This window comes from Streptomyces sp. NPDC057638, from assembly GCF_042800315.1.
GTDB lineage: Bacteria > Actinomycetota > Actinomycetes > Streptomycetales > Streptomycetaceae > Streptomyces.
In genome coordinates this window covers 1-56,336 of sequence record NZ_JBHVHF010000018.1, presented here as the reverse complement: position 1 = coordinate 56,336, position 56,336 = coordinate 1, and the positions used below count along the sequence as shown (strand labels likewise).

The following is a 56,336-nucleotide window of genomic DNA, read 5'->3' as shown; positions in this document are numbered from 1 at the left end:
CCCCTGAAGGCCCGCCCTCGCGCCGTGCGGTGCGCCTGAGCCGGGCAGGCGCCCAGGCTCATTCCTTGCGGTAGGAGTACGCCTCTGTCGCGGCCGCCTCCACCGCGTCCAGACTGGCCCCGGCCGACGCCGTGACCACCGCGGCGACCGCGCCCTCCACGAAGGGCGCGTCGATCAGCCGGGTTCCTTCCGGAACCTCGTCCCCCTCCGCCACCAGCGATTTCACCGTGAGTACCGCACTGCCCAGATCCACCAGCACGGCGATCCCCACGCCCTGGTCGACCGCCTCGGCCGCTCGCGCTATCAGCGCGGAGCTGGTCCCGAGCCCGCCGTCCGGGGTGCCCCCGGCGGCGGCGACGGGGGCCGTCGGGCCACCGCCCGCGAGTCCCCTGGCCAACGCGGCGACGGACTCCGCTACCGCCGCGCTGTGGGAGACCAGCACTATGCCGACCTTCTTGTCCTCACTCATCGCGCCACCTCCCGGGAATGGGGAGCCCGTTCGCTCCGCCGATGCCGCTGGGGCTCCCCGCGGGGGAGCCACTCGTCACCCTCATCGCGCCGCGTCCGCGAGCGCGGCGATCAGGAGAGCGGAGGACGCCGCCCCGGGATCCTGGTGGCCGATGCTGCGTTCGCCCAGATAGCTGGCCCTGCCCTTGTGGGCCTGGAGCACGATCGTGGCCTGCGCGCCCTTCTCGGCCGCGTCCCGGGCCGCCTCGAACGAGTCCAGGGTGTCCTCCAGCGCGGCCACCGCGGGCTCCAGGGCGTCCAGCATCGTCTTGTCCCCCGGCCGGGCGCCCCCGAGCTGCGCCACGGCGGCCACCCCCGCCCGCAGGGCGTCCCCCAACTGGGCCGGTGTCACCTCGGGCGCGTCCCCGAGTGCCTTGCCCGCGCGCCGCAGGAGTGTCCCGTACAGCGGTCCGGACGCGCCACCCACCGAGGAGACGAGGGTCCGACCGGCCAGGACCAGCACGGCTCCGGGCGTCCCGGGTGCCTCCTCCTCCAGCGCCGCCGAGACCGCCGCGAAGCCCCGCTGGAGATTGCTGCCGTGGTCGGCGTCGCCGATGGCCGAGTCCAGCTCGGTGAGTCTGTCGGCCTCCCGGTCCACCAGCGCGGTGGACGCCGTCAGCCAGCGGCGGAAGAAACGGGCGTCGAGCACATGAACCTCCTGTGGTGAGTCGGTCCTGGTGGTTCAGCGACCCCAGCGGAGCGCGGCGGTCCGCACCGGCGCGTCCCAGAGTCCCAACAGCTCCTCATCGACTTCGCAGAGTGTTACCGAACAGCCTGCCATGTCCAGAGACGTCACATAGTTTCCGACGAGGGTACGGGCGACGGACACCCGTCGCTCGGCGAGTGCCCGCTGGACCTCGGCGTTGTATCCGTACAGCTCCAGCAGGGGAGTCGCGCCCATCCCGTTCACCAGGACGAGTACCGGCCCCCGGGGTTCGCGGTCCTCGATCACCGCGTCCACGCTGATGTCCGCGATCTCCCGGGCGGTCATCATCGGGCGGCGCTCCCGGCCGGGCTCGCCATGGATACCGATGCCCAGCTCCAGCTCACCGCCGGGCAGGTCGAAGGTGGGGGAGCCCTTCGCCGGGGTGGTGACGGCGCTGAGGGCGACCCCGAAGCTGCGCGAGAGATCGTTGACCTGGCGCCCGATCGCCTCCACCCGCTCCAGCGGGGCCCCGGCCTCGGCGGCGGCACCGGCGATCTTCTCCACGAAGAGCGTCGCCCCGGTGCCTCGCCGTCCGGCCGTGTCCCCGCCGTCGGACACGGCCACGTCATCGTGGACGAGCACCCGGCCCAGCCGGATCCCCTCGTCCTCCGCCAGCTCGGCGGCCATGTCGAAGTTGAGGACGTCACCCGTGTAGTTCTTGATGACGAAGACCACCCCCTGGCCGCTGTCCACGGCCGCCGCGGCCCGCACCATCTGGTCGGGTACGGGGCTGGTGAACACCTCGCCGGGACAGGCGGCGGCCAGCATCCCCGGCCCGACGAAGCCACCGTGCAACGGCTCGTGCCCCGACCCGCCCCCGGACACCAGCGCCACCTGCCCGGCGACGGGCGCGTCCCGCCGCACGATCACCCGGTGCTCCACATCCACCAGGAGCTCGGGATGGGCGGCGGCCATCCCCCGCAGGGCGTCGGCGACCACGGTCTCGGGAACATTGATGAGCATCCTCAACGGTCTCTCCTCGGCAGCTGAACAGATGGACCCCTGAGCTGTGTTTTCGCAGCTCAGGGCATATAAGGGCAGTTGGTGATCTTGGCGTTCCACGGCGGTCGGGGGCGGGTTTCGGCGGAACTCTCGCTGACCTGATGCCGACTCTTCTGACGATGTATCAAATTTCGGCGGTGGAGCTCGGGTTTTCACACGCGGACACTCGGACCAGTATCAGGCGAGAGTCCCTCTTTGTGAGGGTGGTGTCGTGATCTGTGTTCGCTTGTCGGCCTTGCCGTTCCCCCGACGGTCCGCCGCCCGCGCGACGGGGTTGCCGGGCGGGGGGACATGCTGTGGGGGATGGCCCCTTTCCTCTGTGCGGCGGAGTGGTGGTGTCGCCCGGAAGGATGACGCCTCTCTCTGCTGGTGATCATGTGACTGCCCTGCTCTTCGGACGAGTCCGAACCACGCGGCCGCCTGTCCGGCCGGGTCGTACCGTCGTCCGCGTGTCACAGTGCTGGAGGGCTTGGTCAGTCGCGCTACCGGTCAGTCTGTGGCGCCAGACTCGCGTTGCTGCTGTGCCCGCGCAGGTGGGCGAGTGTTCGGCGGGAAGGACCAGACGGGTGCCCGGGGCTCGGGGGCGAGGACCACCGCAGGAGCCTCTCGGCTTCCACGACAACGTGGTGGAGGAACGGGAGAGCCGACTGCCTGAGGCCTGGATGCCGCTGGCCATGAGGTTGGTGTCACTGCTCGTGTTGACCTTCGAGTTGGTTGAAGCCCGATGATGGCGCGGTGCCACATGATGAGTTGATGCCGATCGGGGCCTTCGCCCAACGCAGTGGTCTGACCTCCAGCGCGTTGCGGTTCTATGCCGACTCCGGGCTGCTGCCCCCTGTCGAGGTCGACCCGGTCTCGGGCTACCGCTACTACAGCGCCGACCAGGTGGTGCAGGCGACCGTGCTGCGTCAGCTCCGCGAGCTCGCCATGCCCCTCACCACTGTCGAGGCTGTACTTGGTTCCGGTGCTGATGAGGCATCCCGGCTACTCGATGAGCATGTCGCAAAGGTCGTCGGGAAGGCGGCGGCCGCGCAGCAGAAGGCTGCTGTCATCAAGTCCGCGCTCGGCAACGTGCCAGGTCTGCCCATTGCTGCGGTGAAGGGCCCTGTGCTGGCGGACGCGGTCGAGCAGGTCCTGACCGCGACCGCGTATGAGCACGGGATGCCGGCACTCGCCGGTCTGCGTATCGAGGCAAGCTATGAGGCGGTCACCCTGACCGCGACGGACCGATACCGGCTCTCCACTCGAACCCTGGTGCCGGCTGAAGCACCGGGGCAGACGTGGGCCGGCACGGTCCACGGCAACGAACTGCGGGGCGCGGTTGCCGAGATCCGCCGCAGTCCGCTGGTGCGGCTGGAAGCGGTGCCGCACGGAATCTGGCTCCGCGTGGCCGACCGGGAGGACCGGCACTGCCGGTTGCTGCCCGAGGAATTCCCCGACTACCAGCTGATGCTCGCTTCACTAGGCGACGTCACGACCCGTGTGACGGTGCCGAAGGAGCTGCTCCTGCGAGCCTTGGAAGACCAGCCCGGGGAGCGCATCACGCTGCACGTTTCCGACCACGGAATGCACGTCCGGTCAGCGGATGACGACAGCTCGGACATCTGGCTCCCGGCCACGGTAACGGGCCGGGCCCTCCAGATCTGGTTCGAGCTGACCACGTTCTATCCCGCCGTGAGCACCGCGATCGGCCCCGATGTCTTGCTCGACCTGCGGGGACCCGACCTTCCCGTCACGATCCGCTCCGCCGACCGCGGGGATCTCACCACCCTGGCCATGCCCATCGAGTCCGACCACTCCGCCTGAGAGAAACGACGAGGAACAGCCCATGACCACCGCACCCGCCAGCTCCGACCCGACCATGGAGGCCATCGGTCACGCCGTCGCCGAGGGCAGATCCGGTGACGGCGCCTCCGCCCGCCGGAAACTGCTGGGCCTGTGGTCCGCGATCGGTGTCACCGGTGATCCGCTGCACCGCTGCTCTCTCGCTCACCACCTGGCAGATCTCTACGAAGATCCCGCCCAGGCCCTCGCCTGGGACGTCCGGGCCCTGGACGCTGCCGATGCCGTGACCGAGCAGCGAGTCCAGGAGCATCACGCCGGCCTCCACATCGCCGGCTTCTACCCCTCCCTGCACCTCAACCTCGCCGACAACTACCGTCGGCTCGGCTCCTTCGAAGCCGCCACCGAGCACATCAACGCGGCAAAAGCACACACCCCCAGCCTTCCTCAGGGTCCCTACGGTGACCTTCTGCGTGGCACCATCCACGAGGTCGCCGAGGCCATCGCCGGGCGGGACCGGTCACGGCGAGCCTCCGCGCCCGGTTCCGCCGCGTGACGCACTAGAACGCACCCCTCACCATCGAGCGATGTCGCACAAGGCCCGAGCGCTCCGTCCCGGTTGACGGTCGCGGAGTAGGTGAGGGGGTCGGAGAACGGGGGCTGCACGCCGGGCTTCCCGCCCGACCGGCGCCAGCGACCTCGCCCGCCCCCTTGGTGGGGGCGACCAGAGGCAGGGTGCGGGCCTGGGGCGGCGCCCAAGTGTTCCGTTCAGGGTGCCGCCCCGGCACGGCCGTGCCCTCCTCGGGCAGGCGGAGGAGGGCACGGCCATGGGTCCTGTTCGGTCCGGTCAGACCCCGGTCCGGTCCTTCGGGTACGGCGCCACGGTCGCGGGCTCCGGCACGGCCGCGTTCCGGGGCGCGGGGCCGGTCTCGCTGAGGCCGTACCGATCGTGGAACCCGCGCAGGAAGCGGGGCGCGTACCAGGCCGAGCGGCCGAGCAGGCGCATCGCGGCGGGGACCAGGACACCGCGTACGGCGACGGCGTCGATGAGGATGGCCAGCCCGCTGCCCAGCCCGAACACCTGGAGGAAGCTGAGCTCGGCCGTCCCGAAGGCGAAGAAGGTGACGGCGAGCAGGCAGGCCGCGGCGCTGACGATGCGTCCCGTACGACCGAGGCCGTTGGCCACGGCGGACTCGTTGTCCTCGCCCAGATCATGGAGTTCCTTGATCCGGCTGGTGACGAACACCTCGTAGTCCATGGAGAGGCCGAAGGCGACGCAGAACATCAGCACGGTCATCGTCACCGGCATGGGCTGTGCGGTGAAGCCGAGCACCGAGGAGAGGTTCCCGTCCTGGAAGATCCAGGTCATGACGCCGAGGGTGGCCCCCAGGCTGACCAGGTTGAGGACCAGCGCGCGCAGCGGCTGGACGATGCTCCCGGTGAAGAGGAACAACAGCAGGAAGGTGGTGAGCGCGACCAGGGCCACCGCGAGCGGAAGCTGGCCGCCGATGGAGTCCTTGGAGTCGACGAGCGCGGCGTCGGCGCCGCCCACCAGCGGTCGCGTCCCGTCGGGCGGAGTGACCGCCCGTACCCGCTCGACCAGGTCCTGCGCCTCGTCCGACGCCGGTGCCAGGGCGCTGACGACGTTGACGCGCTGCGCGTCCGGGCGGCCGAGGGCGGCATTGCCGGTGCCGTCCGCCACGGACCGTCCGCCGGTGGTGGTTCCGGTGCTGGTCTCGACGCGGGCGACGCCGTCGAGTTCGGAGAGAGCGCGCGCGTACGCACGCAGGGAGGTCGTGTTCACGGGCCCGTCGATGACGACGTGGAGGGCCGCTTCGTCGCTGCCGTTGAACTTCTCCGCCAGGACCGAGGCGACCTGACGGCTCTGGGCGTCCTGGGGGAGCACGCGTTCGTCCGGCGTGCCGAAGGTGATGCCCAGCAGCGGGCTCGCGGCGAGGACCAGGACGGCGAGCACGGGCAGCGCGGTGAGGGCGGGACGCCGCATGACGGTGCGGGCCAGCCGTCCCCAGACGCGCCCTGGGCTGTCGGCGCGTGCCGGGTTCACCCACGGCAGCCGCCCGCTGTTGACCCGGTGCCCGAGGACGACGAAGAGGGCCGGCATCACGAACAGGGTGCTGACGGCGGCGATGAGGACGACGCCGATACCGGCGTATCCGAAGGAGCGCAGGAAGTACTGCGGGAAGACCAGGAGTGCGGCGAGCGCGGCCGCCACGGTCGCGGCTGAGAAGGCGACCGTACGACCCGCGGTGTGCACCGTCAGCCGGACGGCGTCCTCCACCGACTCCCCGGCGGCGAGTTGCTCGCGGAACCGGCTGACCATCAGCAGGGCGTAGTCGATGCCGAGACCGAGACCCAGCGCGGTGGTCAGGTTGATCGCGAAGACGGAGACGTCGGTGACGCTGCCCAGCAGGAACAGCTCGGCGAACGTCCCCATGACGGCGAAGACCCCGATCGCCAGCGGAAGCAGGGCCGCGACCACACTGCCGAAGACGAACAGGAGGAGTACGAGGGTGATGGGGACGGCGATGGCCTCGGCCAGGATCAGGTCCTTCCCCACCTGGGTCCCGATCTCGTCGCCCACGGCGGTGCCGCCGCCCGCCCGGACCGTCAGAGCCCCTTCGTACTCCCCGGTGTAGGTCTCGATGATGCTCTTGGCGTTCGCGTCCTGCTCGGTCTCGTCACCCTTCACATGGGCGAGTACGAGGGCTTCGCGGCCGTCCTCGGAGCGGAGGTCGGGGTTGTCCGCGTCCCAGTACGAGATCACGTTCTCCAGGCCCCGCTCCTTCCGCAGTTCGGCGACCAGGGCCCGGCCGTGCTCCCGGGCGTCCGAGGCGTCGACGCGGCCCTCGGGGGCACGGACCAGCAGGACCAGGTTCGTCTCCCCGCCGAACTTCTCGCCGATGACCTTCCCCGCCCGGGTGGACTCCGAGGCCGGGTCGTCGAAGCCGCCTCCCAGGAGCTTGTCGAAGGCGCCGGCGCCCGCGACACCCATGAGTGCCACAGCCACGACGGCGCCGACGAGTATCAGCCGGGACCGGTGGATCACCAGTTCGGCCAGGCGTTCAAACACGTGTGGTCTCCCTTGAGCGCGGTGGTACTGAGGTCCGGGCGAACGAGATCAGGCGGGCTGAGCCGGTCCGGGGAGGGCTGTGGGCGTGCTGGTCCGCGCGGACCCTTCGGCACAGCGGACGCGGCTGGACCCGCTGTCGGACTCCTCGTCGCCGCGACCGAAGCTAGCGGGGATATAGAGGGCTTGGCAGTGTTAGATTTTTCTGACGAGCTACAACCTCTTTTGGCCCTGCCAGACTCGGCGGCGCTCGCGTGGGTAGGGTCGCGGTATGCCCGCCGAAGAACACGCGAAGACGCGCCCCTCCCTGCGCGAGCGCCGCCGCGCGGCCGCCGTTCAGGAGATCGTGGACGCCGCCGAGCGCCACATCGTCGAGAACGGTCCCGCGTCCCTGTCCCTGCGCGCGGTCGCCCGGGACCTCGGCATGACCGTCCAGGCGCTCTACCACTACTTTCCGAGCTGGGCCGATCTCCTCACGGCCCTCATCGTCAAGGCGTACGACGACATGGCGGACGCCGTGCAGGCCGCCGTCGACACCGCGGCGGAGGGTTCGGATCCGCCGCGCGTCCTGGTCGCGGCCGAGGCATACCGGCACTGGGCCGTCACCCACCCCGAGCGGTTCCAGCTCATCTACGGAACGCCGCTGCGGCAGTACGAGGCACCCGCCGACGGGCCGACCACCCGGGCGATGATCCGCATGAGCCGGATCTTCCAGTGTGTGATGTTCGAAGGGTTCACCCAGGCCCAGCTGGCGGCGGCCGACCATCCGCCGCTGTCGCCCTCGCTGCGCGCGCATCTGGCCCAGTTCCCGCCGGACGGCCTGGGGGCACTGCCGCCCCCCGCGGTCGCCCTCCTTCTGAACGCGTGGGGCCACCTGCACGGCCTCGTCGTCCTGGAGGTGTCCGGGCACACCGTGTTCCTCGGTGGGCACCAGGCCGAGATCTTCCGCATGGGGATGCGGAACATGGTGGAGGACGTGCGCAGCCGGATACCCGCCGCCGCACCGGGCACATCGGCCACGGAGCCCGCCGCGGATGAGCGTGCCGATGTGCCGGAGCCGATCTGAGCCGGTATCAGCGGGAGCCGCGTGTACCCCTGTGCGCGTACTCCCGGCCCACGACCGGGCTGTCCGGCGCCGATGCCGGGGCGCCCCGGGCCGCGCGGGGCCACAGCCGTACGGCGAGCAGACCCGCCGCGAGGGCGATGGCGCCCAGGGCGAGAACTGCCGAGGAGAGTCCGGCCGCCGCGCCGAGCCAGCCGGCCAGCGGGTAGGTGAGGAGCCAGGCGGCGTGGGAGAGGGAGAACTGGGCGGCGAAGGCGGGGGCGCGCTGCTCGGGGGGTGCGGAGCGGCGGATCAGCCGCCCGGTGGGGGTGAGGACGAGGGAGGCGGCGGCGCCGAAGGCCGCCCAGGAGGCCAGGAGCGCGGGCCAGCGCCAGGCGCCGCCGTCCGCCGTGGTGATCAGGGCGAGTCCGGCGAAGACGGGGGTGAGGAGGAGGCCGCCGCGCAGCATGACCGTACGGTCCCCGGTCCGGTCGAGGAGACGGGGCAGCAGCAGGGCGGCGATCATGGATCCGGCCCCGTACGCGCCGAGCGCCAGGGCCACGTCACCGGCGCTGCGGCCGAGTTCGGCGCGGACGTAGACGACGGTGTTGACGGTGACCATGGCGCCCGCCGCCGCGACGGCGAGGTTGAGCGCCAGCAGGGACCGCAGCTGCGGTACGGCGAGGAAGAGACGGGTGCCCGCGGTGGCGCGGGCGTACGGACCGCCGGTGCGCGGGGCGGGGGCGGGTCTGGGCAGGACGGCCGAGGCGACCAGGGCGGCGGAGGCGGCGAAGCCCGCCACGGTTCCGTAGAAGAGCCCGTTGTCGGTGATCACGGTGAGGAGCGCCGCGGCGAGGGCGGGGCTGAAGAGGCTCTCCAGGTCGTAGGCGAGGCGGGAGAGCGACAGGGCCCGGGTGTAGTCGCGTTCGGCGGGCAGGACATCGGGGATGGTGGCCTGGAAGGTGGGGGTGAAGGCGGCGGACGCGGCCTGGAGCAGGAAGATCAGGGCGTAGACCTGCCAGACCTCGGTGACGAACGGCAGGGCCAGGGCGGTACCGCCGCGTATCAGGTCCGAGCCCACCATCAGGGCCCGGCGCGGCAGCCGGTCGGCCGCCGCGCCGATCGCCGGGGCGATCAGCACATAGGCGCCCATCTTGATCGTCAGGGCGGTGCCGAGCACCGCGCCGGCGTCCGCGCCCGCGATGTCGTACGCGAGCAGTCCCAGGGCCACGGTCGCCAGGCCGGTGCCGGTCAGGGCGATCACCTGGGCGGCGAACAGATGGCGGTAGGTGCGGTTGCGCAGCACGGACAGCATCCGGCGCTCCTCGACGGGCCGACGGGCGGGCTCTGCGGACCCCTCCATCGTAATCTCATGTGCGCATCTGTGCACATATAAATTCCGGCGGCCGGAATCTGCCCCTAAGCTGTGGCCATGGCCGACCGCGAACCTGTCCCAGCTGCGACCTATACGCATCTGCCGGTGCCGGAGGGGACGCATCTGCGGGCCCCCGACCCGGCCCGGCTCGCGCAGGCGGCCGAGGTCTTCGCCATGGCCGCCGACGCGACCCGGCTGCATCTGCTCTGGCTGCTCGCCCAGGACGAGTCCGATGTCGGATCGCTCGCCGCCCGGTGCGGCGCCTCCCGGACCGCCGTCAGCCAGCACCTGGCGAAACTGCGGCTGGCCGGGCTGGTGGAGACCCGCCGTGAGGGCCGCCATGTCGTCTACCGCCTTCGCGACGGACATCTGCGCCGACTCGTCCTGGAGGCGCTCAGCTACGCCGACCACCGGGTCAGCGGGCAGGCGCCCCACGACTGAGCGCGCTCACCCCGCCGTACTCGTCGATGACAGGGCGCCGTGACCGGAGCCGAGGGCCTGACGTACGGCTGCGACGGGTAGCCCGTACCGGGCGTGCGTGCGGTCCGGCCCGGGGATGTTCCGCCGGATCCAGCCCTCCTCGGTGAACACCCGCCGGACCGGACCGCCCTCGATGATCACCCCCGGGGTCTTCGGGTCGCGGGCGCGGAACTCCGCGCGGGGGGACCGGCGGCGGCAGCGGGTGTCCTTCCAGGCGTTCTCCCGAGGGCTGAGGTCGACGGCCCGGCCGTTCGCGCGGGGGGCAGTACGTCGGCCGGGGCTCCCGCCGCCTCCAGTCGTCCGTCGCGCAGGAGCAGGCAGTGCTGCCCGGCGCGCGCCGCCGTCAGGTCGTGGGTGGCCTGGACGACGGTGGTGCCCTCGGCGGCGATGTCGGCGAGCAGGTGCTCGATGCCCTGCCGTGCCTCGGGGTCGAGCCCCGTGCAGGGTTCGTCGAGAAGCAGCAGGTCGGACCGCTGGGCCAGTCCCTGGGCGATGAAGGCGCGTTGGCGCTGGCCGCCGGAGAGTTCGCCGAGCTGGCGGGCGGCGAGCGGGGCGATGCCCAGGCGCTCCAGCGCTTCGTCCACGGCGTCGTGGTCGCCGCTGGTCAGGCGCCGCCAGGGGCCGCGGGCGTACCAGCGGCCCATCTCCACGGTTCGCCGGACGGTCAGCGGGAGCGCGTCCCCGGCGGTGCTGCGCTGCGGGACGAAGGCGGGCGCGTGACCGCTGCCGTGGCGCACGGTTCCCGCTGTGGGGCGGATCACTCCGGCGAGGACGCCCAGGAGGGTCGACTTGCCGCTGCCGTTCGGGCCGGTCAGCGAGGTGACGCCCAACGCCGGTACGTCCAGGGTGACTTCGCGCAGCACCGGTCGGCGGCCGTATCCGGCGTCGACCGCCGTGAGGCGGACCCGGGGGTGGGGGAGAGGAGGCACGGCGGAAATCCCATCTGTAGTGATAATCATTTTCATTATAGTGTTGCCGCATGGAGTGGCTGAGCGGTCCCTTTGAGGTGACCTTTGTGCAAAGAGCCCTGGTGGCAGGGTTGTTGGTGTCCGCCGTCACGGCGCTCGCCGGTACCTGGGTGGTGCTCCGGGGGATGGCCTTCCTCGGTGACGCGATGTCCCACGGCCTGCTCCCGGGCGTCGCGGTCGCGGTCCTGCTCGGAGGCAGCCCCCTGGTGGGAGCCACGGCGAGCGCCGCCGTGATGGCGACCGGGGTGACCCTCATCGGGCGGACCCCGCGCCTCTCCCAGGACACCAGCATCGGACTGCTCTATGTGGGGATGCTCTCCCTGGGCGTCATCATCGTGTCCCGGTCCCAGTCCTTCGCCGTCGACCTGACCGGCTTCCTCTTCGGGGACGTCCTCGCCGTGGGCCGGGACGACCTGCTCGTCCTGGCCCTCGCCCTCGGCATGGCGGCGACCGTCACCGCGCTGGGCCACCGGGCCTTCCTCGCCCTCGCCTTCGACGAACGCAAGGCCCACACCCTGGGGCTGCGCCCGCGCTGGGCCCACGCCGTACTCCTGGGGCTGCTGACCCTGGCGATCGTCGCCTCGTTCCACATCGTGGGGACCCTGCTCGTCCTCGGCCTGCTCATCGCCCCACCCGCCGCCATGCTCCCGTGGGCGCGCGGCGTGCCCGCCGTCATGGCCGGAGCGGCGCTGCTCGGGGCGAGCGCCACCTTCCTCGGACTGCTCCTGTCCTGGCACCTCGACACCGCCGCGGGCGCCACGATCGCGGTGCTCGCCGTCGCCCAGTTCTTCCTCTCCCGCACCGCCGCGGCGCTCCGCTCCCGCTGGGCACACCGACCCGCGGCGACCGCCGGGGCGCCCCGGTCCGCCGGACCTGAGCACCCCGCGGTCCCCACCCCCCGACCCGCAGCAGATATGGGAGCCCACGACTCGTGACCATCCGCACCAGGGTCCCGGCCCGGCGCCGTGCCCCGATCGCCCTCGCCCTCACCGCCGCCCTCGCGGCCGGATGCACGGCGGGCGGCGCGTCCGGCAGCAGGCCAGGACCACCGGACCCGACACCGCACGGCTATGTCGAAGGGGCCGAGGAATCGGCCGAACAGCAGTCACGTCTCGTCGTGAGCGAGTCCGCCACCGGCCGGACCCGTGTCCTCGACCTGATCACCGGGAAGCGTCACACCGTTCCGCCGGTCAAGGGCGCCACCGCCCTGACCACCGACGGCCGGTTCGGCTACATCCACAGCCCCGGCGGCGTCTCCGTCCTCGACACCGGCGCCTGGATGGTGGACCACGGCGACCACGTCCACTACTACCGCGCGGACATCCGCGCCGTCGGCCGGATCGCCACCCGCGGAGCCGCCCGGACCGGCGGCGACGAGAGCCTGACCGCCGTGACGACCCCGGGCCGCGGGACGACACTCCACCGCCGCGGCGACCTGGAGCGGGGCAGAACGGGAGCGGCCCGGAGCCTGCCCGGACGGCATACCGCCGTGCTCCCCTTCCGGGAGAACCTCCTGGCCGTCCCCGGGCCCGGAGCGACCGCGATAGCGGTGCTCGACCGCCAGGGCCGGGCCAAGGCGTCACTGACGGCCCCCTGCCGTGACCCGCGCGGTGACGCCGTGACCCGCCGGGGCGTCGTCCTCGGCTGCGCGGACGGAGCCCTGCTCATCCGGGCCCACGGTGAGACGTTCTCGGCGGTCCGCATTCCCTACGCCGAGGACGTGCCCGCGCACGAGCGGGCCCGCGACTTCCGTTCCCGGCCCGGCGGCGACACCCTCACGGCCCTGGCCGGAGAGAACGCCGTCTGGGTCCTGGACGTGACCGAACGCAGCTGGAAGCGGGTGCGGACGGGCCCCGTGCTCGCCGCCAACACCGCGGGCGAGGGCGCCCCCCTGCTCGCCCTGGGCACCGACGGCACCCTGCGCGGCTTCGACATCGGGACCGGCGCGCGCACCGCCGAGGCCGCCCTCGGTGCCGCCCCCTCCCGTCCGGGCGTCCGCGCCGGTGCCGCCGGAGCGCCGGAGATCGCCGTCGACCACAGCCGTGCCTACGTCAGCGACCCGAAGGGCCGCCGGATCACCGAGATCGACTACAACGACTCCCTGCGGATCGCCCGCTCCTTCGATCTGGACATCCGCCCGGACCTGATGGTGGAGACCGGCCGATGACCACCGGAACCACCCGGCATCCGTACCGCCGTGCCCTGCTGCTCCTGCTCGGAGTCCTCCCCGGACTCCTGCTGCTCCCGGCCTGCTCCAGCGGCGAGGACCGGCCGCGGATCGTGGTCACCACCAACATCCTCGGCGACATCACCCGCGAGATCGCCGGAGCCGAGGCCGAGGTCACCGTCCTGATGCGGCCCAACGCCGATCCCCACTCCTTCGGGCTGTCCGCCGCCGAGGCGGCCACCCTCGAACAGGCCGACCTCGTGGTGTTCAACGGACTCGGGCTGGAGGAGAACGTGCTGCGGCACGTCGGCAATGCCCGCCGGGCCGGTGTACCCGTCTTCGAGGCCGGAGCCGCCGCCGACCCGCTCACCTACCGGTCCGCCGACAGCGGCAGCCAGGGCGAACAGGGAGCGCCCGACCCGCACTTCTGGACCGACCCCGACCGGGTGCGCAAGGCCGCCCGTCTGATCGCGGACCGGATCACCGAGCATGTGGACGGTGTCGACCGGAACGCCGTGCGGGCCAACGCGCTGCGCTACGAACGACAGCTCGCCGACCTCACCACCTGGATGACCCGGTCCTTCGAGCGCGTCCCCGAGGACCGCCGGGCCCTGGTGACCAACCATCACGTCTTCGGCTACCTCGCCGACCGCTTCGGCTTCCGTGTCATCGGGGCCGTCATCCCCAGCGGCACCACACTCGCCTCGCCCAGCTCGTCCGACCTGCACTCCCTCACCCGGGCGATGCGGGACGCGGGCGTACGGACCATCTTCGCCGACTCCTCGCGCCCCCAGCGCCTGGCCGAGGTCCTGCGCGAGGAGATGGGCGGCGATGTGCGCGTCGTCGAGCTCTACTCCGAGTCACTGACCGAGGAGGGAGGCGGAGCGGACACCTACCTGTCGATGATGCGGGCCAACACCGAGGCCCTGACCAACGGCCTCACCACAGGCTGACGGACCCGCCCGGGGACCGAACGGCCCGGGCGGGGACGCACGACCGTGCCGCGAACCCGCGGCCCCACGCCGCACCCAGCGGCGAAGAGAGGAACACCGCAGTGAGAACAACCGCACGCCGCCGCACCACCACCGGTGCCGCGTTCGCCCTCGCCGCCACCCTGGCCCTGACCGCCTGCGGCGCGGAGAAAGCGGCGGATACCCAGGCCACGGCGGCCGGCAAGAAACCGGACAGCACGCCCCTCGCGGTGACGGACCCCTTGGTCGCCACCTTCGACGGCGGCCTCTACATCCTGGACGGCCGGACCCTGAAGCCGGCCAGGACGGTCGTCCTGCCCGGCTTCAACCGGGTCAACCCCGCTGGAGACGACACCCATGTCATGGTCTCCACCGACTCCGGCTTCCGTGTCCTCGACACCTCCGCGGGGGCCCTGACCGGTGTCGAGTTCACGGGCGCCAAGCCCGGCCATGTCGTCCGGCACGCGGGCAAGACCATCCTCTTCACCGACGGCACCGGCGAGATCCATGTCTTCGACCCGGACGACCTCGCCACCGGTACCAAGCCCGGGGGACGCACCCACACCACCGACAAGCCCCACCACGGAGTGGCCGTCGAGCTGAGGAACGGCGAACTCCTCACCACCGTCGGCGACGACGAGAAGCGCACCGGCGCCCTCGTCCTCGACAAGAACGGCAAGGAGACGGCCCGCAGCGAGAACTGCCCCGGCGTCCACGGCGAAGCCGCCGCCCAGGGCGAGGCGGTCGCCGTCGGCTGCGAGGACGGCGCCCTGATCTACCAGGGCGGCGCGTTCACCAAGGTCACATCCCCCGACCCGTACGGCCGTATCGGCAACCAGGCCGGAAGCGACGCCTCCCCGATCCTCCTCGGCGACTACAAGACCGATCCCGACGCGGAACGCGAACGCCCCGAGCGCGTCTCCCTCATCGACACCCGCACCGGCACGATGCGCCTGGTGGACCTCGGCACCAGTTACTCGTTCCGCTCCCTGGCCCGCGGCCCGCACGGCGAGGCGCTCGTTCTCGGCACGGACGGCGCCCTGCACGTCATCGATCCCGAGAAGGCCAAGGTCACCAGGAGCGTTCCGGCGGTCGGAGCGTGGCGGGAACCCCTGGACTGGCAGCAGCCCCGGCCCGTCCTCTTCGTCCGCGGCCACACCGCCTACGTCAGTGAACCCGCCAAGCGCCAGCTGCACGCCTTCGACATCGCGTCGGGCCGGAAGCAGGCGACCGTCACCCTGCCGAAGGCGACCAACGAGCTGACCGGCGTCACCGCGCACCACTGACCACCCAGCCCCCGGCACACCGTTGGCCGGGCCCTCGTCCGCCCGACGGCACGGGCGCTCGGGGGTCCGGCGAACGCCTCCGCGTACACCTTCGCTCCGCCCGCGTGGTGCTCCGGCGGCGCGTCCCCCGGCGCACGGCGTACGGACGGAGCGCTCATCCGACGCGTGCCGCGGACGCGGCGACGGGGTGCAGGGCGGCGTACTCCAGCGGGGCGGACGGGTCGATCGACACGCTCAGCCGGGCCGGCGGGGCGTCGGCGCGGACGAGGAGGTCACCGACGGCGGCGATCATGGCGCCGTTGTCGGTGCACAGGGTCAGCGGCGGCACCCGCAGCTCCACCCCGGCGGCGGCGCAGCGCTCCTCGGCCAGCGCCCGCACCCGTGAGTTGGCCGCCACCCCGCCGACCACCACCAGCGTCGAGACCCCGTACGCCCGGCACGCGGCCAGCGCCTTACGGGTCAGCACGTCCGCGACGGCTTCCTGGAGCGCGGCGGCGCCGTCGGCCACCGGCAGTTCCTCGCCCGCCAGCCGGTGCTTCTCGGCCCAGCGCGCGGCGGCGGTCTTCAGCCCGGAGAAGGAGAACGCGTACGGATCGTCGCGCGGCCCGGTCAGCGGGCGCGGGAACGCCACCGCGCACGGATTCCCCTCCCGGGCGGCCCGGTCGATCGCCGGACCGCCCGGATAGGGCAGCCCGAAGACCCGGGCCACCTTGTCGAAGCACTCACCCGCCGCGTCATCGACCGTGTCACCCAGATGCAGGATCGGATCCCGGACGAGATCCCGCACCAGCAGCAGCGAGGTGTGACCGCCGGAGACGATCAGCACCACACAGGGATTGGGCAGCGGGCCGTGCTCCAGGGTGTCGGCCGCGACATGCCCGGCCAGGTGGTGCACCCCGTACAGCGGCACTCCCGCCGCGTACGCGAGCCCCTTGGCTCCCGCCAGCCCCACCTGGAGCGCTCCCGACAGACCCGGCCCGGTGGTCACGGCGACCGCGTCGAGGTCGGACAGCCGCAGCCCCGCCTGGTCCAGGGCCTCCCGCACCACCGGATTGAACGACTGGAGGTGGGCCCGGGCGGCGATCTCCGGCACCACCCCGCCGAACCGGGCGTGCTCGTCCATGCTCGACGCCACCACATGGGCGAGCAGCCGCCCCTCCGACACGATCCCGGCTCCGGTCTCATCGCACGACGACTCGATCCCGAGAACGATGCGCCCTGTGGACATAAAGACTCCCTCGCACTCATATCGCGGGGTCAGTGTAGTTGCACACGAGTTGCAACAAAGCCTCCGCCGTTCCTTCACCCCGCGCTGGTCCCGCCCCGCCATCACGGGAAATCACCGCGGACACCGGGAACCCGGCACTCCCGTCGTCCGACTACCTCGGTGGCCGGGCAGAGGCGCGGCCGGAGCCGCTCCGGCATGGAGGGAACGGGGGATATGCGATGGGTGGGCTGGACATCAGGATGCGGGAGGTGGCCTGTCGGCATGGGCGGGTGGACGTCGTCACCGAGGTGGATCTGCGGGTCGCGGCCGGTGAACGCGTCGCCCTGACCGGCACCAACGGCTCGGGCAAGACCACGCTCCTGCGGGCGGTGCTGGGACTGCACCGGCAGGTGACCGGCTCGATCCTGGTCGGCGGGCGGGACACCCGGACCCCGGCGGAGTGGGCCTGGCGGCTGCGCTCCTGTGCCTGGATCCCGCAGAAGCCGGCGGGCGGGCTGTTCCCCCTGCTCGGCTCGGAGCTGCTGGCCAGCAGTGGCGCGCCCGCCGACGCCGGGCGGGCGGCGGCCAGGCTCGGGGTCGGCGGGTGCGCCGGGCGACCGCTGCACACCCTGTCGGGCGGTCAGTTACAGCGGATGTACCTGGCCCGGTCGATCGGCTGTGTCGCCGCGGGCGCGCAGGTCCTCCTGGCCGACGAGCCCACCGCCGCACTCGATTTCGCGGGGCAGGAGGAGGCGGCGGACGTCCTCACCTCCCTGCCGGTGACGCTGGTCGTGGTGACCCACGACCGGACGCTCGCGGACCGCTGCGACCGGCTGCTGGAGATGGCCGCCGGACGGCTGCGGGAGGTCCGGTGACACTGGCCCTCGCCGACGTCGGCGCCCTGCTGGAACTCGTACCGGTGCAGCGCGCCGGGTTCGCCCTGCTGCTGGCCGCGATCGGGCTGCCCGTCATCGGCGTGATCATCGTCGGTCTGGACATCATGCCGGTCCGGTTCGCGATGATGCACGTCGCCCTGCTCGGTATCGCGGTCGGCATGCTCACCGGGCTCGACCCCATGCTGTGCGCGCTCGCCGCCTGCGCCCTGGCCGGTGCGGGGGTCGCCCCGCTCGCCGGGACCCCGGGCGGTCTGTCCGGGGCGATGGGCCTGCTGATGAGCCTGGCCATCGCGGCGGCGCTGCTGCTGCTCTCCGTGTCGGGTGTCAACGCGTCCGGGGCGTTCGCCCTGCTCTGGGGGTCGATCCTGTCGGTCGGCACACCCGATCTGATCGTGCTCGGTGTTCTCGCGGCCGTGGTCCACGGGCTGTTCTGGTGGCGCCGCCGGGACATCGGGCTGTTGTTGTACGACCGGGAGCTCGCCCACTGCTCCGGAGTCCCGGTACGGATACTGACCGCCGCGCTCCTGGTCCTGGTGGCCATCGCCGTCGCCGGGGCGATCAAGCTCACCGGTGCCCTGCTCGTCGATGCCCTGACCCTGCTGCCCGCCCTCGCCGCCCGCCGACTGGGCACCTCGCTGAAGTCGATCACCCTGTGGGCGGTCGGCATCGGCGTCGTCGTCAATCTGACGGGTTTCCTGCTGTCCCTGTGGCTGGACTGGCCGCCGGGCCCGGTGCTCGTCCTCACGGCGGGGGCCCTGGCCATCGCCGTCCACTGCGTACCCGAACGGAGAATCAGCTCATGGCGCGCACCCGCTTCCGCACCTCTTCCCTCCTCGCGCTGACCGTCCTGCCGGCCCTGACCCTCGCGACGGGGTGCGGCGGCGACGGCGGTACGTCCGCCGACGCCGGGCACGCGCACCACGGTCAGCCGGTGGTGGTCACGACCACCACCTGGGAAGGCGCCCTCGCCAAGGCGGCGGGTGCCGAGGACATCGAGGTCATCGTGGAGCAGTCGGTACGCCACGCCCCCGACTACGACCCGAAGCCGTCCGACCTGGCCGCCGTCGCCGAGGCGGACTTCGTCCTCTACGCCCCGTTCGAACCGTACGCGGAGAAGATCAAGGAGGCCGCGGGGTCGAAGGCGAAGCTGGTCGAGGTGAACCTCGACAACGACCCCGGGAAGCTCACGGCCGAGGTCACCCGACTGTCCGGGCTCTTCGGCACCGAGCCGGACGCCGAGCGGTGGAAGAAGGAGTTCGCCACCGAGTACGCCCAGCTGAGCGAGGACCTCCGGGCCGCCTGGCCCGGCGGCAGGAGTCCGCGCGTGGTCAGCCAGGTCTTCACCACCTGGGCGGCGAAGCTGGCCGGCGCCACCACCACGGGGACCTACGGTCCCGAGGCCGTGACCCCGGCGCAGCTCGCCGAACTGTCCGCGCGCAAGCCCGCCCTGGTCCTGGACAACGCGCATATGTCGACGGGAACGGTCCTGCCCGGCTCCGGCGCCCGGCACGTCGCCATCGTCAACTACCCGGGCGACGATCTCGACCTGCTGCCGGTCTACCGCGACGCGGCGGCCGAGCTGAAGAAGGCCATGGCGGATTCCTGACCCGTGAGTCCGGGCGCGGTTCCACCACGACCGGACCGGCGAGGGGTTCCCGCCGGTCCGGCGCGGCCGTCCGGGCGCGTTCTCCGTGGGCTCCTCCCTCGGACCGGGCCCCGGGCGTGCTCGCCGGACCGGGGTGCCCCGGGCGGATGGGAACGGCCTCCGTCCGGTTCCGCGCCTCGGTCGACGAGGCGCTGGACCGGCACGGAGGCCGTCGTGGACCGACTCGGCCGCACCGCTATGCCCCGGACGCGCCGCATGCTTCGAGGGAGGTGTTCACGGTGGCGCCACCCGCCCCGGGCTCACCCGCCCGGCGGCCGGTCAGCTCGCCTTGCGGCGAGCGCGGCCGAAGAACAGGGCGCCCGCGGCGAACAGCGCGCCGCCCGCCGCCCAGGTCAGCGCGCCGGTCGGCGAGGAGCCCGTGGACCCCGTCTCGGCGGAGGCCAGCGCGGGCGCGTGCTCGTCCCCGCCGTGACCGGCGTGGCTGACGGTCGAGTGCGTCGAGGCGGCCTCGATGCCCGCCTCGGTCGGGGCCTTGGCCGACGCGGCGGCGGCCGTGCCGAAGACGACGTCCGAGCAGCCGTAGAAGGCCTCGGGGCTGTCATGACGCTGCCAGACCTTGTAGATGATGTGACGGCCCGTACGGGCGGGGAGGTTACCGGTGAACTTGTAGTAGCCGTTGTCGCTGGCGCGCGGCGTGGAGTACGTGGCCACCGGGGTCGCGTCCAGGTCCGACCACTTCAGCGGCTGCGTCGGGTCGAAGCCCTGCTTGGTGATGTACAGCGTCATGGCGCCCTGGTGGGCCGCGGTGATCCGCACATTGAAGTTGTAGGAGCCCGGGGTCACCGTCGTGGCGGGCCAGTCGGTGCGCGCCCAGTCCAGGGCGCGGTACTTCACGCGGTTGGCGGAGCAGAGCTTGCCGTCCGGGATGATCTGCTGGTGCCTGTTGTTGGCATTCGCGATGTTGACCTCGTTCCAGTCGTACAGCGGCTGGGTACCCGAGTCGGCGGCGAGGTCCTTGCAGACCTTGGACTTCAGTGTCTCCGGGCCTTCGGCGAAGCAGGCGCTCACGCGGCTGACCGGGCCGAAGACGGAGCCGTGTGCGGTCGCGGGCGAGGGCACGAGCGACAGGAGGGTCGCGGCGGACGCGACGGCGGAGGCTGCGGCGACGCGGCGGCGGGTGGCAGACATGGTGGCTCACTCTCGTACGTGTAGGGGACGTCGGGAGGTTCTCGGCAACACCGGCCCTGACGTGGGGTGTTGGGACGGTGATCCACTCCAGCAGGATCGCATTGGTACATACCAATAGCAAGGGGGGTTCGTGCGAGCCGACCTCCGAGTGGGCCTCTCATGACCGGGACACAAGGAGGACTTGAGCCGGACTGATGTCAGCGTGATGGCCGCCGTTCCCGTCGCGCGGTGGCGGTCCGTCGCGCGGTGGCGGTCGGCGGGGGGACGGGTCGGCGCCCGGCCGGGCTCCACACCCGCTCCAGCCGGGCACCCTCGCCGGTGACCGGACCCTGCGGGGCGCTGTCTACCTCTGATCTTGGCCAGTGCTCCGTCCTTCAGGGCGGGGGTGAAGGCCATCTTCGGGTCGGAGGCGCGAAGCGCCGGAGTTCGCTGCGCCCTGTCGTGACGGTCAGACGGGCCGTTTCTGGTTCTCGATGTACTGCTTGACCACGGTCAGCGGTGCGCCGCCGCAGGACCCGGCGAAGTAGGAGCCGGACCAGAAGCGTCCGCCCCACAGGTACCGGCGCACGTGCGCGTCGTACTCCTTGCGCAGCATCCGGGCCGACACTCCCTTGAGGGAGTTGACCAGCTTCGAGAGCTGGACCTTCGGCGGGTAGTGCACCAGAAGGTGCACGTGGTCGTCCTCGCCGTTGAACTGTTTCAGCTCGGCCTCGAAGTCCGCGCAGACTTCCCTCATGATCTCTTCGCACCGCGTCAGCATGGCGTCGGTCATGGCCTTGCGCCGATACTTGGTGACGAAAACCAAGTGGACATGCAGGTGGTAGACGACGTGACGACCGGTGCGTACATCGGGATGGGGATGCCAGCGTGGTGACATAAACCCAAGGGTATGGTGACCGGCGTGCAGCTTCGGTACAGCTTCCGCCTGTACCCGGGCGCCGGTCAGCGCATGGCGTTGGAACGGGCGTTCGGGTGTGCTCGGGTGGTCTTCAACGACGCTCTCCGGGCCCGTGAGACCGCCCGCGCCGCCGGCCTGCCGTTCATCCCGTCCGGCGAGCTGTCCAAGCAGCTCACCGCCTCGAAGAAGACACCCGGGCGGGCATGGCTCGCTGAGGTTTCCTCGGTCGTGCTGCAGCAGTCTCTCCGGGACCTGGACACCGCCTACAAGAACTTCTTCGACGGCCTCAAAGGCAAGCGGCCGAAGACGGGGCCGCCCCGCTTCAAGTCCCGCAAGGACACCCGGCAGTCGGTCCGGTTCACCGCCAACGCCGGATGGAAGATCACGACCGGCGGCAGGCTCCGACTGCCGAAGGTCGGTGACGTTCCGGTCAGGTGGTCACGCTCCCTGCCGTCCACCCCCTCCACGGTGACCGTGGTCAAGGACAGCGCGGGACGGTACGTCGCCTCGTTCGTGGTCGAGACCGGGCCCGAGACGCCGCCCGCCACGGACAGCGTGGTCGGTATCGACCTGGGACTGACGCACTTCGCGGTCCTCTCGGACGGCACGAAGATCGACAGCCCCCGCTTCCTGCGCAGGGCCGGGAAGAAGCTGAAGAAGGCGCAGCAGGATCTCAGCCGCAAGGCCAAGGGGTCGAAGAACCGGGCGAAGGCCCGGGTCAGGGTTGCGCGTGCCCACGCACGGACGGTCGATGCGCGGCGCGAGTTCCACCACCAGCTCTCCACCAAGCTGATCCGCGAGAACCAAGCGGTCGCGGTGGAAGACCTGGCGGTCAAAGGGCTCGCCCGCACCCGCCTCGCCAAGTCCGTGCGCGACGCCGGATGGTCGGCGTTCACCACGATGCTGGAGTACAAGGCGGCGAAGTACGGCCGCACTCTCATCCGCATCGGACGCTTCGAGCCGACGTCTCAGATGTGCTCGCAGTGCGGCGTCAAGGACGGCCCCAAGCCCCTGCACGTCTGTACGTGGACATGCGGGGCCTGCGGTGCCCACCTGGACCGGGACATCAACGCGGCGGTCAACATCGCCAAGGCGGCCGGACTGGCCGTATCAGCCTGCGGAGCGCGGGTAAGACCGGGACTCCTCCCGGCACAGCGCGAAGAAACAGGAACCCACCCGAAGCCCCAGCCGGTGACCACCGGCAGGCAGGCGGGAATCCCCGCCCTCTAGGGCGGAGAGGATGTCAAGGTGCCTCCTGGCCCTTCCGTTCCCCGTCCCGGCCGCGGAGCGCCTGCCGCACCGACCAGACAACGGCGACCAGGGGTACGGCCACGATCGCGCCGATCACGCCCGCCGCGATGGCGCCCGCGATCACCGCGAGGGCGACCACGACGGGGTGGAGCCGGACGGCCCAGCTCATGACCAGGGGATGGAGCAGATGGCCCTCGATCTGCCCGATGATCACGATGAGTGCCACCACGATCCCCGCGATCAGCGGGCCCTTGGCCGCCAGGGCGATCACCACGGCGACGGCCAGGGCGATGGGCGAGCCGATCAGGGGGACGAACGCGGCGAAGAACTCCAGCAGGGCCAGCGGGAGCGCCAGGGGCACGCCGAGGAGGGTGAGGGCGACGCCGACGAGTACCGCGTTCACCGCGGCGACGAGCAGGACGCCATGGGTGTAGCCGGTGAAGGTCCGCCACGCCGCCCGCCCCGCCACGGCCGTACGACTACGGAACCGGGTCGGCAGCTCGGCGCGGAACCAGGCCCAGTACCGCTCGCCCGAGTGGATGAAGAAGACGGAGCAGAACACGGCGAGAGCGAGCACGGTGAGCACCTCGACCACCCGCCCCGCGCCGCTGAGGGCGGTGTCCACGACGGCGGACCGATGGGTCGTGAGCAACTGTCCGAGCTGGGACTGGAAGTCGGTCAGGGTATCGGCGGAGAGCCGGAACGGCGGCTTCTCCAGCAGGCCCAGGATCCGGTCGAACCCGCTGCGGAACTCCCGCGCCAGCGTGCTCGCCTGTCCGGCCACCACCTCCCCGACCAGCACGAACACACCGAGAACGAGGACGACACTGCCGGTCACCGTCAGCCCGACGGCGAGCGCGCGGCAAAGCCCGCGGGCCAGGAGGTCGGCGATGGGCCTGAGCACGGCCGTGGCCACCAGGGCCAGGAAGACGGCGACGGCGATCCGGTGGAAGCGGCCGAGCACGGAGAAGGCCCCGAGGACGACGAGGGCCACCGCGATGACACGCCAGGCGTACGCGGCGGCGATACGCAGCCCCTCGGGCACGGTCGGGCGCGCGGCGGTGACGGGCGGTGGCGGTGGCCGCTCGGGGGAGCTGGGCATCCCTGTGCTGTTACCGCGGCCGCACCGAGCGGGCCCGCGGGCGCCGCCGTTTTCACCCGCAGGGCGCCGCGGGATCCGCCGACCGGTCGGGTCACCGCCCCGCCGTTCCGCCGCACCGCACGGACTCCCGCCCTCCGCCGAGCGGCGAGGTCGGGGACGGGGGCGTGCGCAACGGGGCGGTGATCCGCCGTGCCGCCCGGCCCGGCGGTACGCTCCATGGGCCCGGCCCCGCGCGCCCCCGGACCGCGACGGCCGGAGTGGCAGGCGTGCACGGAGTGAAGGGGGCTCGCGCGGGCGTCCCGGTCGGCTGCCGGGGGCGTGGCTCAGTCCGAGGGGTCCTTGCCTTCGGCGAAGCTCCTCAGTGCGCTCTCCAGGTCGCTGAGGGTCTGTTCCGCCGGGGTGTCGAACTGCGTCTCCAGGGCCATGATGCTGGTGCCGCAGTAATGGGCGAGGTTCAGCAGCAGGGTCAGGAAGTCCGCCTCGTCGTGGGCGAAGGTGCGCCCCAGGATCTCCACGCCGTCCGCGGCGCCGTCACTGAACATGCCCCGGATGACCTCCACCGCCAGCGGGAACTCGTCGTCTCCTCTGGTGCGCGCCGCCTGGGCGAGCGAGTCGAGCAGCGCGTCGGTGCTCTGGCCGCTGCGCCCGGCGATCTCCGCCGTGAGGCCGACCGCGGCCATGGCGATTCCAGCGGCCATGAGGGAGACGCGCTCCATTCCCTGGTCGTCGGCGTCGGCGTGGGCGGTGGCCGCGATGATGCGGCCCGTTGGCAGGTCCGCGGGGCTGAGGGCGTCCGTGCGGTGACTGGCGGGGTCGATCGCGGCGCGGAGGAGCTCCATGACGGGCTCATGCGTGGAGGTGGTCATATCGCCATGCTGCTCCCGTGGGTGCCGTGCCGGGGGGGGTGCCCCTATGGGTTTCGTCAACCTGTGGGGGTGGGCTGGGGGTCGTAGAAGGTGCCGTCGCGGAGCATGGCGAACAGTACGTCGGCTCGGCGTCTGGCGAGGCAGAGGAGGGCCTGGGTGTGGTGCTTTCCCTGGGCGATCTTCTTGTCGTAGTAGGTCCTGGACGCCGGGTCGGCCAGGGCGGCGAACGCGGACAGGAAGAAGGCCCGTTTGAGCTGCTTGTTTCCACGGCGGGAGGGTTGTTCACCGCGGATTGACGAGCCGGAACTGCGGGTTGCCGGGGCGAGGCCGGCGTAGGCGGCGAGGTGGGCGGCGGAAGGGAAGTTGCTGCCGTCGCCGACGTCGATGAGGATGCGGGCTCCGGTCCTGACGCCGATGCCGGGCATCGAGGTCAGGACCTGGGAAAGAGGGTGTGCCTCCAGCAGTTCCTCGATCCGGGCGGCCAGGACTTTCCGCTGGTCGAGCACTGCCTGGAGCGAGGTGGCGAGGCTGGGGACGATCAGCGCGGCGGCGTCCGTGCCCGGGACGACGACGGTCTGCTCGTCGAGGGCGGTGAAGATGTCGTCGACCAGGCGCTCGGCCATCCTGGGGGCCTTCGGGCGTATGAGGGTGACCAGCCGTCGGCGTCCGGCTTTGCGGATTCGGGCCGGGGATCCGAACTGTTCCAGCAGGGTGAGGACGGCCGGGTGCTGGATTCGCGGGCCGATCACCCGTTCCAGGTGCGGGTGGATCTGGGTGAGCAGGCCGCGGAGCCGGTTGCCGACCCGGGTGACCTCACCCGCGAGGTCGTCGTCGAATCCCACGATCATCTCCAGCTCGGCGACGGTCTCGTCTTCGGGGTCGATCGCCCGCAGGGTGTGGGGCATCGCGCGGGCGGCGTCGGCGATGATGAACGCGTCGCGGGCGTCGGTTTTGGCCTCGCCCGGGTAGAGGTCGGCGATCCGCCGCATCGTCAGGCCGGGCAGGTAGGCCACCTGGCAGCCCATGTCCCGCGCGACTGCGAGGGGCAGGGCCCCGACCGACGCGGGCTGGTCGACCACGACGAGCACGGTCCCGTGCTTGGCCTGGAGCTTCGCGAAAACTTCGCGCAGTTTCGGTTCGCTGTTGGGCAGGCGCTTGTCGAACGCCTTCTTCCCGGCCGGGGTGACGGCGGTGGCGTGGTGTTCGCCCTTGCCGACGTCCAGACCGAGGTAGACGTCGATGTCGCCGGTGTTGATCACGTGCGCCCTTCAATCGTGCCCGCCCGGCCGTCCTTCGGCACCGATCGCCACATCCACATTACGAAGAGCCTCCCTGCCTCCCGGAGGAGTCGGTGGTCATGCCCCTAATCAGCGGTCTGTCAGTGCCTCCGGGACCGGTGACACCACCCCCCGGGCCATACCTTCAACAGGGGGGAGCAGTCATGCCGGGCCCGGAGGCCGGGAGCCCCATTGCGGGACCACCAAAAAGGTAATGGGGGGGGGAGAACCGGTGTATTCACCGCCAGTGGGCGGATAAGGGTTGACGGCACGTCAAGTGAGCGCACCCGGGCGCGATAGGGCGGGGTGCCGCGGTCGGGCGCCGGGTCGCGGTGCGGCCGCCGTCGGGTATGCCGGGGAGGGGTGTTCTGCTACGGGTGGTATGCCGGAGTTCTGTGCCCTGGGTCGCGCCCCGGGCGGCCGCGGGCGGGGTCGTCACTTCTGTCACGGGAATCACGCGGTTGCGGCCGATGGCGAACCTGAGTTCGAGCCCTCGGCGGGGCGTACCGGAGTCGCGACCGCACCCCGGTCCATGACCTCGGGCCATGGCTCGGTCAAGTTCCGTGCTGTCATTCCGCTTCCGGCGCCGCGGGGGATTTCCCGTCATCACAGGTCGCACGGCACGTCCTCCCCGTCACGGCACCCGCTGGAGGTGATCGGCCGGTGGATCACGTATCAAAGCTTGAACACAAGTTGCACACATCTCCTCTCCATACCGGTTCCGATGGTCTAGATTGACCGTGCTTCAGCTGTTCGGGAGTGAGGCGAACAGTGGTGATCTTTAGGTCCGGCGCCAGGGACCGCCAGTCGTCGCGTCCCGGTGCCGCACATGGGGGTGATCGGTTTTCGGTGCCCGGGAGGGGGCCCTTGGGTGCGGGCAGCACCCGGCGGCGCGGTTGATTCCCGTCCTTCCCGCTATGACAAGGGATTCCGGTACACCTCGGGAGTCGGGCGGCGCGGACGAGTCCGCCGCCACCGGGGTGGGCGGTTCACGGAGTACTGGGAGAGCCGGGACGTCATGCGCGGGGGGTCCCCCGCGCGGAGGAGCAGCGCGGCGCGGGGGGCGGGGGTCCCCCGTGGTCAGGGCAGTGTGCGGCGAACACGTCGAACCGCTGGGGACCTTGGGGGGTTCTGTGCAGCAGGGGGAGTTAGTCAACCCGTTTCCGTCGGCGCGCGGGCGTCTGGCGGACGGGGCAGTCAACCAACCCGCGATCGACTGGGAGGAGCGGTACCGCCGTACCGTGATCACCGGCGATATGGTGGCCACCGCCGTCGTGGTGGCCGCGATCGGGAGTTTCTTCGGCTCCCGGGACGCGGCCAACTGGCACGAGAAGTGGGGCATTCTCGCCTTCGGCACCGAGTTACTGGTGCTCGGGGCGCTCGCGGTGAGCCGGTCCTGGGCTCCGGCCGTGCTCGGTCAGGGCGCCGAGGAGTTCCGCAGGCTGGGACGTTCACTGTTCGCGGCGGCCGTCGTCCTGGCACTCGGCGGAATCGCCTTCACCTCGCAGAACATCAAACTCTGGATCTTCGTCGCGATCCCCGCCATCGCGCTCGTCACCATGATCGAGCGCTATCTGCTCCGCCTCTGGCTGCATAAACAGCGCAAGGAGGGGCGCTGCCTGAGACCCGTGCTCGCCGCCGGGAGCGCGGCGACCCTGAGCGATCTGATATCCCGGGCCCGTAAGTTCCCGCACCTCGGCTGGCGGGTGGACGCGGTGTGCACCACGGACGGTCTCGGGCACGACGGTGACCATCTGGACGGAGTGCCGGTCGTCGGGCGGCTGGCGGACGTCGCCGACCACGTCCGCCGGGGCGGCTACCGCGTCGTCGCGGTCACCCCGGACCCCCACTGGTCACCGGACCGGCTCCAGCGGCTGGCGTGGAACCTGGAGGGCAGCGACGCCGAGATGGTCGTGGCCCCGGTGCTGATGGAGGTGGCCGGTCCGCGGCTGCATGTGGACGCGGTGCTCGGGATCCCGCTGTTACGGGTCAGCATGCCCACCTTCACCGGGGGGCGCCGGGTGGTCAAGGCGGTCGTCGACCGGATGGGCGCGGCGGTTCTGCTGCTGGTGTTCGCGCCGCTGATGGCGCTGGTCGGACTGTGTGTGGCGATGGACAGCCGGGGCGGGGTCTTCTACCGGCAGCGCCGGGTCGGCAAGGACGGCCAGGAGTTCATGATCCTGAAGTTCCGCACCATGGTCCCCGGGGCCCATGGCGCAAAGGCCGGGCTGGCCCACCGCAACGAGGGCGCCGGGGTGATGTTCAAACTCCGCCGGGATCCCCGGGTGACCCGGGTGGGGTCCGTACTGCGCCGCTACTCCATCGACGAGCTGCCGCAGCTCTTCAATGTGCTCACCGGGTCGATGTCCCTGGTCGGCCCGCGCCCCCCGCTGCCGGAGGAGTCCGCCGAGTACGGGCCGGACATCCGGCGGCGGCTGCTGGTCAAGCCGGGACTGACGGGGCTGTGGCAGATCAGCGGGCGCAGCGACCTGCCGTGGGAGGAGGCGGTCCGGCTCGACCTGCGGTACGTGGAGGACTGGTCGCTCGCCCTGGACACGGTGATCTTGTGGAAGACCCTGCGCGCGGTGGTCTCGGGACAGGGGGCCTACTGATGCTCGGCGGTTGCGTCAACGTGTCGACAGCGGGCCGTGGGGGCCTGCCTGGGGGGAGGAACGGGTCATGAAGGTCAGTGTTTTCGGGCTCGGTTACGTGGGCTGTGTCTCGGCCGCGTGCCTGGCCAGCATGGGGCACGAGGTCATCGGGGTGGATGTGAACCCGGTGAAGGTCGACCTGGTCAACGACGGCAAGGCCCCGGTGGTCGAGGAACGGATCGGTGAGCTGATCGCCGATGTCGTGCGCAGCGGGGCGTTACGCGCCACCGGCGATGTCCGCGAGGCGATCCAGGGCAGTGAGGTGTCGCTGATCTGCGTGGGCACACCGTCGGAGCCCAACGGCAGTCTGTGCACCACCTATCTGGAGCGGGTCACCGAGGAGATCGGCGCCGCGCTCGCCGACCTGGGCGGACGGCGGGACCGCCAGACCATCGTCTTCCGCAGCACCATGCTGCCGGGGACCTGTCTGAACCTGCTCGTACCGATCCTGGAGAAGTGTGTCGGCGGGACGGCCGGGGTCGACTTCGGGGTGGCGGTCAACCCGGAGTTCCTGCGCGAGGGCACCAGCGTGCGGGACTTCTTCGACCCGCCCAAGACCGTCATCGGCGAACTCGACCCGGCCAGCGGCGACGCGGTCGCGGCGCTGTACGAGGGCCTGCCCGGCGAGGTGTTCCGGGTGCCGGTCCCGACGGCCGAGGCGATCAAGTACGCGGACAACGCCTTCCATGGACTCAAGATCGGTTTCGCCAACGAGCTGGGCGCGGTGTGCCAGGCCCTCGGGGTCGACTCGCACCAGGTGATCGACGTGTTCCTGGCCGACCGCAAGCTGAACATCAGCCCCGCCTATCTGCGCCCCGGCTTCGCCTTCGGGGGCTCCTGCCTCCCCAAGGACCTGCGCAGCCTGGTCCACGCGGCCCAGCGGGCCGATGTCGCGGTCCCCATCCTCTCCCATGTGCTGCCCTCCAACTCCGCCCATCTCCAGCGCGCGGTGGAGCTGGTGGAGCGCACCGGCAGGCGCCGGGTGGGCCTGTTCGGGCTCTCCTTCAAGCCCGGCACCGACGACCTGCGCGAGAGCCCGCTCGTCGAACTGGCGGAGCGGCTCTTCGGCAAGGGCTACGACCTGCGGATCTACGACGCCAACGTCAACCTCTCCCGGTTGCTCGGCGCGAACCGCGAGTACATCGAGACCCGGCTGCCGCACCTCGCGCAGCTCCTCGCGAAGTCCGTCGAGGAGGTGCTGGACCACGCCGAGGTATGCCTGGTCGGCACCCGGGATCCGGCCGTGCTGTCGGCACTGCCGCACGGCGGCGGCACCACGCTGATCGACCTCATTCACCTCCCCGACGCCGAGGCGCGCCGGGCCGAACCGGGATACATGGGCCTTGCTTGGTGACACGAACAGCGGCGACCGGCCGAACCGGCGCGCGCTGATTCTGGTGGAGAACCTGTCGGTGCCGTTCGACCGGCGGGTGTGGCAGGAGTGCATGACGCTGCGCGACGCGGGCTGGACGGTGGATGTCATCTGCCCCCGGGGGAGCAAGCGGGACACGGAACCGGAGGCGGTGATCGACGGGATACGGATCCACCGCTACCCGCTGCGCGCCGCCACCGGAGGACCGGCCGGATACCTCCAGGAGTACGGCGCGGCGCTGTGGCACACGGCCCGGCTGGCCCGCAAGGTCGGCCCGGTCCATGTGGTCCACGCCTGCAACCCGCCCGACCTGCTCTTTCTGCCCGCGCTCTGGCTGAAGCGGCGCGGCGCGCGGTTCATCTTCGACCAGCACGACCTCTCACCCGAGCTGTACCTGTCCCGGTTCGACCGCGGCAAGGACCTGCTCTACCGCGCCGTGTGCGCGCTGGAGCGGTTCACCTACCGGACCGCGGACATCGTGCTCGCCACGAACGAGAGCTACCGTGACGTCGCGGTCCGCCGGGGCGGCCGACGGCCGGAGGATGTCTTCGTGGTGCGCAGCGCGCCGCAGACGGACCGGTTCCAGCCCGTGCCGCCGGAGCCCGAGCTGAAGCGCGGCAAGCCCCATCTGCTCTGCTATCTCGGGGTCATGGGGCCCCAGGACGGTGTCGACTACGCCCTGCGCGCCCTGGCCAAGCTCCGGGACGAGATCGGGCGGACCGACTGGCACGCGGTGTTCGTCGGCTCCGGCGACTCCTTCGACGCGATGGTGGAGCTGTCCCGGCAGCTCGGGCTCGACGACCAGGTGCAGTTCACCGGGCGCGTCCCGGACGCCGACCTGGTGCGCTATCTGTCCACCGCGGACGTGTGTCTCTCGCCCGACCCGCGCAGCCCGCTCAACGACGTGTCGACCATGAACAAGGTCCTGGAGTACATGGCGATGGGGCGGCCGATCGTCTCCTTCGAACTGAGGGAGGCCCGGGTCTCCGCCGGGGACTCCGCGCTCTACGCGCCCGCCAACGACGAGGCCGAGTTCGCCAAGCGCGTCGCGCTGCTGCTGGACGATCCGGAGCTGCGGGCCCGGATGGGCGCGATCGGCCAGGAGCGGATCACCGGACCGCTGGCCTGGCGCAACTCGCAGCGGGCGCTGCTCGCCGCGTACGACGCCGCCTGCCGTGGCCGGACTCCGGCGTCGGCGGGCCGCCGGGAACGCAGAGGGAAGCGATCACGGCGTTGAGCGATGACACCATACGCCTGGTCACGATCGGGCGGATCCTCCGCTGCCGCTGGCGGCTGCTGACCGTCCTCGCCCTGGTGGGGGCGCTGACCGGCTACGGCACCTCCGTACTGTTCCCCCCGCGCTACACGGCGACGGCGTCGGTGCTGCTGCCGGGGGCGTGGGAGGAGCGCGAGCTGCTGACGCAGGTGGAGATCGCGACCAGTTCGGCGGTCGTCGACCGCGCGGCGGCCACGCTCCGCTGGTCGGGCGTCAGCGGTCGGGCGTTACGGGAGCGGGTGAGCGCCGCGCCCACCGACGGGAACATCATCAAGGTCTCGGGCACGGCCGAGAGCCCCCGGCGGGCCCAGCAGCTCGCCGACCGGGTGGCGCAGCAGTTCGTCGCCTTCGCCGCGCGGATCGCGGGCGACGGCACCGACGCCGCGGCGGCCACCGGCCCCGAGGCGCTGCGGCGGAAGGTGCTGGAGACCAGCCGCCGGATCAGCGATCTGGCCGGCGCGGCCGATCGGGGGCAGACCGTGGAGAGTGTGCAGGCCCGCACCTCACTCGCCCGGTTGCGCACCGCGCTGGAGGAGGCCATGAAGAAGCTGGACGAGGCCGACCTGGCGCGGAACAAGGCCGATATGGTCGTCATGGGCCCCGCGGCCCGGCCGACCGGCGAGGCGCCGCCGACGCGGATCCAGCTCATCGGTGCCGGGGCGCTGCTGTTCGTCCTGGTCGCGGTCATCGCCCATCTCGCCACCGCACGGGCCAACCGTCGGCTGCGGACCGAGACCGAGATCGCCGCGGCGCTGGGGTCGACACTGCTGGGCAGTGTCGACGTGCCGGGCGACGGGGGCACGCGGCCGGAGGGCGGTGGCCCCCGGGTCCGGGTCCGGCGGCTGCTGGGCACCGACACCCGGTGGGACCTCCCGGCCCCGCGGACCTCAGGCGACGAGGACAGCGCCCGGATCCGCTACCGGCGGGTGTGCGCCCGCCTCCGGGAGCGGCTGCCCGCCCCGCGAGAACTGCTGGTCGTCGTGCCGGACGGGGACGAGACCGCCCGCCGGGCCGCCGGGCAGCTCGTCGCCGAGGCCGCGAACACCCCGGCCCCGGGCGCGTCCCAGCTGCGGGTGGTGGCGGTCTCGGTGACCCAGCCGATGGTGCCGGACCGCGACACCGAGTCCGGTGCCCTGGTCGTGCTCAGCGCGGGCAACTGGACCGCCGGTGAGCTCGGCGCCATCGCCGAGGCCTGTGTGGACGGGGGACACGAGGTCATCGGCATCGTTCTCGCCGATACGGTCCGGGCCCGCCGGACCCGGTCGGCCGACCATCCACCGGACAGCGCCGCGCTGGCGCTCGCCGGTCGCGGGCACACGACGGGGGAATCGATGTGACGACGAGCACGACTGCGGAGTCCTCGGCAGCCGTTCCGCTGCTGGACCTGCAGGTGCTGGTGGTGGCGGTGCGCAGACGCCGACGCCTCTGGTCTGGCGTGGCGCTCCTGGGGCTGCTGCTGGGCGCGGCCCTGGCGGTCCTGACCCCACCGCCGCCGACGGCGGTGACCAAGGTGCTGGTCGCCCACCGGGAGGACCAGCCGAACGACACCGGAACGCTCATCCGTACCGACGTCGCCCTGCTGTCGACGACACGGATCGCCGGGAAGGCCCTTCAGGCCCTCAAGTCCCCGGAGAAGCCCGAGGACTTCATGGCGGACTACCAGGGCACCGGACTGACCAACAACCTGCTCCAGATCGATGTGACCGCCGACAGCGAGGCGAAGGCGGTGGCCCGCGCCAAGGCGCTGGCCGACGCGTTCATCGCCGACCATGTACGACGGATGCGGGAAGCCGCGCGGGCCGAGGCCAAGGCCCTGCTCGACCAGCGCGACCGCATGCGGGCCGAACTGGGCCGGATCAACAAGACGATCGGGGACGACTCGCTGGACCGCGACGCGGAGGCGTCGGCGAGCATCGAGTCGCTCTTCGCCCGCCGGGCCGAGCTCAACTCGCGGATCGCCGAGTTCGACCAGCGCGCCGCCGAGGCGGGCACCGGCACCCCGAGGGTCGTCGCGGGCACCCAGATCGTGGACGCCCCCCGCGTGGTGGCGCACTCGCTGACCAGGACCGCCGCCATGAACGCCGGGATCGGGTCCGCCCTCGGGCTTGTGCTCGGGCTCGCGCTGGCCCTGGTCGGTACGGTGGTGGGGGACCGCCCCGTACTGCGGCGGGAGATCGCGTCGAACCTGGGCGCCTCGGTCATCGCCGAACTGGGCCCGGAGCCCCGGCTGATCCGCTGGCCCTGGCGGCCGCGCCGGACCCGGGCGGCCCGGGAACGGCTCACCACCACCCTGGCCCGCGCGGTGCGCGGCTCGGTGGAGCCGGTGTCGCTGCTGGAACTGGGCTGTGCGCGCAGCGCGAGCGCCATCGCCCTGAACGTCGGCCGGGCCCTGGCGGCGGAGGGCCCCGTGGTCCTCGTCGACGGGCTGCCGGGCCCGGAGCTGGCCGACGGCCGCCAGGAGCCGGGCGGGCCGACCGTGGTCAGCGGCGAGGCCGCCGAATCCCTCGACTACCCGACGCGCCGCGTCGGCGTCGGCTCGGTCGGCCCCGGCACGGCCTGGACCGACCTGCGGTACCTCGGCGGCCAGACCGTGCTCGTCGTACGGGCCGGGCACAGCAGCGCCGCATGGCTGCACACCGTGGCGCGGCAGCTCGCGGAGCAGCGCATCGCGGTGATCGGCGTGGTGCTGATCGACCCGGATCCGGGCGACCGGACCGACGGCACGCTGTGGGACGGACCGCGCACCGCGCTGCGCGGCCATGAGGAGCGGACGGCCCGGCAGAACGGGACCGGCCAGCCACGGACGGAACGGCTGGCCCGGCAGAACGGAACGGGCCAGCCACGGGCGGAACGGCCGTCGAGGCCGCCCGCCCGGGTCCCGGACAGCGACCAGGAGGCGCGGTAGGACATGTGTGGCATCGCAGGCACATACCGGTGGCCGGACGGGAAGGCCGTCACCGACCGGCTCACCCAGGTCCTCGCCCACCGGGGGCCGGACGGCTCCGGCCGCTACGACCACCCGGTCGGTGCGGGCGAGGTCCACCTCGGACACCGCCGGCTGGCCATCATCGACCTGTCCGAGACCGGCGCCCAGCCGATGGTCTCGGACGGTCTGGCCCTGACCTACAACGGGGAGCTGTACAACGCGCCCGATCTGCGGGCCGAGCTGGTGTCCGCCGGGGTCCGCTTCCGCGGCACCTCCGACACCGAGGTGCTGCTGGAGGCGTGGCGCCGCTGGGGCACGGACTGTCTGCCCCGGCTGCGCGGCATGTTCGCGTTCGCGGTCTTCGACGAACGCACGGGTGAGCTGGTGCTCGCCCGGGACCAGCTCGGCATCAAGCCGCTGTTCCTGCTCCGGCGCGGCGGCGGCCTGGTGTTCGCCTCCGAGCTGAAGGCGCTCGCCGCCGTGACCGGCGGATCGCTGGAGGTGGACCACGGGGCGCTGGTGGCGTCGCTGCTGTACTACTGGGTGCCGGACTCGCGCTGCGCCTACCGCGAGGCGGAGAAGCTGCCGCCGGGGAGCTGGCTGCGGTGCCGACCCGACGGCCGCACGGAGCGCGGCCGGTTCTGGAACCTCCGGGACATCGCGGCCGAGGGCCGTGAGCGGGCCCGCGCCGGTGAGCTGCCGGACCTGGCCGCCATCGTGGAGGAGTCCAACCGGCGCCATCTGCTCTCCGACGTCCCGGTGGCGACGTTCCTCTCCGGCGGTCTCGACTCCAGCTATCTGACCGCGCTCGCGGCCCGCCACCGGCCCGGGATCACCGCGTACACGATCGGGTTCCGCGCCGAGGACGCCCGGTTCGAGGCGATGCCCGACGACCTGCGCTACGCCCGGCAGGTCGCCGAACGGTTCGGGGTCGACCTGCGGGAGATCGAGATCGCCCCGCAGGTGCTCGATCTGCTGCCCCGGATGACCTACCACCTGGACGAGCCGATCGGCGATCCCGCCGCGATCAACACCTTTCTGATCTGCTCGGCCGCCCGGGAGGCCGGGACGAAGGTGATGCTCTCGGGGATGGGCGCCGACGAGCTGTTCGCCGGATACCGCAAGCACCTGGCCAATCTGCTCGCGCTGCGCTACCAGCGCGTCCCCAGGCCGCTGCGGCGCGGTCTGTCCCGGGCCGTGGACCGGCTGCCGGTCGCCACCTCCCGCCGGGGTCTGCGGTCGGTGCGGTTCGCGAAGCGGTTCCTCTCCTTCGCCGACCTGCCGGAGGAGACCGCGTTCCGGCGCAGCTACACCATGTACGACCGGGCCGAACTGCTCGATCTGGTCGATCCGGACCTGGCCGGGACGGTCGATGACGTCCTGACCGAACACGCGGACGTCTACCACGACAACGACCTCGACGACTTCGTCAACCGGATGTGTCTGGGTGACGCCCGGATGTTCCTGCCGGGCCTCAACCTCGCCTACACCGACCGGTCGAGCATGGCCGCCTCGACCGAGGTACGGGTGCCCTATGTGGACGTCGAGGTGGTCAGGGCGGCGTTCGCGGTGCCCGGCGACCGCAAGATCGCCGGACGCCAGGGCAAGGCCGTCCTCAAGGAGGCGGCCTCCTCGATCCTGCCCCGGGAGATCGTCTACCGGCCCAAGGGCCTGTTCAGCGCCCCGCTGCGGGCCTGGATGAGCCGGGATCTGGCACCGCTGGTACGCGAGGTGATCAACGACGGCGAGCTGGTGCGGTCCGGGTTCCTGCGCCGTGACGCGCTGGCCCGGCTGGCCGCCGAGGACGCCGCCGGGCAGCGGGACTTCTCCAAGCATCTGTGGCATGTGCTGACCCTGGAGTACTGGTATCGCGGCGCGACCTCTGGCTCCGGCCAGGGCCCGTCGGCCTGACAGCGTCGAAGAACGAGTGTGGGAAACAAGAGGAGCTCGGGTGAAACAGGTCGTGCAGAACTACAAGAGCGGCGAGCTGGCGCTGCTCGACGTGCCGGAGCCGGGGTGCAAGCCGGACGGTGTGCTGGTACGCAGCGCCTTCTCGCTGATCTCCACCGGGACCGAGCTCATGAAGGTGTCCGAGGCCGGGATGTCGATGCTGGGCAAGGCCCGCTCCCGGCCGGACCAGGTCGCCAAGGTGATGCAGAGCGTGGCCACCAACGGGCTGCCCGCGACCTACCGCAAGGTGATGGGCAAGCTGGACTCCTACACCCCGCTGGGCTACTCGCTCTGCGGGGTGGTCGAGCGGGTCGGCGCCGGGATCGACGATGTGGCCGTCGGTGACCTGGTGGCCTGCGCGGGCAATGAGCACGCGCTGCACGCCGAGCTGAACTGGGTGCCGAAGAACCTCTACGCCCGGGTGCCGGACGGTCTCGCGCCACGGCACGCGGCCTTCGGCACCGTCGGGTCGATCGCGTTACAGGGCGTCCGCCAGGGCGAGCCCCAGCTCGGTGAGGTGGCGCTGGTCATCGGCCTCGGGCTGATCGGCCAGCTGGTGGTGCAGCTGCTGGCCGCCTCCGGGGTCCGGGTCGTCGGGGTGGACCCCGATCCGGACCGCTGTGAGCTGGCCGCCCGGCTGGGCGCCACGGCCTGCGGCGACCCCTCCTCCGCCGCCGTGGCCGGCGCGGTCGCCGAACTCACCGACGGCCATGGGGTGGATCAGGTCTATCTGGCCGCCGGGGGCGCCAGCAACCAGCCGGTCGAGCTGGCGGCCCGGATGAGCCGGGACCGGGGCCGGGTCGTCGACATCGGCAAGTGCCGTCTGGACCTGCCGTGGAACGCGTACTACGAGAAGGAGCTGGACGTCCGGTTCTCCCGCTCCTACGGCCCCGGGCGCTATGACCCGGCGTATGAGCTGGAGGGGCGGGACTACCCGATCGGCTATGTCCGCTGGACCGAGCGGCGCAACCTGGCCTGTTTCCTCGACCTCCTGGCCCGGGGCCGGGTCGATGTGGAGCCCCTGATCTCCCATATCGCCGACTTCGAGGACGCCGTCGAGACCTACAAGCGGCTGAAGGAGGGCGATCTGAAGGCGGTGGCGGTGCTGTTCCGCTACCCCGACGGCCCCGCCCGGAGCGAGCCCGACGGCCCCGCCCGGAGTGAGCCGGCCGAGCAGCCCGAGCGGACCACAGCGACGGCGGCCCCCGCGGTGACCGTGCCCGCCGTGCGGCGCGGCGCCCAGGCATCCGCCCCGGCGCGGTCCGCCGCGCCGCGGGTGCGGCTGGCGTTCGTCGGCGCGGGCAACTACGCGACATCGATGCTGCTGCCGCATCTGACCCGGCGCGAGGGCGTCGAGCTGTCCACGGTCGTCACCACCACGGCGCTCTCCGCCGCCAACGCGCGGCGCAAGTTCGGCTTCGCCGAGGCGACCACCGATCTCGACGCCGTGCTCGGCGACCCCGCCGTCGACGCGGTGTTCGTCGTCACCCGGCACAGCTCACACGCCGAACTGACCCGCAGGGCGCTGCTGGCGGGCAAGGCGGTCTTCGTGGAGAAGCCCCTCGCGCTCACCGAGGAGGAGCTGGCCGGGGTGCTCGCGGCGGTGGAGGAGTCCGGCAACGACCGGCTCCAGGTGGGCTTCAACCGCCGGTTCGCGCCGCTGCTGACGGAGGCCAGAAAGCGCTTCGGCGCGCCGGCCGGCCCGGCGAGCGTCCGCTATCTGGTCAACGCGGGCCGGCTGGAACACGGCAGCTGGTACCTGCGGCAGGGCAGCGAGGGCACCCGGTTCGCGGGCGAGGGCGGGCACTTCATCGACACCGCGAGCTGGCTGCTGGGGGCCGACCCGGTCTCGGTGTACGCGACCGCCACGCCCGGCCAGGAGGACCTCCAGATCGTGCTGGGGTACCCGGGCGGGTCCACCGCCACCCTCAGCTATGTCACCACCGGCCCGGCCAGCTTCCCCAAGGAGACGCTGGACCTGGTCGCCGACGGCCAGGCGCTGCGGCTCGACGACTTCGTGCGCGCCTCGGTCTACGGCCGTCAGCGCTGGGTCAGCTCGCGGCTGCCCAAGGCCCGGGACAAGGGCCAGCGGGCCGAACTGGACGCGTTCCTCACGGCGGTACGGAGCGGCGGACCGATGCCGGTACCGCTGGAGTCCCTGGCCGCCACCACGGCCGCCACCCTCGCCGTACGGACCAGCCTGGTCAGTGGCGCGCCCGTGACGCTGGAGCGGGCGCGATGACCGCGAGCGCGGGGAGCGCGGCCTGGTACCTGCGGCGGCTCTCCCGGATGGGGCCGCGCGAGATCGGCGGCCGGGTGGGCGACACGGTGCGGCGGCGGCGGTGGCGGTCGGCGGTGCCCGACGGCCCGGCCGTCAGCGGCGCCCGGTTCACCGCGGTCCTGCCCGCCCAGACGATCGCCTCGGTCCCGCCGGACGCCGCGAAACGCCTGGTCGCGGCGGCGGACCGGCTGATGGACGGGCATGCGGTGTTCTTCGGGGTGGACCGCGACGACCTGGCCGACCCGGACTGGTGGTACGACCCCAAGACCGGGCGCCGGGCGCCGTCGGGGTACGCCTTCGACGTGCCCTACCGCGACGAGGACGCCGTCGGGGACATCAAGCAGATCTGGGAGCCCTCCCGGCACCAGTACCTGACCGTGCTCGCCGCCGCCTACGCGCTCACCGGGAACGAGCGGTACGCCGAGCGGGTGGCCGCGCAGCTGCGGTCCTGGTGGTCGGTGAACCCACCCCTGCTCGGGGTGCACTGGACCAGCGGCATCGAACTGGGGATCCGGCTGCTGTCCTGGGTGTGGATCCGGCGGCTGCTCGACGGCTGGCCGGGCGCGGCCGGGCTGTTCGAACAGAACCCGGTGGCCGTGCGGCAGATCTGGCACCACCAGCGCTGGCTGGCCGCCTTCCCCAGCCGGGCCTCCTCGGCCAACAACCACGTCATCGCCGAGACCGCCGGGCAGCTGGCGGCGGCCTGCGCGTTCGGGTGGTTCCCCGACTCGGCGCGCTGGCGGGCCGACGCGCTGCGGTCGCTGGAACGCCAGCTGCGGAGGAACACCTTCGGCTCCGGCCTCAACCGTGAACTCGCCACCGAGTACCACGGGCTGGTGCTGGAGCTGGGCCTGGCCGCCGTGGCCGAGGCGGACGCCGCCTCGGTGCCGGTGCCCGCGACCGTACGGCTGGTGCTGCTGCGGATGACCGACGCGCTCGCCGCCATCGTGGACGACCGGTTGCGTCCGCCGCGCCAGGGCGACGCGGACGACGGGCACGGTCTGGTCCTGGACGGCCCGGGCACCGACCGCTGGGGCTCGCTGCTGACCGCCGGGGCCGCCGTGTTCGGCGGGCTGTCCTGGTGGCCCGCCGTGACCGGCACCGATGTGCGCACCCCGCTGCTGGCCGCGCTGATCCGCCCGTACCCGCGGGAGGGAACCGCGCCCGCGGTGAGCCGCCCGGCCCACCGGCCGGACCACTTCGCCGACGCGGGCATGACCATCCTGCGCGGTCCGGCGGGGATCTGGTGCCGCTGCGACGGAGGCCCGCACGGCTTCCTCTCCATCGCCGCCCACGCCCACGCGGACGCCCTGTCCGTGGAGGTACGGCACGACGGGGTCGATGTGCTCGCCGACCCGGGGACGTACTGCTACCACGGACAGCCCGCGTGGCGGCGGTACTTCCGCTCCACCCTCGGCCACAACACCCTGCAACTGGACGAGAGCGACCAGTCCGTCTCCGGCGGGCCGTTCCTGTGGACCCGGCACGCCCGCACCCGCGTCCTGTTCGTCGACACCGGCACCGGCACCGACACCGCCTCCGGCGACGGCGTGGCCCGCTGGGCCGCCGAGCACGACGGCTATCCGGGCACCACACACCGCCGCCGGGTCGAGCTGACCGCCGCGAGCCGGGAGCTGCGCGTGGTCGACGAGGTGCGCGGCCCGGCGCGCAGCGCCCGCCTGGCGTTCCATCTGGGACCGGAGATCGCCGTGGAGCTGGCGGGGCACCGGGCGGTGCTGCGCTGGACCCGGGACGGCGAGGACCGCTCGGCCGTGCTCGACCTGCCCGGAGCACTGAGCTGGCGGGCGCACCGGGGCGAGAGCGAGCCGCCGCTGGGCTGGTACTCCGCGGGCTTCGGGCGCCGCGAACCCAGCACGACGCTGGTGGGTACGGGCACCGCCGACGGCACCGCGCTGCCGGGGGAGTTCACCACCGTACTCAGGTTCGCTGGCTAGGGGGCACCGGTGGGGGGCAGGAACGGGCGGCGGCTGGCGTTACCGATGGTGGCGCTGGCCCTGCTGGCGAGCGGCTGTGTGAGTACCCGGGGCGAGTCGGCGGGCCCGGGCGCCGCGCCGTCCCCGGCCGGGGCGCGGCCCCCGGCCCGGGTGTGCGCCGCGCCCGTGCCAGGACCGGCGGCGGCACCGGCGGGCGCGGTGACCGTCGACCCCGCCGTCGTGGGCGAACTGGCCGCGCGGACCGCCGCCAGCCCCCCGGGGACCACGTTCTGGCTCCGCCCGGGTACACATACGCTCGGACCGGACCGTTTCGCCCAGGTCGTCCCCAAGCCGGGGAACCGCTATCTGGGCGCGCCGGGCGCGGTGCTCGACGGCCGCCGGACCAACCAGTACGCCTTCGGCGGCGGCGCCCGTGATGTCACCATCCGCCATCTGACCGTGCAGGGTTTCGCCGCGCCGCACGACGAGGGCGTGGTGAACCATGACTCGGCCGACGGCTGGGTGGTCGAGCACGCGGTGATCCAGCGGAACTCCGGCGCCGGGCTGATGGCCGGGGCCCGCCAGCGGGTCCGCGCCAGCTGTCTGCGGGAGAACGGACAGTACGGGATCAACGCCTACAAGGCCGGTGACTCCATCCGCGCGCTGGTGATCGAGGGCAACGAGATCACCGGCAACAACACCGGCGACTGGGAGCGGCGGCGACCGGGCTGCGGCTGCACCGGGGGCATCAAGTTCTGGGCCGTGAACGGCGCCGACATCCGGGGCAACTGGATCCACCACAACCGGGGATCCGGCCTCTGGGCGGACACCAACAACAACGACTTCCGTATCGAGGGCAATGTGCTGGAGGCCAACGACGGCGCCGCGCTGATCTACGAGATCAGCTATAACGCGGTCATCCGGAACAACACGATCCGGCGCAACAACTGGGTCGACGGCCGCCGACACGCCGACCTCGGCGACACCTTCCCCTACGCCACCGTCTATCTCTCCGAGTCCGGTGGCGAACCACGGATCAAGGCCCGTACGGACACGCTCGACGTCTCCCGCAACCTGCTGGAGGACAACTGGTCCGGCATCACCCTGTGGGAGAACGCCGACCGGTTCTGCAACAGCCCGGCCAACACCTCCTCCGGCGACTGCACCCTGCTGGTGCCGGAGGTGAAGCGCTGCGCCCGGCCGGGGATCGCCACCGCGCCGCTGCTCGCCGACTGCCGCTGGCGGACCCAGCGGGTGGAGATCCACCACAACCGCTTCGTCCGGGACCCGGCGGTCCTCGCGTGCGCCGCGCACTGCGACCGCATGGCGGTGCTCGCCAACTACGGCACCTATCCCCCGTGGTCGCCCTACCGGGGCACCCGGGTGGCCGAGTCGATCACCCTCAAGCAGCACAACCGCTGGTACGACAACGTCTACCTCGGCTCCTGGGCCTTCGTCGTCCAGGACCAGAGCCGGGTGCTCGACTTCGCGCGGTGGCGCGCCGCGCCCTACCGGCAGGACGCGGGCAGCACCCTCGACCCACGGGCCGGTGGTTGAGATGGGCACCGCACCGGCCGTGGGGACACGGCCCGCCGGACCGCCGAAGACCGTCGGGATCGTCTGGGGCCTGCTCGTTCTCAACACCCTCGGCTCCGCCGGGGCGAAGACCATCATCACGCTGCCCCGCTCACTGATGCAGATGGTCACGATGGGCGCGCTGGTCGCCGCGTTCTCGCTGGCGCTCGCGCTCAACCTCCAGCTGCGCATCCGGGCCAGCGCCTTCGTCTTCCTGCTGACCCTGCTGCTGGTGCCGAGCGTGATCTCCAGCGCGATCCTGGAGGCCGGGTTCGGCGCGATGTTCCGCTGTGCCAGGCTCTCCCTCTTCGTCGGCACACTGTGGCTGCTCAGCCGCTGGTGGGACGGTGGCCTGACGTTCGTCCGGCACCACATCCGGCTCTACTTCGCGGTGCTGGCCACGGCCGCCGCCGGGCTGGTCATCTCGCCGGGCGCGGCCATGCCCGAGCTGTACGGCGGACGGCTGGTCGGCGCGCTGTGGCCGCTCACCCCGCCGCAGATCGGCCAGTACGCGGCGGTGATCACCGGGCTGACGGTGCTGCTCGTGCTGGGCCGCCGCACCACCAAGGGCAGCGCGGCGGTGATCATCGTGCCGACGCTGGTCCTGCTCGCGATGAGCCACACCCGCACCGCCACCGTCGCCATGCTCGTCGGGCTGGCGCTGGCGATCGGCTCGCTGCTGCTGACCAGCCCCGCCGCCCGCCGGTTCTTCGTCTGGGCGGTGGTGGTCGTGACGGTGGCGGCGGTCGGGTTCGCCTCCGCGGTGCAGGCGTGGTTCCTGCGCGGCCAGAGCCGGGAGCACTTCTCCAGCTTCACCGGCCGGGCCAATGTCTGGGACGCCCTGCTGGCGGAGCGCCGCACGACCGCCGAGAAGCTGTTCGGCGTCGGCCTGGGGGACAAGTCGTACGGCGGGCTGCCGATCGACAACAGCTGGCTCGCCGTCTATCTGGAGCAGGGCATCGTCGGCATCGTCCTGGTCGCGGCGATCATCATCGTCCTGGGCGGTCTGGCGCTGCTGCGGCCACCGTCCCTCCAGCGGGCCTGCGCCATCTTCCTGATCGCCTACTGCGCGACCTCCTCGTACACCGAGGCCGGGCTGGGTGACGCCTCGCCGTATCTGCTGCACCTGGCGCTGGCCGCCTCACTGCTGGCCACACCCGGCCCGGCGACCCCGCTCTCCTTGTCCGCGACCCCTCGACGACGTGTCCCGCGCTGGGCCCGGGACGGAAGGTGACGTCACCCATGCACGTCCTCGTAGTGCACAACCGCTACTCCTCGGCACAGCCGAGCGGGGAGAACCGGGTCGTCGACCAGGAGGCGGCGCTGCTGCGCGCCGCCGGTCACCGGGTCGACCTGTTCGAGCGGCGCAGCGACGACATCGCCGGCCGGTCCCTGCTGGGCAAGGCCAGGGTGCCGCTGCTGGTGCCCTGGAACCCGGCGGTCCGCACCGAACTCGCCGCCCGGCTGCGGGCCGAGCGGCCCGACGTGGTCCATGTCCACAACGTCTTCCCGCTGCTGTCCCCCGCCGTGCTGGCCGCCTGCGCCGACGCCGGTGTGCCCGTCGTCGCCACGCTGCACAACTACACCCAGATCTGCTCGCCCGGCACGCTGCGGCGGAACGGCCGGGCCTGCACCGAGTGCGTCGGGGGCTCGTCGCTGCCCGCCGTCCGGCACGGCTGCTACCGCGACTCCCGGCTGGCGACCGTGCCGGTCGCGGTCAGTCTCTCCGTCAACCGGCGGCGCTGGTGGTCCGGGGTGGACCGGTTCCTCTGTGTCTCCTCGGCGCAGCGCGATGTCCTGGTGGCGGGCGGGATGCCCGCCGAGCGGCTGGCGGTGAAACACAACTTCGTGCCCGACCAGGGCACCCGCAGGACCGCCCCCGGTGAGCATCTGCTCTACCTCGGCCGGCTCGCCGACGCCAAGGGCGTGGGGCTGCTGATGACCGTATGGGACGAGCTGGCCGCCGACGGCGGTGTCGGCGTACCGCTGGTGATCGCCGGATCGGGGCCGCTGGAGCGCGAGGTCGGCGCCTGGGCGGCGGGCCGGACGGATGTGCGGTACGTCGGTCTGTACGACCCGCGGGAGTGCGAACGGGCCATCGAGCGGGCGGTCGCCGTGGTGGTGCCCTCGGTGGCGCTGGAGACGTTCGGCCTGGTGGTCGTGGAGGCGATGGCGGCGGGGGTCCCGGCCGTCGCCGCCCGCCACGGCGCCTTCGTCGAACTCATCGAGGACGGCGCGAGCGGGCTGCTGCACCAGCCCGGCGACGCCGCCTCGCTCGCGCGGAGCCTGCGCGAGATCACCGCCGACCCGGACCGCAACCGGGAGCTGGGACAGGCGGCCCGGCGCCGGTACGAGCGGGGATTCAGCTCGGCCGTCGGGCTTGAGCGCCTGCTGGAGGCGTACCGCACCGCGATAGCGGGTCGGTCGGGCGGCGGGGACGGCCCGCCGCCGACAGAGCAGAGCGGGGACGGCCCGCTGACGGAGAAGAACGGTACTGGCTCGCGGCGGGACACCCGCGCGGGCAGGGATGGGGGCAGGACATGACACGATGCCGACTCTGCGGCTCGGCGGCGCTGGGGAGCGTCGTCGATCTCGGGGCGACGCCGCCGTGCGAGAGCTTTCTCGCCGCGGACCAACTGGACCTGCCGGAACCGGCGTACCCGCTGCACCTGCGGGTCTGCACCGACTGCTGGCTGGCGCAGATCCCGCCGCTGATCACCCCGGAGGAGACGTTCAAGGAGTACGCGTACTTCTCCTCGTACTCGACCTCCTGGGTGGAGCACGCGCGCACCTTCGTCGCCGACGCCGTCCAGCGGCTGGGGCTCGGCGCCGACGCGTTCGTGGTCGAGGTCGCGAGCAACGACGGCTATCTGCTGCGGCACCTGGTGGACCTGGGGGTCCGCTGCCTGGGCATCGAACCGTCGGTGAACGTCGGCGCCGCCGCGCGGGAGGCCGGTGTGCCCACGCTCACCGAGTTCCTCGACCCCGCCACCGGCACCTCCGTCCGCGCCGAACACGGCCCGGCGGACCTGGTCGTGGCGAACAACGTGTACGCGCACATCCCCGACGTCGTCGGGTTCACCCGGGGGCTGCGCGCCCTGGTCGCCGACGACGGCTGGGTCTCCATCGAGGTGCAGCACCTGCTCACCCTGATCGAGCTGAACCAGTACGACACGATCTACCACGAGCACTTCCAGTACTACACGGTCGCCTCCGCGATCAGGGCGCTGGCGAGCGGCGGACTGACCCTCGTCGATGTCGAGCTGCTGCCCACCCACGGCGGCTCCATCCGGCTCTGGGCCCGGCCCGCCGAGGTCGCCGGGGAGCCGAGCGGCCGGGTGGCCGACGTCCTGGAACGGGAGAAGGCCGCCGGGCTCCAGGAGCTGTCCGGGTACACCGAGTTCTCCGCCCGGGTCGCCACGGTCCGCCGTGATCTGCTGCGGTTCCTCATCGAGGCGGCCGAGCGCGGTGAGACGGTCGTCGGCTACGGCGCCCCGGGCAAGGGCAACACCCTGCTCAACCACTGCGGCATCCGGCCCGATCTGCTCTCGTACACGGTCGACCGCAACCCCTACAAACACGGCAGGTACACCCCCGGCACCCGGATCCCGATCCTGCCGCCCGAGCGGATCAGCGCCGACCGGCCGGACTACGTCCTGGTCCTCCCCTGGAACCTGCGGGACGAACTGGTCGAGCAGCTCTCCTTCATCGGCGCCTGGGGCGGCCGACTGGTCTTCCCCATCCCGGAACTGAGCATTGTCGAGGTCACAGCATGAAGGTCGTCCTGTTCTGCGGCGGTTACGGGCTGCGCATGCGCGCGGGCGAGTCCGACGACATGCCCAAGCCGATGGCGATGGTCGGCCCGAGGCCGCTGATCTGGCATGTCATGCGCTACTACGCGCACTTCGGGCACAAGGAGTTCATCCTCTGCCTCGGCTACGGCGCCCATCACATCAAGAACTTCTTCCTCACCTACGAGGAGACCACCTCCAACGACTTCGTCCTGGCCAACGGGCGGACCGAGCTGCTCTCCACCGATATCGCCGACTGGAAGATCACGTTCGTGCAGACCGGCATCGAGTCACCGATCGGGGAGCGGCTGCGCCGGGTGCGCCACCACCTGGACGGCGACGAGATGTTCCTCGCCAACTACGCCGATGTGCTCACCGACGCCCCGCTGCCGCGGATGATCGACCGGTTCGCCCGGCGGGACGCCGGAGCGTCGATGATGGTGGTGCCCCCGCAGTCCTCGTTCCACTGTGTGGAACTGGGCGACGACGGTCTGGTGGGCGGCATCACCCCGGTGAGCGAACTGCCGCTGTGGGAGAACGGCGGCTACTTCGTGCTCCGCCAGGAGGTCTTCGACCACATCCCGGAGGGCGGTGACCTGGTCGCCGACGGATGCGCCCAGCTCGCCAAGCGCGGCCGGCTGGTGGCACAGCGGCACCACGGCTTCTGGAAGCCCACCGACACCGTGAAGGAGCGGGCCGCGCTCGACACCGCCTACGCCCGGGGCGAGCGCCCGTGGGCCGTCTGGGAGCGGGACGGCGTGACGGCCGGGGGGAGCGGCGCCCCGGTGAGGACCGCGTGATCCGGCTCCGGGGCGAACGGCTGGAGCGGGTCGTGGCGCTCGGCGCGCACTGCGACGACATCGCCATCGGCGCGGGCGGCACCCTGCTGACGCTCTGCCAGGCACACCCGGGAGTGCGGGTCGACGCGCTCGTGCTCTCCGGCGGTGGCGGCGAGCGGGAACTGGAGGAACGGGCCGCGCTCACCGACTTCTGCCCCGGTGCCGAGCTGCGGCTGACCGTGCTCAAGCTGCCCGACGCCCGGCTGCCCGCGCACTGGGAGGAGGCCAAGAACGCGATCGACGAGCTGAGCGCGCGGACCGGGCCCGATCTCGTGCTGGCCCCGCGCACCGACGACGCCCACCAGGACCACCGCGGTCTGGCGACGCTGGTGCCCACCGCGTTCCGCGACCACCTCACGCTCGGCTACGAGATCGTCAAATGGGACGGCGACCTCGGCCGCCCGAACGCGTACCAGCCGCTGACACCGCGGACCGCCGAACGGAAGGTAGCGCTCCTTCACGAGCACTACCCCTCCCAGCGACACCGGCCCTGGTACGACCGCGAAGCCTTCCTGGGGCTGGCGCGGATCCGCGGTATCGAGTGCAACGCCCGCTACGCCGAGGCGTTCACCACCACCAAACTCACTCTCGACCTGGGGGAATGAACTGTGCGCGTGCTGCTGACCGGACACCAGGGCTACCTGGGCACCGTGATGGCCCCGGTCCTCACGGCCGCCGGGCACGAGGTCACCGGGCTGGACGCCGGACTCTTCGCCGACTGTGTGCTGGGCCCGCCGCCCGTGGACCCGCCGGGGCACCGGGTGGACCTGCGCGACATCACCGCCGACCAGGTGGCCGGGGTCGACGCCGTGATCCATCTCGCCGCGCTCTCCAACGACCCGCTGGGAGCGCTGGCGCCCGACCTCACCTACGACATCAACCACCACGCGTCCGTGAAGCTGGCCCGGCTGGCCCGCGACGCCGGGGTCAAGCGGTTCCTGTACGCGTCGACCTGCTCCGTCTACGGCGCCGCGGGCGGTGACGACCTGGTGACCGAGGACGCCCCGCTGCGCCCGGTGACACCGTACGCCGAGTCCAAGGTGCGGGTGGAGGACGATCTGCGCGCCCTGGCCGACGGCGACTTCAGCCCGGTGTACCTGCGCAACGCCACCGCCTTCGGCTACTCGCCCCGGCTGCGCGCCGACATCGTGCTGAACAACCTGGTGGGCCACGCCCTCCTCTCCGGCGAGGTGCTGGTGCTCTCCGACGGCACCCCCTGGCGCCCGCTGGTGCACGCCGCCGACATCGCGGGGGCCTTCGCGGCGGCCCTGGCCGCGCCCCGGGAGGCGGTGCACGACCGGGCGTTCAACATCGGCAGCGAGACCAACAACGTCACCGTCGCCGAGATCGCCGCACAGGTCGCCGAGGCGGTCACCGGCTCCCGGGTGGTGATCACCGGGGAGACCGGCGCCGACCCCCGCTCCTACCGGGTGGACTTCTCCCGGTTCCGCGCCGCGATACCCGGCTTCGCCTGCGCGTGGACGGTCAAGCGGGGCGCGCTGGAACTCGCCGACGCCTACCGCGAGCACGGGCTGACCCGGGCGGACTTCGAGCGCCGCTTCACCCGGCTGGCCGTGCTGCGCGCGGCGTCCGAGGCCGGTGCCGTCGACGAGACCCTGCGGTGGCGCCGGTGACCACGGACGGCCAGCGGATGCACGAACTGGTGGAGCGGCTCTACCCGCTCTGCCGGAGCATCACGGGCGACGGGGTGCGCGCCACCCTGGACATCGTCGGCGAGTACCTCCCGCTCCAGCGGCACGAGGTGCCGACCGGGACACCGGTGCTGGACTGGACGGTGCCCCAGGAGTGGAACATCCGCGACGCCTACATCGCGGACGCCGCCGGACACCGGGTGGTCGACTTCGCCGCCTCCAGCCTGCATGTCCTCGGCTACAGCGTGCCGGTGTCGGCGACCATGCCCCTCTCCGAGCTGCGCGGACATCTGCACACCCTGCCGGAGCACCCGTCCTGGGTGCCCTACCGCACCAGCTACTACGAGCCCCGGTGGGGGTTCTGCCTCGCCCAGGAGACCCTCGACGCGCTGCCGGAAGGCGAGTACGAGGTACGCGTCGACTCCACCCTCGCCGACGGCCACCTCAGCTACGCCGAGCACATTGTCCCCGGGCAGGTCGCCGACGAGGTGATCGTCTCCTGCCATGTCTGCCATCCGTCGCTGGCCAACGACAACCTGGCCGGGGTCGCGGTGGCGACGTTCCTGGCGCGGGCGCTGGCCCGGGAGCGGCCCTGGTACACCTACCGGTTCCTGTTCGCGCCCGGCACCATCGGGGCGATCACCTGGCTGGCCCGCAACGCGGAGCGGATCGAACGCGTGCGGCACGGGCTGGTGCTGGCCTGCGCGGGCGACACGGGCTCGCTGACGTACAAGCGCAGCAGGCGCGGTGACGCCGGGATCGACCGGGTGATGGCGCATGTGCTGGCCGCCTCCGGCCGCCCGCACCGGATCACCGAGTTCACTCCGTACGGCTATGACGAGCGGCAGTTCTGCTCGCCCGGGTTCGACCTCGGCGTCGGCTCGCTCAGCCGGACCCCGTACGCCGGATACCCCGAATATCACACCTCGGCGGACAATCCGGACTTCGTCTCCCCGGAGGCGATGGCGGACACCCTCGCCGTCTGCCGTGAGGCGTTCTCCGTACTGGACCGCGACCGGCGGTACCGCAACCTCAGCCCGTACGGCGAACCCCAGCTGGGACGGCGCGGGCTGTACGACGCGATCGGGGGCCGCAGCGACGCGAAGCAGGCGCAGATGGCGATGCTCTGGGTGCTCAGCCGCTCCGACGGCGACCACGGTCTGCTCGATATCGCCGAGCGGTCCGGGCTGCCGTTCGACACCGTCGCCGCCGCGGCCGACGCCCTGGCCGCCGCCGGGCTGATCAAGGCGTGACGCCGATGACCACCGGGAGAAGGGAACCGGAGACCACAGCGCCACCGGCGGACCGGCCCACCGCCCGGCGGGCCCTCGTCGGCCGGATGTCCTGGGGCCTGGCCGACCAGGCGGTGTGCAGCCTGACCAACTTCGCGCTGGGGGTCTATGTGGCCCGCTCCCTGGGACTCGCCGCGTTCGGCGTGTTCAGCCTGGCGTGGGTCACCTACGGCGTGGTGCTCGGCGTCTCCCGGGGGCTCGCCACCGACCCGCTGGTGGTGCGCTTCAGCGGGGTGCCGGTCCCGGCCTGGCGCGCGGCGGCGGCCCGGTCCACCGGCACCGCGCTCGGCGTCGGTCTCACCGTCGGCGCGGTCTCCCTGGTGGCCGGGCTCGCGCTGGGCGGGAGCGTGGGGCCCGCGTTCGCCGCGCTCGGCGTCATCCTGCCCGCGCTGCTGCTCCAGGACGCCTGGCGGTTCTCGTTCTTCGCCGCGGGCACCGGGCGCAAGGCGTTCACCAATGACCTCCTGGGCGCCGTCGGGCTCATCCCGGCCATGGTGGTGGCGGCACGGGCGGGCAGTGTGGCCGCGTTCGTGCTCGCCTGGGGCGCGGCCGCGGCGGTGGCCGCCGGATACGGCTGCCTCCAGTCCGGCATCCGGCCCCGGCTCACCGGCGCGCGCGGCTGGCTCCGCGACCAGCGCGACCTCGGCTCCCGGTATCTGGTCGAGAACGTCGGTGTCAGCGGCGCGGCCCAGCTGAGGGCGTACGGGCTCGGCGCCATCGTCGGCGTCAGCGCGGTGGGCGTGGTCCGGGGCGCCGAGCTGCTGCTCGGCCCGTTCCTCGCCGTACTGATGGGACTGTCCCTGGTCACCGTCGCGGAGGCGGCGCGGGTGCTGCGGCGGGCCCCGCACCGGCTGCGCCTCTTCTGTCTGCTGCTCGGCGGCGGGCAGGCGGCCGCCGCGCTGCTCTGGGGCGCGGCGCTGCTGCTGGTCCCGGACCGGGCCGGTGAACTCGTCCTCGGCGATGTCTGGCGCTCCGCCTCGGAGCTGATCGTCCCGGCCACGCTGGGCGTCGCGGGCGCCAGCCTCGGCGTCGGCGCGGCGGTCGGTCTGCGCGCCCTCGCCGCGGCCCGGCGCGGCCTGCGCTGCCAGCTCTTCGCCTCCGTCTGCTATGTCGGCGGCGGGCTCGGCGGGGCGGCCCTGGGCGGAACGGTCGGCTCGGCCTGGGGCGTGGCCGCCGCGACCGTCTGCGGTTCGGCCGTGTGGTGGCTGAACCTGCGGCCCGCCCTGCGCGAACACCGCCCCTCCGCGCCCGAGGTGCCCTGATGTCCATCGACGTTCCGCCGACGTTCCGTGAAGTTCGGCCACGTGCGGCTCAGGAGAGCCACGTGCGGCCACGTACAGCGAAGTGCAGCCACGTACAGCCAGGTACAGCGAAGTCCAGCCAGGTACAGCGACGTTCTGTGCAGTTCCGTGAAGTGAGGACACCATGACCGCCCAACCCCGCGCGCCTCGCTCCTCCGGGGTACCCCGGCTGAGCATCGGCCTGCCCGTCTACAACGGCGAGGAGTACCTCGCCGAGTCGCTCGACGCCCTTCTCGGCCAGACCTACGAGGACTTCGAGCTCGTCATCTCCGACAACGCCTCGACCGACGGAACCCAGGACATCTGCCGCCGCTACGCGGCGCGCGACGCGCGTATCCGCTACCTCCGGCTGTCCCGCAACGTGGGTGCCGCCCCGAACCACAACTATGTCTTCACTCAGTGCCGTGGTGAACTCTTCAAGTGGGCCTCGCACGACGACCTGTACGCCCGGGACCTGCTGCGGCGCTGTGTGGACGCGCTGGACGAGCGGCCGGAGGTGATCCTCGCCCACTCCGACCAGGCGGTCATCGACGGCGACGGCCAGGTGAAGGTCCCCTACGAGTACGGGCTCGCCACCGCCTCACCGCACGCGCCCGAACGCTTCCGCAGCATGCTCTTCGAACCCGGCGGCGACGACTTCTACGGGGTGATGCGCGCCGATGTGCTGCGCCGGGTGAAACCGCACGACAGCTACCACCACGCCGACCGCACCTTCGTCGCCGAGATCGGCCTCAACGGCCCCTTCCACCAGGTGCCGGAACTGCTCTACTTCCGCCGCGACCACCCCACCCGCGCCGAGCGCGCCAACCCGGACAAACGCTCCCGGTGCGTCAACCTGGACCCGCGCCGCGCGGGCCCGCTGCACCCGACGCCCCGGCTGCTCGCCGAGTACGTCTGGGGCTTCGTCGCCGCGATCCGGCGGGCGCCGCTCTCCCCGGCCGACCGGCGCGCGTGCTACCGGCATCTGGCCGCGTGGATGACCAGCCGGGCCCGCGGTGAGGGCGAGCGGGTCGAGGACCGCGCCCCGGTCGACCCGGCCCGGCTCACCGTCTCCGTCGACGCCCTCGTCGCGGGCCGCGAGGGGAGGCGGGCATGACGCGTACGGACGGGACCCCGGTCCGGGTCGGGGTCTTCGGCCTGCTCGGCTCCGGCAACCTCGGCAACGACGGCTCGTTCGAGGCCCTCCTCGGCTACCTCCGCACCGCGCACCCGGACGCCGCCGTGGACGCGCTGTGCGGCGGACCCGAGACCGTCACGGCCCGCTACGGGATCCCCGCGACCCGGCTGCACTGGTACCGGGGCGAGTACCGGACCGCGTCGCGCGCGGGCGCCATCGCGGGCAAGGCCCTCGGCAAACTCGTCGACGCCGCCCGCACCGCCGCCTGGGTGCGACGGCACGATGTGGTGATCGTGCCGGGCATGGGCGTGCTGGAGGCCACGCTGCCGCTGCGGCCCTGGGGCTTCCCGTACGCGCTGTTCCTGCTCAGCGCCAGCGGGCGGCTGTTCGGCACCCGGGTCGCGCTGGTCAGCGTCGGCGCCGCCGAGATCGGCCGCCGCTCCACCCGGGCCCTGGTGCGCTGGTCGGCACGGCTGGCCACGTACCGCTCCTACCGTGACTCCCTCTCCCGGGACGCGATGCGGGCGATGGGGGTGGACACCGCGCGGGACGAGGTCTACCCGGATCTCGCGTTCGCCCTGCCCACGCCGGAGGCGACCGCGCCCGGGGACGCGCCCGGCCCGGTCTGTGTCGGCGTGATGGCCTTCCACGGCGGTGACGACGACCGCGCGCGGGCCGGGGAGATCCACCGGCGCTATCTCGACGGGACCACCCGTTTCGTCCGGGCGCTGGCCGAGGAGGGCCGGCCGGTGCGGCTGCTCACCGGCGACGGGGTCGACGCGCCGGTGGTCGCCGCGATCCTCGACGCGGTGGACTCGCCGCTGGTCACCGCCGCGGAGACGGCCTCGCTGGCCGATCTGATGGCGGAGATGGCCGCCGCCGACGCCGTGGTGGCGACCCGCTACCACAATCTGGTCTGCGCGCTGAAGGTCGGCACACCGACGCTCGCCCTCAGCTACGCGGCGAAGAGCGACGCCCTCATGGCCCGGATGGGTCTGGACGCCTACCGCCACCCGGCCCGCGCGGTCGACGCCGACCGGCTGCTGGAGCAGTTCCGGGCGCTGGAGGAGCGCGCGGCACCGCTGCGGCGGGTCCTCGCCGAGCGGAACCAGGACGCCGCCCGCGGCCTTGAGCACCAGTTCTCCGCCCTGACCGCGGCTGTGTTTCCCGCGGTCCCCGCGGTCCCGGCGGCCGCCCGTACCCACGCCCTGAGGGAGGCCCGATGAAGGCGACCATCGTCCCGGAGATCACCGGCGCGTATGTGTTCCAGCCGACGCCGTACGCCGACGAGCGCGGCTTCTTCAGCCGCACCTTCGACGCCGACGTGGTCCGCTCGGTCGGCCTCGACCCGGACGCCTTCATCCAGGACAGCGTCTCCCGCTCGGGCCGCGGGGTGCTGCGCGGACTGCATCTGCGCTCCGGGGCGGGCGAGGCCAAGCTGGTGCGCTGCTCGTACGGGAGGGTCTTCGACGTCATCGTGGATCTGCGGCCGGACTCGCCGACCTACCGCGAACGGGCCTTCTTCGAACTCTCCGACGAGACACAGCTGACCCTGTACGTCCCGGCGGGGTGCGCCCACGGCTTCCAGGCGCTGACCGCGCCCGCCGACGTCTCCTACCGGATCGACCGGCCGCACGATCCGGCCGAGGACGTGACGATCGCCTACGACGACCCGGAACTCAACATTCCGTGGCCGCTGCCGGTCACCTCGATGTCCCGGCGGGACCGCGAGGCGCCGAGCCTGGCCCAGGCCCTGAAGCACGAGGGGAGGTGACGCGGGGCCATGACCACCGAAGACGGCGGCGAGTTCCTCCTGCCCCGGTCGCGACGGGCGAACGAACGGCTGCACGCCCTGATCCCCGGGGGCGCGCACACCTACGCCAAGGGCGACGACCAGTACCCCGAGCAGCTGGCCCCGGTCATCAGCCACGGCCGCGGCGCCCATGTGTGGGACGTCGACGGCAACCGCTATGTCGAGTACGGCTCCGGCCTGCGCTCGGTCAGCCTCGGCCATGCCCACCCCCGGGTGAACGAGGCGGTACGGCGGGAGATCGACCGCGGCGGCAACTTCGTGCGGCCGTCCGTCGTGGAGATCCAGGCGGCGGAGCGGTTCCTGGCCACCGTGCCGACCGCCGAGATGGTGAAGTTCGCCAAGAACGGCTCCGATGTCACCACCGCCGCCGTACGGCTGGCCCGGGCCGTCACCGGACGCCCCAGGGTGGCCATCTGCGGCGACCACCCGTTCTTCTCCGTCGACGACTGGTTCATCGGCACCACGCCGATGTCCGCCGGGATCCCGGCGGAGACCGGCGGGCTCACCGTGGCGTTCCCGTACGGTGACCTGGCCGCCACGGAGGAACTCCTCACCCGGTACCCGGACGAGATCGCCTGTCTGATCCTGGAACCCGCCACCCACACCGAGCCCCCGCCCGGATATCTCGCCGGGCTGCGCCGGCTGGCCGACCGCCACGGCTGTCTGCTGGTCTTCGACGAGATGATCACCGGCCTGCGCTGGTCCGAGGCGGGTGCCCAGGGCCTGTACGGAGTCGTCCCCGACCTCTCCACGTTCGGCAAGGCGCTGGGCAACGGGTTCGCCGTCGCCGCGCTGGCCGGACGCCGTGACCTCATGGAGCGGGGCGGACTGCGCCACGGTGGCGACCGGGTCTTCCTGCTCTCCACCACGCACGGCGCGGAGACCCACGCGCTGGCCGCCGCGATGGCCGTACAGACCACCTACACCGAGGAGGGCGTCACCGCGCGGCTGCACGCCCTCGGCGAGCGGCTGGCCGCCGGGGTCCGCTCGGCGGCGGCCAGCATGGGCGTCGGCGACCATGTCGTCGTCCGGGGCCGGGCCAGCAATCTGGTCTATGCCACCCTCGACGAGCACGGGCGCCCGTCCCAGGAGTACCGCACCCTGTTGCTGCGCCAGCTCCTGGCGGGCGGGGTGCTCGCGCCGTCCTTCGTGGTGAGCGCCGCGCTCGATGACGCCGATATCGACCACACCGTCGACACGGTCGCCCAGGCGTGCGCGGTGTACCGCAAGGCGCTGGACGCCGCCGACCCCACTCCCTGGCTGGGCGGACGGCCGGTGAAGCCCGTCTTCCGGCGCCTTGTGTGAGGTCACGTCAGGTGCCTCGGGTGCGGTGGTGTCAGCCGTCGCGCCCGAGGTGACGCCAGTCGTCGCGGCGGCGGCGCCGTCCCCTCCGGGGTGACCTCAGCGGTACCGCTCCCGCAGGGTCCCGGCGGTCCGGTCGACCAGCCACGCGGACACCGGTACCGCCGCCAGCGCCACACACCAGCCGCCGAGGGTGTCGGTCGGGTAGTGCGCGCCCAGCGCCACCTGCGCCCAGCCCATGGCGGCGCCCGCCACCAGCGCCGTGGCGAGTACGAGGGAGACGGCGGCCATCCCGCCGAGGCCGCGGCGCCCGATCGCGAGCAGCGCCACCGTGACGGCGAACGCGGTGAGGAAGCCGGTGTGCCCGCTGGGGTACGAGAGGTGCTCGCCGTGGATGGTGCGTCCCGCCAGGGGTTTGACCATCGTGGTCGTCGCCACGGTCAACCCGGTGGCGACCACGATGAGCACCGCCGCGCGGGGCCACCGCCGCACCAGACAGCCCGTCACGGCGGCCGCGACCAGCGCGGCCGCTCCGGCGGGCTCCCCCAGGAAGTCGATGGCGAGGGCGACCCGCCGCCAGGGCGCCCGCACCCCGTCCACCGACGACTGGATCCACGCGTCCACCGTCCCGGGCCCGCTGTGACCGGCGTACCGGAACCCGAGGACCAGGACCGTCAGCGCGGCGAGGGCCGCGATCAGACCGAGCCACGCGCGCGGTGCCGCAGGCAGTACCGCGGACTTCGGCGGCCCGCCAACCGGACTGTCCGGACTGTCCTGACCGTCCGGCTCGTCCGGTCTGGTCGGTCCGGTCGGTCCCCGGTGGTCCGCCCCGGGGCGGGGACCGTGCTCCCGGGGCGCGAGCCGGTCCGCTCCGGTCATATGACCGAGGGCCATGGAACCCCGGTCGGCATGGCTCTTCGGCTTTGGCCGGCGCGAACTTCCCACCCACGAACCCCCGTCGTGTCCGAACCCGGCCGTGGGGGAGCCGTCGGGCTCCACGGGCCCTGAACGAGCCGGTCCGCCCCCTGACGTCGGCCCAGGGCATCGGAATCGGCCTCTTCCGGCCACCCTAGCCAAGGACCGGGCGCGGTGTACGGCCGTCGGGCGTTCCCCGTCGCCACGACCGTCCGACCCGCCTTCTGGCCACGGTCTTTCCACCCGCTTCCGGCCGCCCTCCGGGCGTGGCCGTCCGCCGTTCTCCTCCGGCCACGGGCTCGGTCAGTGTCTTCGCTGGGGTGGGGGAGGCGGCTGGGGCACCAGGGAGGCCGGTCGCGCTGGCCGACCGGCATGTTCTGCCCCGCACTTTGCCCTTGGCGGCCTTTCCCCGCCGCCCGGCAGTCGGATAGACGTGATGATCCAGGCATCCGTGGCGGTGGTGACGCCGGACCGTGGACGCACGGCACACCGGTCAAGATCCCCCACGGCATACACGGTATTCATGGCATGCACGACACCCACGGCGCCCGTGCCGCCCTCGTCACGGGCCTTACGCACACCTCTACGGGGGATGACGTCCAACGGGAAGGCGCATGGCGATACGTCGAGCGGAGGCGGCGGCCGAACTCCGGCCCACCGCGGCACAACGTGATCATCCAGAAG

General features: G+C 72.3%; 46 protein-coding genes. 33 read left to right on the top strand and 13 right to left on the bottom strand.

The window, feature by feature from the left end; all coding sequences use genetic code 11:
- Positions 1-58: 58 nt before the first annotated feature.
- From ACFVIM_RS04710 to dhaK, 3 genes are all read right to left on the bottom strand, one after another.
- Positions 59-469 (bottom strand): PTS-dependent dihydroxyacetone kinase phosphotransferase subunit DhaM, encoded by a 411-nt coding sequence (locus tag ACFVIM_RS04710; protein WP_384298419.1) that lies wholly within the window; start codon positions 467-469, stop codon positions 59-61.
- An 81-nt stretch (positions 470-550) separates the two neighbouring features.
- The gene (gene dhaL / locus ACFVIM_RS04705; protein WP_384298416.1) at positions 551-1,156 is read right to left on the bottom strand and encodes a dihydroxyacetone kinase subunit DhaL; all 606 of its coding nucleotides are present in this window, start codon (positions 1,154-1,156) and stop codon (positions 551-553) included.
- Positions 1,157-1,189: 33 nt separating this feature from the next.
- Positions 1,190-2,182 carry a dihydroxyacetone kinase subunit DhaK gene (gene dhaK / locus ACFVIM_RS04700; protein WP_384298413.1) on the bottom strand — a complete coding sequence of 331 codons (993 nt, stop codon included), beginning with the start codon at positions 2,180-2,182 and terminating at the stop codon, positions 1,190-1,192.
- Positions 2,183-2,968: 786 nt separating this feature from the next.
- Here dhaK and ACFVIM_RS04695 point away from each other — a divergent pair.
- Together ACFVIM_RS04695 and ACFVIM_RS04690 are read left to right on the top strand one after the other, a co-directional pair.
- The gene (locus ACFVIM_RS04695) at positions 2,969-4,021 is read left to right on the top strand and encodes a MerR family transcriptional regulator (protein ID WP_384298410.1); all 1,053 of its coding nucleotides are present in this window, start codon (positions 2,969-2,971) and stop codon (positions 4,019-4,021) included.
- Between the two features lie 22 nt (positions 4,022-4,043).
- Positions 4,044-4,553, top strand: coding sequence for a hypothetical protein (locus ACFVIM_RS04690; protein WP_384298407.1), 510 nt, complete (start codon positions 4,044-4,046; stop codon positions 4,551-4,553).
- Positions 4,554-4,844: 291 nt separating this feature from the next.
- On the opposite strand, the gene ACFVIM_RS04685 is transcribed toward ACFVIM_RS04690, so the two are convergent.
- Entirely contained in the window at positions 4,845-7,088 is a 2,244-nt protein-coding gene (locus ACFVIM_RS04685; protein WP_384298404.1) for an MMPL family transporter, read from the bottom strand.
- Positions 7,089-7,356: 268 nt separating this feature from the next.
- Between ACFVIM_RS04685 and ACFVIM_RS04680 the strand changes: the two genes are divergently transcribed.
- A complete protein-coding gene (locus ACFVIM_RS04680) occupies positions 7,357-8,151 on the top strand; it encodes a TetR/AcrR family transcriptional regulator (RefSeq protein WP_384298401.1) in 795 nt (264 codons plus the stop codon).
- Between the two features lie 7 nt (positions 8,152-8,158).
- Here the strand turns inward: ACFVIM_RS04680 and ACFVIM_RS04675 are convergent, their stop codons facing one another.
- The gene (locus tag ACFVIM_RS04675) at positions 8,159-9,442 is read right to left on the bottom strand and encodes an MFS transporter (protein ID WP_384298429.1); all 1,284 of its coding nucleotides are present in this window, start codon (positions 9,440-9,442) and stop codon (positions 8,159-8,161) included.
- Between the two features lie 117 nt (positions 9,443-9,559).
- Between ACFVIM_RS04675 and ACFVIM_RS04670 the strand changes: the two genes are divergently transcribed.
- Complete coding sequence (locus tag ACFVIM_RS04670) at positions 9,560-9,943, top strand: ArsR/SmtB family transcription factor (RefSeq protein ID WP_384298398.1); 384 nt, start codon at positions 9,560-9,562, stop codon at positions 9,941-9,943.
- A gap of 176 nt (positions 9,944-10,119) precedes the next feature.
- Here the strand turns inward: ACFVIM_RS04670 and aztA are convergent, their stop codons facing one another.
- Positions 10,120-10,941: a zinc ABC transporter ATP-binding protein AztA gene (aztA, locus tag ACFVIM_RS04665; protein WP_384298395.1), complete on the bottom strand. Its 822-nt coding sequence runs from the start codon at positions 10,939-10,941 to the stop codon at positions 10,120-10,122.
- Positions 10,942-10,961: 20 nt separating this feature from the next.
- On the opposite strand from aztA, the gene aztB reads away from it, so the two are divergent.
- From aztB to aztD, 4 genes are all read left to right on the top strand, one after another.
- Entirely contained in the window at positions 10,962-11,885 is a 924-nt protein-coding gene (gene aztB / locus ACFVIM_RS04660; protein WP_384298393.1) for a zinc ABC transporter permease AztB, read from the top strand.
- Positions 11,882-13,117 carry a hypothetical protein gene (locus ACFVIM_RS04655; protein WP_384298390.1) on the top strand — a complete coding sequence of 412 codons (1,236 nt, stop codon included), beginning with the start codon at positions 11,882-11,884 and terminating at the stop codon, positions 13,115-13,117. The genes aztB and ACFVIM_RS04655 overlap by 4 nt, the downstream gene beginning before the upstream one ends.
- On the top strand, positions 13,114-14,070 hold the full coding sequence (gene aztC / locus ACFVIM_RS04650) for a zinc ABC transporter substrate-binding protein AztC (RefSeq protein ID WP_384298388.1): 957 nt from the start codon (positions 13,114-13,116) through the stop codon (positions 14,068-14,070). Before ACFVIM_RS04655 ends, aztC begins: the two co-directional genes overlap by 4 nt.
- Positions 14,071-14,171: 101 nt before the next feature.
- Entirely contained in the window at positions 14,172-15,374 is a 1,203-nt protein-coding gene (gene aztD, locus ACFVIM_RS04645; RefSeq protein ID WP_384298385.1) for a zinc metallochaperone AztD, read from the top strand.
- Between the two features lie 154 nt (positions 15,375-15,528).
- On the opposite strand, the gene tsaD is transcribed toward aztD, so the two are convergent.
- On the bottom strand, positions 15,529-16,602 hold the full coding sequence (gene tsaD / locus ACFVIM_RS04640; RefSeq protein ID WP_384298382.1) for a tRNA (adenosine(37)-N6)-threonylcarbamoyltransferase complex transferase subunit TsaD: 1,074 nt from the start codon (positions 16,600-16,602) through the stop codon (positions 15,529-15,531).
- A gap of 218 nt (positions 16,603-16,820) precedes the next feature.
- On the opposite strand from tsaD, the gene ACFVIM_RS04635 reads away from it, so the two are divergent.
- Genes ACFVIM_RS04635 through ACFVIM_RS04625 form a run of 3 tightly spaced genes read left to right on the top strand, consistent with a single transcriptional unit; the run spans position 16,821 to position 19,083 of the window.
- Positions 16,821-17,456, top strand: a complete 636-nt coding sequence (locus tag ACFVIM_RS04635) for an ATP-binding cassette domain-containing protein (RefSeq protein WP_384298379.1) — start codon at positions 16,821-16,823, stop codon at positions 17,454-17,456.
- Complete coding sequence (locus tag ACFVIM_RS04630; RefSeq protein ID WP_384298376.1) at positions 17,453-18,319, top strand: metal ABC transporter permease; 867 nt, start codon at positions 17,453-17,455, stop codon at positions 18,317-18,319. Before ACFVIM_RS04635 ends, ACFVIM_RS04630 begins: the two co-directional genes overlap by 4 nt.
- Complete coding sequence (locus ACFVIM_RS04625) at positions 18,277-19,083, top strand: ABC transporter substrate-binding protein (protein ID WP_384298373.1); 807 nt, start codon at positions 18,277-18,279, stop codon at positions 19,081-19,083. Before ACFVIM_RS04630 ends, ACFVIM_RS04625 begins: the two co-directional genes overlap by 43 nt.
- A gap of 318 nt (positions 19,084-19,401) precedes the next feature.
- On the opposite strand, the gene ACFVIM_RS04620 is transcribed toward ACFVIM_RS04625, so the two are convergent.
- Both ACFVIM_RS04620 and tnpA read right to left on the bottom strand, forming a co-directional pair.
- Positions 19,402-20,271, bottom strand: a complete 870-nt coding sequence (locus ACFVIM_RS04620; protein WP_384298370.1) for a lytic polysaccharide monooxygenase — start codon at positions 20,269-20,271, stop codon at positions 19,402-19,404.
- A gap of 448 nt (positions 20,272-20,719) precedes the next feature.
- A complete protein-coding gene (gene tnpA / locus ACFVIM_RS04615) occupies positions 20,720-21,148 on the bottom strand; it encodes an IS200/IS605 family transposase (RefSeq protein WP_384298367.1) in 429 nt (142 codons plus the stop codon).
- A 24-nt stretch (positions 21,149-21,172) separates the two neighbouring features.
- On the opposite strand from tnpA, the gene ACFVIM_RS04610 reads away from it, so the two are divergent.
- On the top strand, positions 21,173-22,399 hold the full coding sequence (locus ACFVIM_RS04610) for an RNA-guided endonuclease InsQ/TnpB family protein (RefSeq protein WP_384298364.1): 1,227 nt from the start codon (positions 21,173-21,175) through the stop codon (positions 22,397-22,399).
- Positions 22,400-22,412: 13 nt separating this feature from the next.
- On the opposite strand, the gene ACFVIM_RS04605 is transcribed toward ACFVIM_RS04610, so the two are convergent.
- The 3 genes from ACFVIM_RS04605 to ACFVIM_RS04595 all read right to left on the bottom strand — a co-directional run bounded on the left by ACFVIM_RS04605 (position 22,413) and on the right by ACFVIM_RS04595 (position 25,644).
- Entirely contained in the window at positions 22,413-23,522 is a 1,110-nt protein-coding gene (locus tag ACFVIM_RS04605; RefSeq protein WP_384298361.1) for an AI-2E family transporter, read from the bottom strand.
- A gap of 323 nt (positions 23,523-23,845) precedes the next feature.
- A complete protein-coding gene (locus ACFVIM_RS04600) occupies positions 23,846-24,388 on the bottom strand; it encodes a hypothetical protein (RefSeq protein ID WP_384298359.1) in 543 nt (180 codons plus the stop codon).
- 56 nt (positions 24,389-24,444) lie between these two features.
- Positions 24,445-25,644, bottom strand: coding sequence for an IS110 family transposase (locus ACFVIM_RS04595; protein ID WP_384298426.1), 1,200 nt, complete (start codon positions 25,642-25,644; stop codon positions 24,445-24,447).
- Positions 25,645-26,798: 1,154 nt separating this feature from the next.
- Between ACFVIM_RS04595 and ACFVIM_RS04590 the strand changes: the two genes are divergently transcribed.
- From ACFVIM_RS04590 to ACFVIM_RS04490, 21 genes are all read left to right on the top strand, one after another.
- Positions 26,799-28,277 (top strand): sugar transferase, encoded by a 1,479-nt coding sequence (locus ACFVIM_RS04590; RefSeq protein WP_384298356.1) that lies wholly within the window; start codon positions 26,799-26,801, stop codon positions 28,275-28,277.
- A 67-nt stretch (positions 28,278-28,344) separates the two neighbouring features.
- A complete protein-coding gene (locus ACFVIM_RS04585; protein WP_384298353.1) occupies positions 28,345-29,670 on the top strand; it encodes a nucleotide sugar dehydrogenase in 1,326 nt (441 codons plus the stop codon).
- Positions 29,660-30,925 (top strand): glycosyltransferase family 4 protein, encoded by a 1,266-nt coding sequence (locus ACFVIM_RS04580; protein WP_384298349.1) that lies wholly within the window; start codon positions 29,660-29,662, stop codon positions 30,923-30,925. Before ACFVIM_RS04585 ends, ACFVIM_RS04580 begins: the two co-directional genes overlap by 11 nt.
- A complete protein-coding gene (locus tag ACFVIM_RS04575) occupies positions 30,922-32,301 on the top strand; it encodes a polysaccharide biosynthesis protein (protein WP_384298347.1) in 1,380 nt (459 codons plus the stop codon). Before ACFVIM_RS04580 ends, ACFVIM_RS04575 begins: the two co-directional genes overlap by 4 nt.
- Positions 32,298-33,869, top strand: a complete 1,572-nt coding sequence (locus ACFVIM_RS04570) for a Wzz/FepE/Etk N-terminal domain-containing protein (RefSeq protein ID WP_384298344.1) — start codon at positions 32,298-32,300, stop codon at positions 33,867-33,869. Before ACFVIM_RS04575 ends, ACFVIM_RS04570 begins: the two co-directional genes overlap by 4 nt.
- A gap of 3 nt (positions 33,870-33,872) precedes the next feature.
- Positions 33,873-35,801, top strand: a complete 1,929-nt coding sequence (asnB, locus tag ACFVIM_RS04565) for an asparagine synthase (glutamine-hydrolyzing) (protein WP_384298341.1) — start codon at positions 33,873-33,875, stop codon at positions 35,799-35,801.
- Positions 35,802-35,841: 40 nt separating this feature from the next.
- Complete coding sequence (locus ACFVIM_RS04560) at positions 35,842-38,082, top strand: bi-domain-containing oxidoreductase (protein ID WP_384298338.1); 2,241 nt, start codon at positions 35,842-35,844, stop codon at positions 38,080-38,082.
- A complete protein-coding gene (locus ACFVIM_RS04555; protein ID WP_384298335.1) occupies positions 38,079-40,076 on the top strand; it encodes an alginate lyase family protein in 1,998 nt (665 codons plus the stop codon). Before ACFVIM_RS04560 ends, ACFVIM_RS04555 begins: the two co-directional genes overlap by 4 nt.
- Positions 40,077-40,121: 45 nt before the next feature.
- Entirely contained in the window at positions 40,122-41,612 is a 1,491-nt protein-coding gene (locus ACFVIM_RS04550; protein WP_384298424.1) for a right-handed parallel beta-helix repeat-containing protein, read from the top strand.
- Position 41,613: 1 nt separating this feature from the next.
- Entirely contained in the window at positions 41,614-42,864 is a 1,251-nt protein-coding gene (locus tag ACFVIM_RS04545; RefSeq protein WP_384298333.1) for an O-antigen ligase domain-containing protein, read from the top strand.
- Positions 42,865-42,872: 8 nt separating this feature from the next.
- Positions 42,873-44,174, top strand: coding sequence for a glycosyltransferase family 4 protein (locus tag ACFVIM_RS04540; protein ID WP_384298331.1), 1,302 nt, complete (start codon positions 42,873-42,875; stop codon positions 44,172-44,174).
- Positions 44,171-45,406 carry a class I SAM-dependent methyltransferase gene (locus ACFVIM_RS04535; RefSeq protein ID WP_384298328.1) on the top strand — a complete coding sequence of 412 codons (1,236 nt, stop codon included), beginning with the start codon at positions 44,171-44,173 and terminating at the stop codon, positions 45,404-45,406. Before ACFVIM_RS04540 ends, ACFVIM_RS04535 begins: the two co-directional genes overlap by 4 nt.
- On the top strand, positions 45,403-46,221 hold the full coding sequence (locus ACFVIM_RS04530) for a glucose-1-phosphate cytidylyltransferase (protein WP_384298327.1): 819 nt from the start codon (positions 45,403-45,405) through the stop codon (positions 46,219-46,221). The genes ACFVIM_RS04535 and ACFVIM_RS04530 overlap by 4 nt, the downstream gene beginning before the upstream one ends.
- On the top strand, positions 46,218-46,865 hold the full coding sequence (locus ACFVIM_RS04525) for a PIG-L deacetylase family protein (protein WP_384298325.1): 648 nt from the start codon (positions 46,218-46,220) through the stop codon (positions 46,863-46,865). Before ACFVIM_RS04530 ends, ACFVIM_RS04525 begins: the two co-directional genes overlap by 4 nt.
- Positions 46,866-46,868: 3 nt before the next feature.
- On the top strand, positions 46,869-47,894 hold the full coding sequence (locus tag ACFVIM_RS04520) for an NAD-dependent epimerase/dehydratase family protein (RefSeq protein WP_384298322.1): 1,026 nt from the start codon (positions 46,869-46,871) through the stop codon (positions 47,892-47,894).
- A 17-nt stretch (positions 47,895-47,911) separates the two neighbouring features.
- Positions 47,912-49,165 (top strand): DUF4910 domain-containing protein, encoded by a 1,254-nt coding sequence (locus ACFVIM_RS04515; protein ID WP_384298421.1) that lies wholly within the window; start codon positions 47,912-47,914, stop codon positions 49,163-49,165.
- Between the two features lie 5 nt (positions 49,166-49,170).
- Entirely contained in the window at positions 49,171-50,466 is a 1,296-nt protein-coding gene (locus ACFVIM_RS04510) for a hypothetical protein (protein WP_384298321.1), read from the top strand.
- 163 nt (positions 50,467-50,629) lie between these two features.
- Positions 50,630-51,601 carry a glycosyltransferase family 2 protein gene (locus tag ACFVIM_RS04505; protein ID WP_384298319.1) on the top strand — a complete coding sequence of 324 codons (972 nt, stop codon included), beginning with the start codon at positions 50,630-50,632 and terminating at the stop codon, positions 51,599-51,601.
- Positions 51,598-52,848, top strand: a complete 1,251-nt coding sequence (locus tag ACFVIM_RS04500) for a polysaccharide pyruvyl transferase family protein (RefSeq protein ID WP_384298316.1) — start codon at positions 51,598-51,600, stop codon at positions 52,846-52,848. Before ACFVIM_RS04505 ends, ACFVIM_RS04500 begins: the two co-directional genes overlap by 4 nt.
- Positions 52,845-53,396, top strand: a complete 552-nt coding sequence (locus ACFVIM_RS04495; RefSeq protein ID WP_384298314.1) for a dTDP-4-dehydrorhamnose 3,5-epimerase family protein — start codon at positions 52,845-52,847, stop codon at positions 53,394-53,396. Before ACFVIM_RS04500 ends, ACFVIM_RS04495 begins: the two co-directional genes overlap by 4 nt.
- Positions 53,397-53,405: 9 nt before the next feature.
- On the top strand, positions 53,406-54,740 hold the full coding sequence (locus ACFVIM_RS04490; protein WP_384298311.1) for a glutamate-1-semialdehyde 2,1-aminomutase: 1,335 nt from the start codon (positions 53,406-53,408) through the stop codon (positions 54,738-54,740).
- Positions 54,741-54,836: 96 nt separating this feature from the next.
- Here the strand turns inward: ACFVIM_RS04490 and ACFVIM_RS04485 are convergent, their stop codons facing one another.
- Positions 54,837-55,616 (bottom strand): phosphatase PAP2 family protein, encoded by a 780-nt coding sequence (locus tag ACFVIM_RS04485; protein ID WP_384298308.1) that lies wholly within the window; start codon positions 55,614-55,616, stop codon positions 54,837-54,839.
- Between the last annotated feature and the right edge of the window lie 720 nt (positions 55,617-56,336).

Excerpts from the sequence above, each read along its gene's own strand:
- ACFVIM_RS04540 (WP_384298331.1), top strand. The coding sequence starts at position 42,873 with ATGCACGTCCTCGTAGTGCACAACCGCTACTCCTCGGCACAGCCGAGC.
- tsaD (WP_384298382.1), bottom strand. The coding sequence starts at position 16,602 with ATGTCCACAGGGCGCATCGTTCTCGGGATCGAGTCGTCGTGCGATGAG.
- tnpA (WP_384298367.1), bottom strand. The coding sequence starts at position 21,148 with ATGTCACCACGCTGGCATCCCCATCCCGATGTACGCACCGGTCGTCAC.
- ACFVIM_RS04620 (WP_384298370.1), bottom strand. The coding sequence starts at position 20,271 with ATGTCTGCCACCCGCCGCCGCGTCGCCGCAGCCTCCGCCGTCGCGTCC.
- ACFVIM_RS04680 (WP_384298401.1), top strand. The coding sequence starts at position 7,357 with ATGCCCGCCGAAGAACACGCGAAGACGCGCCCCTCCCTGCGCGAGCGC.
- ACFVIM_RS04550 (WP_384298424.1), top strand. The coding sequence starts at position 40,122 with ATGGTGGCGCTGGCCCTGCTGGCGAGCGGCTGTGTGAGTACCCGGGGC.
- ACFVIM_RS04710 (WP_384298419.1), bottom strand. The coding sequence starts at position 469 with ATGAGTGAGGACAAGAAGGTCGGCATAGTGCTGGTCTCCCACAGCGCG.
- ACFVIM_RS04670 (WP_384298398.1), top strand. The coding sequence starts at position 9,560 with ATGGCCGACCGCGAACCTGTCCCAGCTGCGACCTATACGCATCTGCCG.
- ACFVIM_RS04515 (WP_384298421.1), top strand. The coding sequence starts at position 47,912 with ATGCACGAACTGGTGGAGCGGCTCTACCCGCTCTGCCGGAGCATCACG.
- ACFVIM_RS04530 (WP_384298327.1), top strand. The coding sequence starts at position 45,403 with ATGAAGGTCGTCCTGTTCTGCGGCGGTTACGGGCTGCGCATGCGCGCG.
- ACFVIM_RS04485 (WP_384298308.1), bottom strand. The coding sequence starts at position 55,616 with ATGACCGGAGCGGACCGGCTCGCGCCCCGGGAGCACGGTCCCCGCCCC.
- ACFVIM_RS04555 (WP_384298335.1), top strand. The coding sequence starts at position 38,079 with ATGACCGCGAGCGCGGGGAGCGCGGCCTGGTACCTGCGGCGGCTCTCC.
- ACFVIM_RS04505 (WP_384298319.1), top strand. The coding sequence starts at position 50,630 with ATGACCGCCCAACCCCGCGCGCCTCGCTCCTCCGGGGTACCCCGGCTG.
- ACFVIM_RS04500 (WP_384298316.1), top strand. The coding sequence starts at position 51,598 with ATGACGCGTACGGACGGGACCCCGGTCCGGGTCGGGGTCTTCGGCCTG.
- aztC (WP_384298388.1), top strand. The coding sequence starts at position 13,114 with ATGACCACCGGAACCACCCGGCATCCGTACCGCCGTGCCCTGCTGCTC.
- ACFVIM_RS04605 (WP_384298361.1), bottom strand. The coding sequence starts at position 23,522 with ATGCCCAGCTCCCCCGAGCGGCCACCGCCACCGCCCGTCACCGCCGCG.
- ACFVIM_RS04510 (WP_384298321.1), top strand. The coding sequence starts at position 49,171 with ATGACCACCGGGAGAAGGGAACCGGAGACCACAGCGCCACCGGCGGAC.
- ACFVIM_RS04635 (WP_384298379.1), top strand. The coding sequence starts at position 16,821 with ATGGGTGGGCTGGACATCAGGATGCGGGAGGTGGCCTGTCGGCATGGG.
- ACFVIM_RS04585 (WP_384298353.1), top strand. The coding sequence starts at position 28,345 with ATGAAGGTCAGTGTTTTCGGGCTCGGTTACGTGGGCTGTGTCTCGGCC.
- asnB (WP_384298341.1), top strand. The coding sequence starts at position 33,873 with ATGTGTGGCATCGCAGGCACATACCGGTGGCCGGACGGGAAGGCCGTC.
- aztA (WP_384298395.1), bottom strand. The coding sequence starts at position 10,941 with ATGATTATCACTACAGATGGGATTTCCGCCGTGCCTCCTCTCCCCCAC.
- ACFVIM_RS04690 (WP_384298407.1), top strand. The coding sequence starts at position 4,044 with ATGACCACCGCACCCGCCAGCTCCGACCCGACCATGGAGGCCATCGGT.
- ACFVIM_RS04535 (WP_384298328.1), top strand. The coding sequence starts at position 44,171 with ATGACACGATGCCGACTCTGCGGCTCGGCGGCGCTGGGGAGCGTCGTC.
- aztB (WP_384298393.1), top strand. The coding sequence starts at position 10,962 with ATGGAGTGGCTGAGCGGTCCCTTTGAGGTGACCTTTGTGCAAAGAGCC.
- ACFVIM_RS04495 (WP_384298314.1), top strand. The coding sequence starts at position 52,845 with ATGAAGGCGACCATCGTCCCGGAGATCACCGGCGCGTATGTGTTCCAG.
- ACFVIM_RS04490 (WP_384298311.1), top strand. The coding sequence starts at position 53,406 with ATGACCACCGAAGACGGCGGCGAGTTCCTCCTGCCCCGGTCGCGACGG.
- ACFVIM_RS04600 (WP_384298359.1), bottom strand. The coding sequence starts at position 24,388 with ATGACCACCTCCACGCATGAGCCCGTCATGGAGCTCCTCCGCGCCGCG.
- ACFVIM_RS04625 (WP_384298373.1), top strand. The coding sequence starts at position 18,277 with ATGGCGCGCACCCGCTTCCGCACCTCTTCCCTCCTCGCGCTGACCGTC.
- ACFVIM_RS04675 (WP_384298429.1), bottom strand. The coding sequence starts at position 9,442 with ATGCTGTCCGTGCTGCGCAACCGCACCTACCGCCATCTGTTCGCCGCC.
- ACFVIM_RS04545 (WP_384298333.1), top strand. The coding sequence starts at position 41,614 with ATGGGCACCGCACCGGCCGTGGGGACACGGCCCGCCGGACCGCCGAAG.
- ACFVIM_RS04695 (WP_384298410.1), top strand. The coding sequence starts at position 2,969 with ATGCCGATCGGGGCCTTCGCCCAACGCAGTGGTCTGACCTCCAGCGCG.